Here is a 57,671-nt window from a genome sequence, read left to right as displayed (position 1 = left end):
AGCGGCTTTCTCAGTTTTTTCCTGTAATTGGTATTACCGGCCCTAGACAATCAGGAAAAACTACTTTAGCTAAAATGCTATTTCCTAATTTACCTTATGTATCGTTAGAAGATTTAGACATTCGATTGCAAGCAAAAGAAGACACGCGTACCTTTTTATCTAAATATCATAATGGGGCTATTTTTGATGAAGTGCAGCATGTACCGGAGCTATTATCTTATTTACAAGGTGTAGTAGATGCCTCGCCTCAAAAGGGAAGATATGTAATTACCGGTTCTCAAAATTTTGCTCTTAATCATAATATAACCCAATCGCTTGCAGGGCGTGTTGGTATGGTTACTTTATTACCTTTGAGTTTATCTGAAATTCAAAAAACAGAAAACCCTTTAACTTCTATATTTAAAGGGGGATACCCTTCTTTGCATAATTTAAATATATCCTCGCTTGATTTTTATCCATACTATACTCAAACTTATATTGAACGAGATGTACGGCAATTACAAAATATCGGTGACCTAAATCAGTTTCGTAGTTTTTTGGGGTTATGTGCGGGTAGAATAGGGCAGATTGTGAATTTTTCTTCTTTGGCACAAGATTGCGGTATTTCACATACTACGGCTAGGCAGTGGCTTAACATATTAGAAGCAAGTTATATTATTTTCTTTCTCCATCCGTTTTATAAAAATTTTAACAAGCGACTCATAAAGATGCCAAAATTATATTTTTATGATACCGGTCTTGCTTGTAATTTGTTAGGACTTGAACAAGATAAACAATTAGAAACTCATTACCTCAAAGGGGCATTATATGAAAATTTAGTAATTTTGGAGCTTTTAAAAGGTAGATTAAATTTAGGGTTACCGGCAAATTTTTATTTTTGGCGTGATAAAACAGGTCATGAAATAGATTGTGTCGGTGAGTGGGGCGGTAAGATAAAAGCGATAGAGATTAAATTTAACTCCACTTTGCAGAAAGATTTTATTAAGAATCTAACTTATTTTTCTAAATTTGATCCTAATATTGAAAATTATTTAGTTTATAATGGAAAGCAAGATGGTAGTTTTTTAAATACTAATTTAACCCCGTTAGGACAAATCGCTCAGATATTAAAATGACTAAAATAAGGCTTGATGAATATTTGCTGCAAAAAGGTTTTGTAACAGATATTGCTGTAGCACGAAGCTTGATTATCCAAGGTAAAGTACATAATAAGCATGAGCAGTTAATTAAGCCTGGGATACAGGTTAATATAAATGATACCGACATTAAGGTAAAGCTACCGCAGCATAATTATGTTTCAAGAGGAGCATTAAAATTAATTGCTGCTTTGGATTATTTTAAAATTGATCCCGAAAATTTAGTTTGTATTGATATCGGTAGTAGCACCGGCGGTTTTACCGAAGTATTACTTGAACGTAAAGCAAAATTAATTTTTGCCGTAGATGTCGGTTATGGTGAACTTCATCCTAAATTACGTGACAATCCACAAATTAAAGTGCTTGAGAAGACTAATGCACGATATTTAACCGATAAGCAAATAACAACGAAGCCTGATTTAATTGTTTGTGATGCCAGTTTTATTAGCTTAACCACTATATTACCGACTCCACTAAATTTAGCTAAAGAAGATTGCATGCTAATTGCTTTAATAAAACCGCAGTTTGAGGTCGAAAAGCATGAAGTAGAGCAGGGCGGAATTATTAAAAATCCTCTCTTACATCAAAAAGTATGCGATAAAATCAAAGATTGGCTTGCAAAAGAGCATAATTTTAAAATATTTAGTATTATAGAAAGTCCAATACTAGGAGCTAAGGGGAATAAGGAGTTTTTAATATGCGGAAAAAGAAAAAATGGTTATTTTTTATCCTCAATTTGAATTGTTTTAGTAATCATTGCATCTTCTAATGTATAATTATTCAATGTTTTTATAAATGCTTCATTTGCCTCTTTAATAAAATGTTTAAATTGGCATGAATTTGTAATTCTACAGCTATTAGTATTTTTATTGAAACATTCTACTATATCCATATTAGGTTCTAATTTTTCTATTATATCTCCCAACTTCATGGAAGAAGGGCTAAATGCTAGCTTAATTCCTCCTACTTTTCCTTTACTACTATTAATATATCCTAATTGTGCTAATCTGTGGATCACTTTTACCAAATGATTAAGGGAAATATTATAGTACACTGATATCTCTTTTACACTACAAACTCTTTCCGGTTTTGAAGAAGTATACCTCTAGTAAATGAAAAATTGTCAAAGAAGTCAGCAAGTGTTATTAAGTAAGAATGGATTTATAGAAAATTAACATCAGTAGAAAAAGAAGAATTAAAGCTTTACCATAGAAGCGAAAGGGATAAGAGGATTTGTGATAGAATCAAAGCTGTTTTCATGTATGATGATAGCTATAGTATTGATGAGATATCGAAAGTGTTATTACTGAGTGATGGGGAGGGATAAGAAAACATTTAATAGATTATCATAATGCTCAGAAGCTTAAGCCTGGAAATGGCGGTAGTGATAGTAAACTTACTAGACAGGAGGAAGCAGAGTTAATAGTTCATCTAGAAAATAATAATTATGTGTATGCTAGAGATATAGGTTTGTTCATAGAACGTCAATATGGAGTAATCTATACATTAGCTGGGGTAATCAAGCTGTTACACAGACTTGGTTTTAGTTATCAGAAGCCTAAGTTAATTCCTGGAAAAATAGATTTAGCTAAGCAAGAGGAATTTAAGCTGCAATATAGTTTGCTAAAAAATAATTTAGCTAAAGATGAGTCTATTTATTTTATGGATAGTGTTCATCCTCAATACCAAACTCGAGCAAGATTTGGTTGGATTAGAAAGAATGTAGTTAAAACATTACCAAGTTTCAGTGGTTGGAAGCGTAAACATATTATTGGTGCTATTAATCTTAAGGATTTAGAGGTAGTAACAACTGACAATCCTAAGGTTAATGGTGATTATATACTTCTTTAACTTGAAAAGTTGGAAAATGAATATTTAGATGAGCGAATAATCAATGTTCTTATGGATAATTAATATCTAATACTACCAATTCTTCAGGTAAAAGAAGTATACCACTAAATACTTTATTGCTATTTGTACGTTTTGTATAACATATCGATAATTTAGTTGAATCTATGCAATAAATTCCTGTTTCCTCTCCTCTAAATAGTTGCAACATTATAACCAAGCGGTAGAATTAATCTTGACCATAATTGTATTATTCGACTATAACTTGGTAATTTAAAATAACCTCTATATTTATATGATAAGTGATATAAATAATAATTCTTAAAATCTTTGCACGGCGATATATAAAAATATAATACGATAGTTAAAAGCTCTGAAAGGCTTAAATTCCCTTCTCTCCGGCGTTTTCTATCTGTTGGTATTAATTTTTGCTTCTCCCATTCTTCATATATTTCACAAAAATTGTCTAGTATATAAAATAAAGTTGTGATACATTTTTTCATTGTTGGGTTCTTGTTTTTTTGTTGAAAAACTTCAGTAACCCAACACTCTTAACTTGTAAATACTTTATTCTTATTCCATGCTTCTCTTCTTCCTTATCCTAAATTCGCGTTTCTAATAATGTCAATAAAGTTATATTAAAAGAAATAGCCGTATCGGCTTTTAACGGTTTTGTACTTGCAATTATCGGAGCAGGACTTAGCTTTGTGATGTTGCTTGACTTAAATCTTAGCGTTATTTTTGCTATTGCAGTTATTTTTAATTTTTTAGTAGCCGGATTATTCGGCTCTGCTATTCCTATAATACTGCATTATTTTGATATAGACCCCGCTGCAGGCTCCGGCGTATTTCTAACAACCATAACCGATGCTCTAGGTTTCCTAACTTTCTTAAGCCTTGCTCATATTTTTTTAGTGTAATATCTATTCAAATAAAAATACATATACTTCTTTTACCTGAAGAATTGGTAGTATTAGATATTAATTATCCATAAGAACATTGATTATTCGCTCATCTAAATATTCATTTTCCAACTTTTCAAGTTAAAGAAGTATATATAAGTCTAGTTACTATAATATGTATTTTAAATACATATTATATAAATTTCAAATTTATATTATTAAAAAAGGAGTTATTATGTCTAGAACAACTATAGTGAAAGAAATAAGAAAAGCTGCTGAGCTATCTAAGAATTTTGATATTACTAAATCTTTAAATTTTTATGGAAATTTAGCAACTAAATATGAAGCAGTGGTAAATGAATTTTTTAATAGTAATAGTTTTAATACTGAAAAACCTGAGAAAGGAATACAGTAGTGAAACAGATGAAGTAGATCTTTTAGAAGTAATCCAATCAGCATTAGAGAATGATCATAAATTTAAAAATGCGGTATCAAAAATTGTCGGTATACATGTAGGGCGTAATATTCCTTCAGAGCTATATCAACCTGTTGCTGAAGAGCTTATATCAAATGTAGGTAAGGACAACAAGCTGGTAACGGAAATATTAAATATAGTAGGAAAGCATTTTGTAGATGCTGAAAAGAAGCAATATGATGAATTAAAAGAAAAGTATAATATAGAGAGTTTTGAAAGTCATAAAATAAAAATTGAAATAGAAAGTGCTGATAAAAATACAGCAAAAATAAAATTTTATGGACAAAATGAACAAAAAGTAATACCGCATAAACATGGGCAAGTTATTACTGTTAAAGTAGGAGAAAAATACAGTGAATTTACAGTTATAAAAACCGGTCATGATGAAGAAGGTTATTATTATGAATGTCTAATAAAGAAAAATCCTAATGGAACTGTAACAAATTATCTATTTGATTCTGAAAATCAGCTAGTAAAAGTACACCCTTCATATATACTTCTTTAACTTGAAAAGTTGGAAAATGAATATTTAGATGAGCGAATAATCAATGTTCTTATGGATAATTCATATCTAATACTACCAATTCTTCAGGTAAAAGAAGTATACATTATCATACCGGTAGAATAGCTGAAGAATTTTTATTAGGTATGTTAAAAGGCAAAACCTATGAAATTTGCGGTCCTCGTTCTTTTAACAATCATGTGCAACATATATTAGAAGAGAAAATGGGGGTTATGTATACTCAGATTCATATAGAAGAATTTTTGTTCATCAGGAGGATACTATGATCCATCTCTAAGCGGGCAAGATGGGTTATCAAGTATTTGCCCATCTATAAATATGTTGTTTTACAAAAATATAAAGTTAAATATTGCTTATATATTCTAATTAGTGTATTTTCGTTACGGATAAGCATTATAAAAATTATAGATAGGTGGGTTTATCCCACCTTTTTTGTTATAAACATCAAATATGCAAACTATTGAACAACAAATAACAAACGTAATAGAAGAATCCTTGACGGATATGGGGTTTGAGTTAGTTCTTGTTAAGTTTAAAGGTGTTAACCCTAAAGTAGTCGAGATATTAATTGATAGCTTAAACGGTGAAAAAATATCTGTGGAAGATTGTACTAAAGCAAGTAGAACTATCTCCGCTATTCTAGATGTTGAAGATTTAATAGAAGATGCATATTCTTTAGAGGTAGCATCAAGCGGTCTTGAACGTCCGTTAGTAAAGTTTGAAAATTATAATAGATTTTTAGGAAGAGAAGTTAAAATCAAACTTAAAGAATTATTGAACGGCAAAACTCGTTATCAGGGTAAAATAATTAAAGCCGAAAATAATAAAATATATTTAAAATTTGAAGAACAAGAAGTACTAATTGATTATGATTTAATTAAAAATGCCAATCTAGTTTTAACTGAAGAAGTATTTAAAAAATTACTAGGTTCTGTGAAAGTTTCTAATTGATTGGCTATTTTGAGGTATTTTTAAAAAATAACCAAAATTAAATCTTTTTAGAAATTGTACGCAAGAACCTAAAGCAATAAGAGATAATGTATGTCTAATATAGGTAATGTAGAAATTTTACAAATTATAGATTCTGTAGCCCGTGAGAAAGGAATATCAAAAGAAATTTTGATTTCAACGGTTGAACAAGCGGTACAAGTAGCAGGACGAAAAAAATACGGTAATGAATATAATATTAAAGCTCAGATAAATAGGAAAACCGGTGAGATAAATCTTTTAAGAATCTTAAAAATAGTAGAAGATGTAGAAGATTACTTAACGCAAATCTCACTTGAAGAAGCTTTAATAAAGAATCCGGAAGCTAAAATCGGTGATGAGATATATGAATATTTACCACCGATTGATCATGCTAGAGTATCGGCTCAAGCTGCAAAACAAGTTATAACTCAACGTGTTATAGAAGCTGAACGTGAAAAGCAATATCATGACTTTAAAGATAGAAAAGGCGAAATTATAAACGGGATAGTTAAGAGAATAGAATACGGTGATGTAATAGTTGACTTGAGTTGTGCTGAAGCAATAATAAAAAAAGATCAATTAATTAAGGGTGAGAATTTTAAACCTAATGATCGTATAAAAGTATATGTACAGGATGTAAGGCAAGAAACAAAAGGACCACAGATTTTCTTGTCTAGAGTAGATAACCAAATGCTGGTTAAGCTATTTAAGCTAGAAGTACCTGAAATTCTTGAAGATATTATTCAAATAAAATCAGTAGCACGTGATCCCGGTTCGAAAGCAAAAATAGCGGTATTTGCTTCGGATAGTAGTATAGATCCCGTAGGCTCATGCGTAGGTATTAGAGGTAATAGAGTAAAAGCCATAACAAATGAGTTAAACGGAGAGAAAATTGATATAGTATTATGGAGTGATGATCTGGCACAGTTTATAGTTAATGCTCTTGCACCGCTTGCACCCGGGGAAATTACAAAAATTTTGATTGATGAGGATAGGCATAAGGTAGAAGTAGTAGTTTCGCAAGAAAATCAAAGTATTGCAATAGGTAGAAGAGGGCAGAATGTTCGTTTAGCTTCTAAGCTTACAGGTTGGAATATCGATATAATGACCGAAGAGCGAGAATCAAAAAGAAGAAACGAAGAGTTCTTAACTTCTACGGAATTATTTATGGAAGCTTTAGATGTTGAAGAAGTTATAGGTCAGCTTTTATCGGTAACGGGATTTAATTCGGTAGAACAAATCGCAACTAGTGAAGTTAGTACTTTAACAAGAATCGAAGGCTTTGAGGAAGAACTCGCCGTAGAGATCAAAAATCGAGCTATTAATTACGTCGATCTTAAGAATGAAAAGATTATCAAAAAGCTAGAGGATCTGGGAGTTGAGCAAGAATTAATAGATATATTAGAATTACCGCTTGAATTAACATTAAAATTTGCCGAATATGGTATAAAGACCATAGAAGATTTAGGAGAGATGAGCGTAAATGAATTTAAAAATTTAGCTCCAAATTCTAATATAACGGACGAAAATATTAAATTGCTGATTAAAACTGCTAGACAGCACGGTGAATTAAAGGATAGTTAGAGGATGAGAATGTACGTCGTTCCTGTGAAAGGGTGGTTGCATGAATCAAAAAACATGCTCGATGTCATTCCCGCATAGGCGGGAATCCAGATTTTTTATTGTCACCCCGTGGCTTGACCACGGGGTCCATAAAAACAATTTAAACTACTAATAATTTTAGTATTTTTAACTGGATCCCGCGATCAAGTCGCGGGATGACAATAGAAAACCGGTCCATGCAACAAAGCCTCCTCGCAATGACGAGAAAAACTGATCCATGCGGGCAACATTTCTGCGGGAATGACATAATAAGTAGTAGACGGAAAAAACAGAAACACAAAGGTTTTAAATATGACGGATAACCAGGAAATCAAACCCAAAAAGTTGACACTTGGCAATTCAAAATTATCGCTTAATAAGTCTTTTGACTCTCTTACAGGAGCTCAAAGCTTTGTTAATGCTAAATCTAAAACGCTAGTAGAAGTTAGAAAAAGCGCTACCGGTAGTACTACTACCCTTTCATTAAATAAAGAAAGAAATAGCTTAGATCAAACTGCTATTGATGCGAATAAGGAAGAATTTAACAGACGTTTATCTATTCTTAAAAAAGCTGCTGAGCAATCTAAATTAAATGACCCTTCACAAATAAGCACTTTAAGTAAACTTGCAAGTATTAACCAGTCTGCTAACTCAAAAATAGAAACGCTAGAAACTGAAGTTGAACAAAAACAGCAAAATGCAGAAGAAGAAAAAGTAGAAGCTAGTGCTAAAACTGTCCAAAATAACAAAGATATACAGCCACAAACATCTAAAAAGAAAGAAGAAACTTTTGTAAAGTCTCCTTTGGTAGGAATGCGAACACGTTACGGGATAGAATCAGAGAAAGAATTAGATAAAACAGCAGATAATAAAGTAGTCGCACCAAAAATTAAGCTAGAAGAACCGAAAAAATTCAAAAAAGCCGATCTTTTCAATATGCTTGGCGACGATGAAAGCGGTAGAACTAGAAGTATTGCTTCTATAAAAAGAGCTAGAGAAAAAGAAAAGCGTAAATTAGTATCACAAGCACCTGAAAAAGTATATAGAGAAGTGACGATACCGGAAGTTATCGGAGTCGGCGATCTTGCAAATGCTATGTCTGAAAGAGTAGCAGATGTAATTAAAGAATTAATGAAGCTCGGTATTCTTGCAAATGCCAGCCAAACAATAGATGCCGATACGGCGGAACTAGTTGCAACAAATTTAGGGCATACGGTAAAAAGAGTTCAAGAATCGGATGTTGAAAATGTTTTAATTAGTGATGATAAGGTTGAAGATTTGAGAACGCGTGCTCCGGTTGTTACAGTAATGGGGCATGTAGACCACGGTAAAACATCATTACTTGACGCTCTTAAATCTACGGATATTGCTGCAAGTGAAACTGGAGGAATTACCCAGCATATCGGGGCTTATAGAGTAACTCTTGCAGACGGTAGAGCGATTACTTTTATTGATACTCCGGGTCACGAGGCTTTTTCGGAAATGCGGTCAAGAGGTGCTAAAGTAACGGATATAGTTATTATAGTGGTAGCAGCAGATGATGGAATCAAAACGCAAACGGTTGAGGCAATTAATCATGCGAAAGCAGCGGGCGTTCCTATAATTGTAGCTATTAATAAGATTGATAAGCCTGATATTGATATTGAGCGTGTAAAGAACGAATTATATGTCCACGAAATTATAGGCGAAGAGGCAGGTGGTGACGTTATGGTTATTCCTATCTCGGCACTAAAGAAAATTAACTTAGATAAACTTGAAGAAGCAATTTTATTAATTGCAGAAATGCAGGATTTAAAAGCGAGTCCTTTCGGTTCGGCTGCCGGTGTTGTAATCGAGTCAAAAATCGAAAAAGGAAGAGGAACGCTAACCACTATATTAGTTCAACGAGGTACTTTAAGAAACGGTGATATTATAATAGCAGGTAGCTCTTACGGTAAAGTTAAAAAGATGGCTAATGATAAGGGACTAGAAATAGTGGAAGCAACACCGTCTGTTCCCGTAGAAATTCAAGGCTTAAACGAAGTACCTTTTGCCGGTGATAAATTTAACGTAGTACAAAATGAGAAACAAGCAAAAGATATAGCTGAATATAGAATGCGTCTTGCTAAAGAAAAGAAAATATCTATTGCACCGCGTTCAAGTTTAGAAGATTTGTTTTTAAAAGCTTCCGGTAATAGTAAAATTAAGGAATTACCTTTAATTATTAAAGGTGATGTCCAAGGGTCGGTTGAAGCTATTTCAGGTAGCTTATTAAAATTACCGAGTGATGAAATAAAGCTTCGTATACTTCATAGCGGCGTAGGTCCGATAACGGAATCCGATGTATCTCTTGCACATGCTTCTTCAGCTATTATTGTCGGCTTTAACGTTAGAGCAGGGGCAAATGCTTTAACTGCTGCAGAAAAAGAAAAAGTCGATATTATATATTATAGTATAATATATAATTTAATTGATGACGTAAAAGCTATTATGAGCGGTATGCTTGATCCGATCGTTAGAGAGCAATATATCGGAAGCGTAGAAATTAGACAAATATTCAATATTACCAAAGTCGGTAAAATCGCCGGTAGCTATGTAACTAAAGGGATTATTAAGAAAGGAGCGGGCGTACGCTTATTACGTGATAATGTAGTCATTCATGAAGGAAAGCTCAAAACTTTAAAACGCTTTAAAGATGAAGTTAAAGAAGTTAGAGAAGGATATGAGTGTGGTATAGCATTTGAAAATTACGAAGATATTAGAGAAGGAGACACAGTTGAAGTTTTTGAGCTAGTTCAAGAACAGAGACAATTATAGTAGAATTTTTATTATATGTCATTCCCGCAAGGCATTGTTGCGTGGATGAATTTCACCTCTGTCATCCCGTGGCTTGACCACGGGATCCAGTTAAAAATACTAAAATTATTAGTATTTTTTATTGTTTTTATGGACCCCGTGGTCAAGCCAATAGTACCGGACATTTTTTAAAAAGATTCCGATGTCATCCCCGCGAAAGCGGGGATCCAGACTAAAAAATCTTTAATTTTAAGGATTTTTTATTACATAGTTTTTGTAAAGTAAAGCTTTTAAAAAAAGCTTTATTTTACTGGATTCCCGCCTACGCGGGAATGACATAGAACAAAAATTGTCCGCTACTATGGGGCAAGCGAACTAGGTGACACATTGGGTTTTACCGGTCCACGTAACAATATTCTGCTTTCGTGCGAATAACATTTAGTAGAATATCCCTCTTTGATAAATTAATTAATTTTAAGCAAAATATAATAAAAAGTTAATAATTATTATATTTTATCTTGACCTCTTCATAATTTCTATTTAATAATAAGAAATGAGGAAAAATTATGGCAATAACATCAATTTTTAATAAGTTACAAAATTTAATCCCACATAATATTTCTCCAAAGCCGGCTTCTTATCTTGCTAACGATGAAATTGTTAGATAATTCGATTAAGCAGTATGACGAAAAAAGTGCAAGATGTAATAAAAAAATAGTAGAAGCTCAAGCTAAATATCCTTTTTTAAATTCTAAAACAACCTTACAAGAAGCAGTAAAAGGTCAGCCAGATACTCTAGGCATCTCTCAAATCAAATATACTGATATTATGAATGAGCTTGATGGTAGAGAAAAAGTAACTAACACAGCTGAAAGTAAAGGCTTGTTCAGTACATTTAGTTCATCATTAAAAACAGTTTATGATTTTGGAGTAAAGAGTTTTAATATTATAAAAAATACATCTAGTATTCTTTCTTCTAAAGTTGCTGAAACTTTTAATCTTGTGAGTAATAAAGTTTTTTCTTATTTAAATAATAATGCTGAAGAAACATTTAATCTCTTAGATCAGCTTGAAACCCTTTCTGATAATGAGTTAGTAGAAGAAATTGTAAACACGCCTGAAAATGAATTAGGTGAAGTTTTTGAAAAGATGACATATAAAGGAAGTGTTGAGAGATAAGAAATTAAGTAGAGAATTATAGGAAGGATATTTTTTTGGAAGAAATAGTGTTTAAAATTAAGATAATTTTTGTTCAGTATATTCTTTAACTTGAAAAGTTGGAAAATGAATATTTAGATGAGCGAATAATCAATGTTCTTATGGATAATTAATATCTAATACTACCAATTCTTCAGGTAAAAGAAGTATACATGACAAGAAGTGTGCAAAGCAAGAATCAGGTGAAGGATCTGATAGTGATTCCGGGTTCTCTGATTGTGAAGATGAAATAGAAGTATCAGACAATCAAGTCGGGTTCTCTAATAGTGATTTTACTACGAAGTTATCAGGTAATGATTTTGGATTCTATTATGAAAGTGATGATGTAGTATACGTATAATAAAGCTCTTATGTCAACCTATCTTATTTCACACATACGGTAGACAAAAAAATGGATGCCTGCTTTTAGTAATTTTGTTGCATGAATCAAAAAACCTACTTGATGTTATTCCCGCGTAGGTGCGAAGGTATTGTTGCGTGGATCAATTTCGCCTCTGTCATCCCGCGAGCTTGTAGCGGGATCCAAATAAAAATACTAAAATTATTAGTATTTTTATTGTTTTTTGGATACCGTGGTCAAGCCACGGTATGACACCGAACGGATTTTTCGGTCCACGCAACAATACCTTCGCACCTACGCGGGAATGACATAAAACAAACCATGCAACAAGGTTGCTTTTAACTAGGAACGACGTAATTTATTGCTATTTTAGCGCATCAGGCGGGCGTATATAAAGCGGTTCGATAGAGCTATTTAACTTCATACCGCTCGATAATCTACTAGCAATATATCTACAAATAACCCATGCTTTAACTCGTGCAAAACGTGGCAAGGTTATTATATTCGGTAAATGTATAATTTGGTGATATATAAATTCAAGCCCGCTACCACAGCACACTATACTACCTTTCTCTTTTGCAAGCAGTTTTATAGCATACTCGAAATCTATCAATAACGGCTCTTCTATTTTTTCTGATTTATGAAAAACTTGCATATAAAGCTGTGAGCGATAAGCGTTTAAAAAGACATATATTTTATCATAATCTTTAACTTGAGTTATGGCTCTAAAGTAGGCATATTCAAAGTTGCTAACCACTACTGCTTTAATATTTTCCTTGGCAAATAATATACCTTTAGCACTAGCAAGTCCTATTCTAATGCCCGTAAAGCTACCCGGCCCGTTAGTTACCGCTAAATAATCTAGATCATCATATGAACATTTAGCTGATTTCATCACGTCTTCTATCATCGGCATGAGATTCTCTGCTTGCATAGAAGGGCGTAATTCTTCTATATATGCCAGAATATTCTCATTTTCGGATATTGCTACCGATGCAGTATTATTGGCTGTGTCAAATGCTAGTATTTTCATAGATTATTATTTAAATAAGTCACTATGGGTGCCGGTACATGTGTAGTGTACCAGAAAATTTTTGAAAAATCTCTCATGTCATTCCTGCGAAAGCAGGAATCTAGGCTAAAAAAGTCTTTTTATTATATTGTTTTCTTTTTGAGTAAAGCTTTTAAGCAGCTTTACTCAACTGGATTCCCGCTTTCGCGGGAATGACATAGAATAAAATACCAGAAGTTTGCAGAATCATATTAAATTAAGCTTTTTATACATTTCTTTATATGAAGAATATTGATTAATATTTAAACTTTTTGCCGATTCTTCTAATATTTTTATTGATTCTGCATTTAATTCTTTTGCCTGTTCTATTTTATGATATATCGCTTCTCTTACAAAATTCATAATAGTATCATTTTTATGTGCAGTGTGAACTTTAAGAAAGTGATGTAATTCGTTTGGTATATCTCTGCTTAATCTAGTCATGTCACATACTTATTTAAGTAATTACTTAAATGAGTATATCATCAAATAAGAAAAATAAAAGTAAAAATATAGAATCTTTAAGAATTATTTATAGTAAATTCAATAAAAATTTGGCGTGCTTCAACTTGTCTATTATTATGAAATAAATATCTATTTAAAAAATAGTTTGTTAAGGTTAAAGCTTGCCTTTTTTCTTCTAATGTAATCTCACTATCATCTGAAAGTAAAAATTTTGGTAAAATCAATAATTTATCTTTGTAAGGCTTCCCTACTTCATATGATAATGCTCTAGCTGATTTAGGTGATACATAGGTTAAATCAGTTGTAACATGAGTCACGCCGCACTTGGTAAGATCAAGCTTATAACCCGTCTCGGCAAGTAAAGCCAGCTCAAAATTAATATAATCACGAAAACAAAAATTCTTTGATAAATTATCTAAATAGTTAATTAGAAATGAAAAAAAATTAGAATGTTCTTCTCTTTCATGAAATAACTCTTTGATTAAAGATATAACGGAATTAAAGGCATATAATTTAGCTTTATTTATGATAAAATAACCGGTGTAAGATTTGATGAGTTCGCATTTAGCCATGCCGATATGTTCGTGTAGTCTTGCCTGCCAAAGAAAATCTACAATATTCCCTTCTTGATATATAAATTTGCTTTTTTTAGAAGATTCTTTTACAACTCCCGAATATAAACCATGATTTTTAGTAAAAACCGTAATAATAAATGTATTTTCTTTCAAAGGTTTTTTAGCAATTATTACTCCTACATCTTTGATATTCATAGTTTTTCCTTGGTGTCATACCGCGGCTTGTACCTGAGGTATCCAGTCTTTTTTAATTTTTTTTGGATACCGTGGCGGGGTCACGGCATGACATAGAGTGTTTTTTCACTCCACCCAATAACCCTCTAGCTTCCTTAGAATCCCCTGTATATACTATATTATTGTATCCTAGTTTGATTGCAGTAAATAAAGCGGCGTGATCCTCTCCTACATTTACGGTAAGCCCTAAAACTTTTTTCGGAAATTCTTTATTTAAAATTTTAAACATGTAATCAATTGCTAGCATACCGTAATATTTTACGCTAGAGGCATGATTTGTTAATATCAACTGCTCTTCTACACTAGATAAAAAATTACGTGCTTCTTCCAAATTTCTTATTTCATAAACTATATAGTCAAATGATTTGAATTCACTGAACGAGTCACTCGTCGCACTCCTATTAGTTATAGGCTTCGCTCCTTGCTCCTTGTAATTAAATCCAACTGATTTGACTATACTCATTTGATTATCTCTTTTAAATCCTTTAAATGTGAGACGGAAGATATAAAGTCATACGTTAAATTCTCAAGCTTAGAGCAGATAATCTTATTAAATCCAAGCTTTACGGCTTCTTTTATTCTTGTTTCTGCTTTTGCAGTTTTTCTTATCTCACCCGATAAGCTTATTTCGCCGAAAAAAACGCTTTGTTCAGGAACCGGTTTTCCTGTTGCGGCAGATATTAAACTCGCTGCTACTGCGAGGTCCGAAGCAGGATCGGCAATTTTAAGCCCTCCAGCGATGCTTAAATATACTTCATAATTAGCAAGATTAAGTCCTATCCTACTACTAAGCACGGCAAGTATCATTGATAATCTATTAGCATCCCAGCCCACCGCAGAGCGTCTAGGAGTTACCATATTTGAAGGTACTATGAGGGCTTGTACTTCCATAAGTAACGGTCTTGAGCCTTCAATTCCTGCAAAAATAGACGTACCTATAACGTTCTGCTCTCGCTTCATCAAAAATAGTTCAGACGGATTTGTTACTTCAATAAGCCCGCTGCCGCTCATCTCAAATACGCCTATTTCACCCACACCGCCAAAACGATTTTTATATGAACGTAAAATACGGAAATGATTATTATGATCTCCCTCAAAATATAATACGGTATCAACTAAATGCTCAAGTATCTTAGGACCTGCTAGCTGACCGTCTTTAGTTACGTGACAGCTTAGTAAAATAATTATATTGTTTTGCTTAGCATAATTAACAAGTTCATTTGCACATGTACGAATTTGTGAAACAGTGCCTGGAGGCGAAGATAATTCTTTTGTGGTAATTGTTTGAATAGAATCAATCACTACTAAATCAATATTATTTTTATTAGCTTCTATACTCGCAATAATATCTTCCAAATTAGTGGCTGCTAAAATATCGGTATTATAGTTAGTTAGATTTAACCTTATGGTCCTTAATTTTATTTGGTCTAATGATTCTTCGCCCGTTATATATAAGCAATTCATCTTTGATGCAAAGTTACTTGCTGCTAGTTGTAGTAACAAAGTAGATTTGCCTATGCCAGGGTCTCCTCCTATTAATATAGCAGAACCAAGCACCAAACCGCCACCTAGTACTCTATTTAATTCGCCTATAGGGGTAGGGATGCGTAACTGTTCGGCTACGTGACCTGAAAGCTTATCGAAATCTTGTTTGCTACCTGTTTTAACAATTGCTTTATTCGTGCTTACTATCTCTTCGACAATACTACCCCATACACCGCAGTCAAAGCACTGCCCCGACCATTTAGGACTAGTATTTCCACAGTTAGAACAGATATAATGCTTCTTGTCTTTGGTCATGTTTTTAAGCTATGATTCATTGTGAAGCGTTCCTATGTCATTCCTGCGAAAGCAGGAATCCACAAAAATAGTCTTAATTATTACATACTTGACGAAGTAAATATATAAAAATAAGTTTTTATATATTTCTTACTGGATTCCTGCTTTCGTAGGAATGACAGTAAATCTCAAAACCAGTAGCTTACTCTTGCCATATAGTTTTTCACGTAAAAGTTCAATATTTTCATCTAAAGCATAATCATCTAGTTTAGCCATCTCAATAACTATGATAGTACCGTCTTTAAGCCAGTTATTTTTTATCAGCAATTTCATTACTTTAGGCACTATATCCTTATGATAAGGGGGGTCTATAAATACAAGATCAAATGATTCATTTGCTTTCGGTAGATTTAAAGCATTAATATTAACCAAATTAACATTATTTTCAATGTTTAGAGATTTAGCAAATCCTTCTGCTATTTTTAATGAGGATGTATCAATATCAATTAAGGTAGCAAAACTTGCTCCTCTTGATAGGCTTTCAAAAGCAAGGCTACCGCTACCGGCAAATAAATCGAGAATGTGGGTAGTTTCGTTAAATAATTTATTACCGGTAAACTCACCGGAGGTTAATATACTAAATATTGCCTCTTTGAGCTTACCGGTGGAAGGTCGATATTTGATATTTTTAGCGGTAGGTATAATTTGGTTTCTATATTTACCGGATATTATTTTTAACACTTATTTAGTTATATGCTTCTTTTGTTGAATTTGTGTTTTTTTTTTCGTCCTTTATTTTTGCGACAAATCCTTTGCCTTTAGTGTTAGGCTTAAATTTTGCTGCAAATTTACCAGGTTCTGTTTGTTGTTTTTCTACAGTTGTATCTTTCTTTTCTTGTATTTCTACTTTTGGCGTTTCCTGGTTTAAATTATTTTGTGCTTGTTTTAAAATATCTTGTTCTTTAGCTTTATCAATATTATTATTTACATTATTTAAATTTTCTTCCCTTTCTTTAGATTTTTCTGTCTCAGCTTTTTGTCTTGCTTGTTGTTTTTCTGTTACTAATTCATCAATATTTTCAGGAGGCGGTGAGATATATTTATCTATACTGCTAGTCAAATTTTCAAATGATTTCTGAAGATTGCATAAAGGTTTTTGAGTAAGTTTATAAGTTCTGGTAGCGACTAGACCTCCGGCTAAAATACCTGCTCCTAGAATAACAGCTTTAGTAGCAAGGGCCGTGCCGGTGACCAATAATACAGGCATCGCTACAAAAGGTGCAGCTGCTACTGCAAGACCCGCTACTACGGCAAGCCCTACTAAAAATTTCTTACTTGCTAAAAAATTTGTTACGCTGCTAATTCCTGATGTAGTAGTTTTAGCAATTTTTGTACAAAGCTGTCCTACTCCGGTTTTCAGAAACCAACCGCTTTTTTCTCTTGCATGAATTTTATCTTGTAATTTAGCATGTTCGTTAACATTGACAGATGTTGTTTTACCGTCTTTATCTTGATGATCTAAATTCCCTTTAGCCTCGCCTTTAGTATCATGCACCTTTGTAGCATCGTTGATTTTTGCTTTATCAAAATCTGCTCCTTCTTTATTAATTCCAGCTAGATTTGCTGCTTTTAGATTTGCTTGTGTTAGATTTGCTTCTTTAAATATCGCATCAAATGCTTCTACTGCTTGCATATCGGCATTTTCAAGCACCGCTTTAGTGAAATCGGCTTTAGTAAGATCGGCACGCCGCATAATTGCATTTTTAAAGTTAGCTTCCTTAGCATTAATATTTTTAGCAATAGCATCAGAAATATTTAATCCTTCAGCTTCTGCTTTTTCTAAAGTAGCATTACTTAACTTAGCAAATTGTGCAGTTGCATTAGTAAGCGTAGCGTTTGTAAGATCGGCATATTCAAGATTTGCTTTATCAAGCTTTGCTTTTGTTAAGTCAGCGTTCTTAAGTTTGACACGCTGCATTATAGCTTCTCGTAAGTCAGCTTCTTTTAAAGATAGTATATTTTCAAATTCAGCATCGCTAAAATAAGCATTCCTTGCAGTTATGCCTTGCATGTTACATTGCTCTTTGAATTTTGCTTCTAACGCACGTGCATTATTCATAAAAGCATTTTCAAGATCAGTAGAAACTATATTTGCTTGATCTAGAAGTGCATTATTTAAAACTACTCCCTGCATTTGAACTCTTTGCATATCTGCATAAGCAAGTGATATACCGGTAAGATTAGAATTTTTCCATTCTGAATCTTTAATAATTAACTTTTCGGCATCGGCATTAACCATCATAACAGCATTAAATTTGCTATTTGTTACTTCTGCTTCAGATAAATCTACTTTAGGCATGTAAGCTCTCGACATATTACTATTTTCAATTTTGCTATTTTTAAGATCAGCAAAAAGAAATCCTGCGTTACGAGCTGTAACATTTTGAAAAACGGCATTTTGTAAATTAGCTCCTTCAAAATTAGTAAAATCTAAATTACAATCCGAAATTTTAATATTTTCTAAATTAGCTGAAGCAAATAATGTATTCTTCAGGTTAAGATTAGTAAGGGTTTTACCTGATAAATTAATTTCTGAAAGATCAGGGATTATATGTGTATCTTTTGAAAGATTTTTTTGTTTTCTAACAAAATCGGTAAGAGATAATTTTATGTCAGATTGTTTTGCTGCTTCAGCTAAATATAGATCAAATTCGGCAGAAGTTAATTTTATATATTCTTTCGGTATATCACGCTCTTTGGCAGTCGAACCTATAATATATGATGGGTCTAGTTTTATTTGTATTTCTTCATTTTTTAGCTGTGCAAAAATATCTGCAAGACCGTTACCGCAGAACATTCTAAGGTTATCTAAAGCATATATTTCAGTTTCTAGTTTATTTACTTCATGTTGTAACTTGTTGATTTTTCCTAGTTCGTTTTGTCGGTTTTGAGCAATAGTTTCTGCACTATTCCAAAAAGCATTTAAAAGATTGGTAGCAATCCCAGGATTATCTAGGTTTTGCTTTAGAGTTTCTAACTCTTCTTGCTTAGTCTTTAGCTCTTTTGATTTAACTGTATGTAAAGTTTCTTCGTCTTCCGTAGCTAGAATATATTTCTTTTTATTTGTAGTTTCATCTATAACTACTTCTTTAATGCGTTCTTTTTCTAAATCCTTATCTATATATTTATTTAGTCTTTCAAGATCTGAAAAAGATAGTTGTATATCTCGTATTTTATCTTTTAGATTGGGGATTTTATAGTTATCATAATCTTTATAATTAAAGTCTGTGTAATGAAGATTTGCTCCTCTAAAGTCGGTACCGATAAATGTACAATCATTAAATTTTACATTTGTTAAATCTGAATCACATAATATGGTATTTGTTAAGTCACAATTATTAAATACGGCATCTGTTAATATTGTACCTTGGAAATTAGCATTGACTAAATCTTCGTTAATTTCCATATTTTCTAAGCTAGTAATAATAATTTTATCATTATCTTCAGCGAAATATTTATTTTTGATAAAATTATTTAATGAGACACTAGGGTTATCTTTTATATAACCAAGATAATCGTTTAAGTCTTTTTCTTCACATTTATATATATTAAGATTTGTCATATGTTTTCTATATGATTAGTTAAAATGCACTGATAATAACACATTACTAATTATTTTTCCAGTATTTTATTATTTATTTCTTTATAAGCTCCGGGTTTTAGATTATCTATCGTAAAATTACCATATTGAATCCTAATTAATTTGTTAACTTTTAGTCCAAAATACTCGAATATTCTTCTAATTTCACGATTTTTTCCTTCAAATAAAACTACTTCAAACCAAGAATTACTCTTATTTTGCTTAAGTAACTTTATCGAATGAGGATTATAAAATATCCCGTCAATTTCTAAATTTTTATAATCACTTTTTAGTAGAATATCAGACTTCCCATATGCCCTAACATGATATACTCGCTTTAACCTATTTGAGGGTAGCTCAAACTGACGAGCTAAGTCACCGCTATTAGTTAGTAATAACAAACCTTCGCTATTTAAATCCAGCCTACCTATTGAAATAACACGAGGTAAGCCGGTTAGCTGCTCAAATGCCGTTTTACGAGATAAGGGATCTTTGTGAGTGGTAATTAAACCGACAGGTTTGTAATAAATCCAAAGCCTTGGTTTTTGCGATTGATTGATTAATATGCCTGATACTTCAATTTGATTACTAATATCAACATTTGTAGCCGGTGATAAAATTGTAATGCCGTCTACTTTTACTTGCCCTTCGAGTATCAGCTTTTCAGCATCACGCCTAGAACATATTCCTGCATTACTAATTATTTTGGCTAATCTCTGCATTTTTGAATATAGTAAATTTCAATAGACATCTTTCCAAACCAGCTTATAGAGAGGAATTTAAAGGAGACACGGAACGCAGCACCGCAGCGTATATAGACATACGAGAGGATGTGAGTACCGGATCGACGTATAAATTACCTCTAGAAGCGAAGTGTGGGAAGGTGTCTAATAAGAATATATAACAATACCCCTAAAAAGCAATATTAATAATTTGACATAAATAATTAATATAATTATACTATATCGTTACATATGCTTTAACAAAATTACACGAATGTTAATTTTACTTATCAAAACTTTTTCCTTTAAAATCTTATCTTCTTTTTTTAGCTGATTTTCTTTTTAGCAAAAATTACATACTTTTTTCTTCAATATAACTTTCATTAAATTATGCAAGAACTTATTGGTTCAATCCTGTTAATTTCAGGTACTTGTATAGGTAGCGGTATGATAGCACTGCCTATGGTATTAGCAAAATTAGGTATAATACCTAGTATAATATTGATGTTTATAATGTATTATACTTCTTTAATTAACCTGGAGCTTAATCTTCAAGCGGGTAAAGGCTTAACACTGGGGATGCTTGGAAAGTATTTTTCAGGACATACTGCTCAAATCATCGGTACGGTAAGCCTTAAGCTCCTTTCATATGTATAATGGACTGAAAAATCAAGCCAAGATTTTGAGCAATTTACTTGGTAATTTTGTTCAAAATTAAGCTGCCATTTGTGTATGATATTGTATACTATCGAGATAGACATTCATGGGTTTTTTATACCCAATACTTGAATGAAATCTCTGATAATTATATTTACTGATATAATCATTGATACCCTCTTTAAGCTCTCCTATATTTTGATAATCATTAATAAATATACAATTATATTTCAGCGTCCTAAAGAAACGCTCAATAACAATATTGTCAATACTTCTGCCTTTACCATTCATTGATATCTGAATATTATAATCTTTAAGAATCTGTATATGATCATTACTGGTATATTGACTACCTTGATCACTATTAAATATCTGTGGAGCTTGATACTTATTTAATGCTTCCTTCAATATATATACTTCTTTAACTTGAAAAGTTGGAAAATGAATATTTAGATGAGCGAATAATCAATGTTCTTATGGATAATTAATATCTAATACTACCAATTCTTCAGGTAAAAGAAGTATACCTCTAGTAAATGAAAAATTGTCAAAGAAGTCAGCAAGTGTTATTAAGTAAGAATGGATTTATAGAAAATTAACATCAGTAGAAAAAGAAGAATCAAAGCTTTACCATAGAAGCGAAAGGGATAAGAGGATTTGTGATAGAATCAAAGCTGTTCTCATGTATGATGATAGCTATAGTATTGATGAGATATCGAAAGTGTTATTACTGAGTGATGGGGAGGGATAAGAAAACATTTAATAGATTATCATAATGCTCAGAAGCTTAAGCCTGGAAATGGCGGTAGTGATAGTAAACTTACTAGACAGGAGGAAGCAGAGTTAATAGTTCATCTAGAAAATAATAATTATATGTATGCTAGAGATATAGGTTTGTTCATAGAACGTCAATATGGAGTAATCTATACATTAGCTGGGGTAATCAAGCTATTACACAGACTTGGTTTTAGTTATAAGAAACCTAAGTTAATTCCTGGAAAAATAGATTTAGCTAAGCAAGAGGAATTTAAGCTGCAATATAGTTTGCTAAAAAATAATTTAGCTAAAGATGAGTCTATTTATTTTATGGATAGTGTTCATCCTCAATACCAAACTCGAGCAAGATTTGGTTGGATTAGAAAGAATGTAGTTAAAACATTACCAAGTTTCAGTGGTTGGAAGCGTAAACATATTATTGGTGCTATTAATCTTAAGGATTTAGAGGTAGTAACAACTGACAATCCTAAGGTTAATGGTGATTATATTATTGAATTTTTAAAGAAACTAGAAGCAAATAATCAAGATAAAAGTAAGATTTATTTGATATGCGATAATGCTGGATATCATAGGTCAAAAAAGGTAAAAGAATATCTACAATACAGTAAAATAGAGTTACTATTTTTGCCAGCATATAGTCCTAATTTGAATCCAATTGAACGACTGTGGAAATTTATGCATTCTGTTGTAAGTAACAATAAATTTTATGCGAATTTTGAGACATTTACTGATTCTATACGAATATTTTTTGAAAATATTGAAAAATATAAAAATAAAATTTCTTCATTGGTAAATGACAATTTTCAAACCATTGTGCCTAATCATTTTAACAACTCTTCATGTTGAAGAAGTATATATATACTTCTTTTACCTGAAGAATTGGTAGTATTAGATATTAATTATCCATAAGAACATTGATTATTCGCTCATCTAAATATTCATTTTCCAACTTTTCAAGTTAAAGAAGTATATTAGATTCTACTGAAAAAGAGATAAACATGCTAAAAGATGAAATTGCATTTTTATTAAAAAATCCTGTCACAAAAGAAGATATAGAGAGAAGCGAGCAACGTTTAGGAGAGTTGGAAAGCCGAATAATGACTTAGCAATGCCCTTAATAAAGCAGCTGTTAATCAAAAGTTTGCTTGGCTATTTCATACCAACAATTTTCAGGAGCGGCTGCTTTATTACTAAAACCGCATATAATCAGCCTGTCTTTAGCTCTTGTCATTGCAACATAGAGTAGTCTTATATACTCCTGTAAATCTTTTAACTTTTCAGCTTCTTTTAGTTCTTGTAGGAACTCCGGTGTATCTACAATATTGGCAGAAAAAAACATTTCCCCTTTATCGTCCCAAATAAATTTATTGCTACTTACCGGCAAAGTAGTAGAATCGCATAATATAACAATAGGAGCTTCAAGTCCTTTAGAGCCGTGGACGGTCATTACTCTTATTTTATCTGAATGCTCCATATCACGTTTGATGTAGATATCGTTATTCTCAAACCAAGCAATGAATCCTTGCAGTGAATTATCTATATCATTTGCATAGTTTTTGCTTAATGTTAATAGCTCATTTATCATAGTATCATCGTAAATTTCTCGTAAATTTAGATTATTCACTACTAAATCAAAGAAATGCTCAACAGTCGATATTTTATAAATTTCAATTAGGGAATTTAACTTAGCGTATATTTCTTCACAAGCAGATAGATTATCCCATAAACTATTATCGGTTTTATTTACAAGAAGTTTGTATAATTGCTCTTCGTTCATGCCGATAATCGGCGATTTTAGTAAGCCGGCAAGGTTTAAATCATCGTCAGATAATAACACAAATTTAGCTATCGAGATTAAATCCATTATCGTTAGATTTTCTTTAATGTTAATTCTATCGCTTATCTCAACTCTAAGCTTAGCTTTGCTAAGTTCTTTTATCAGATTATTACTAAATTCATCTCGTTTTCGTACTAATATCATGAAATCTTTTTCAGATATTCTGCTTGCGGTAGAGGGTAAAATTTCTTTGCTTTCTATTTGTTCTTGTATAAAATTTATGATTTTTTCTATGAGTAAATCAGCGGCGGATTTAGAATTTTCATAATCTTCAGGCAATGCCCAAAAAAGCTCTTCTTGTTTTTCGCTTGTTATTAACGGCCAAACCGTTATAGAGCCTTGATGTGTACGAAATGAGTATATTAAAGGATTATTTGAAAGGAATAAATTCGGGTAATTGGATTTTATATTTTTCAAAACATTATGAGTAAATTGTAAAATCTCTGCACATGATCTATAAGAATATTCAAGAGTGATATTTTTGAATTTCTTATTGGCACTTGTAAGCTTTGCTTTTAGGCACTCATTTACTAAGCTGAAATTATGAAGATCAGCCCCTTGAAAACTGAAGATAGATTGTTTATCGTCACCAACTATGAAAATTGTCATCCCGCGAGCTTGTAGCGGGATCCAGTCTTTTTTTATTTTTTTCTGGATACCGTGGAGGGGCCACGGTATGACATTTTGTTGTCTATCTACCGCATTAAACTCTGTTATTAAAGTGGTGATAATATTCCATTGCTGGGGGCTTGTGTCTTGTGCTTCATCGACAAGAATATGATTTATTTCACTCTCCAGCTTATGTAGCAACCATTCATGTGTAGTTTTATTATTCAGTAATTTCTCGGTGTAATAAATTAAATCATCGTAATCGAGTAAATTATTTGCTTCTTTATATGAATCGTATTTTTTTAAAATAATATGAGCAAGTTTAGTAAGTAAGTTCGTATGATATTCTAGCTCCTCTATGCGACGCAACTCATCCAAACGGTAAATTTCAGAGATAATTTTTTCTAGCTCTAACAATAATTTAGGATATGTTCTTGTTAATTCTTTCGATAAAAGGCTTTTACGTTTTTTTCCGTCTTTGGTAAAAAAGATTTCTTTCGGTTCTATTTCCAAATCATATTCTGCAAATAAGTTTTTCACCTTATCGTAAATATTATTTAATTCCCCTAACGCTAATCTTTTATTAGATATTTCTTTAGGAATTTGCTTATTTATAAATAACTTTTTGAATTTAATTTTCTGCTCGATTATCTCGGTAAAAATATCTTGCAGAGTTATTTCATGAAAGCGGTTAAGTAAAATTTTAATTAAGTCATTATGCTCATCACTTAAGTAGATTTCATTTCTGATATTTAGGAAGATATCCTGTAATTTAGTTTCTTCAAGAATCTTAAATTCCGGTGTGATACCTGCTTCTAAAGGAAAAGTGTTAAGGGTTTTTTGACAAAACGCATGAATTGTATAGATATTTAAAGGCTCGTTGCTATTTAGGATTTTATCGTATAAAGTTTTTGCGTTTTCTATTTCTTGTGGTAGCGGCTTATTGCCGCTCATTAAGAAGAGTTCATTTTCTAATTTTTCTGCATCACAAAGAGAAAGATGTTTAAGTTTACTATTAATTCTTGCTTGCATCTCTATAGAAGCAGCATTAGTAAAAGTAAGGCATAAAATATTTGTAGGTTCTACGCCCATTATTAACAGACGTAAAAATCGATCGGTTAGGATTTTGGTTTTACCGGTACCGGCAGATGCCGATACCCAAACGGAATAATTAGGATCAGATGCTTGTTGTTGTAGATTGCTCATTTATAAATCTTTATTGTACAGTTATTATGTCATTCCCGCTTCCGCGGGAATGACATAGATGACCTACGAAGAAATAACATTACGCTTATAAACAATATAAAGCACTATTAAAGAAATAGCGAGACCAAACCAAGTTAGGGCATATTCTAAATGGTCATTTCTGATTGCTGCTAAATGATTTATTGAAAGAGGTAATAAAATATCTAGATTGCTAATATCTTTTCCTTCCGCAATAATATAAAAATCCTCTAGATTTAATTCTAAGGTTTGGGATGCTTCTTTTAAATCTAAAGTTAGCCACACATTATTTTTTATATCATTAGCAGGTAAGTAGCTACGAGTTTTTTCAGACGGCATAGTAACACCGATAATCTCGTGCTGCTGGTCGTTTGTAGCTTGCGTGATAATATTTTTATTGCGATTACTAAACCAACCTCGTGCTACTAAAATAACATTATCTTCTATAGTTTTAAAAGGAGTAACTAAATAATATCCGTCTTTTTCACTCGACATTGACCTTCTACCATATAAATATATGTCTTTATTAGGCAAAAATTGACCGGTAATTTTTACTTTGTGATAAGGTAAATTGTCTTGAATTTCTGCTAAATTAATTGCTGGTGAGGTGAGGTTAGCTTGCATAGAAGCTAGAAATAATTTCTTTTCTTTTAAACGACTAAGCTGCCAAAAGCCTAAAGAGATGAGTATTATAAAAGTTATAAGTACAAGGAAATTTGTTTTCATAGGTAAGTTTTAAGGGAATTGTTGTTAAAAAAGCCTGTGGTGTCATGCCGTGGCTTGACCACGGCATCCATAAAAATAAAAAAACTGGATACCGCGTGGTCAAGTCACGGTATGACACCGGACGTATTTTGAGATCCACGCAACAAAGCCCCGCGGGAATGACATTAATTAAGCCGGTATTAAAATCTTATTTATGAACTCTTTATGTTTTTGCAGCTCTTCTTTTGTAGGTTTAATAACAATAGTAGTTTGCTCTGTTTTGTTATTTACTTGATTAGTTGCTAAATTATTTATTCCGGCAGATTTATCAGCCATTTTAAAAGCGGATTGTCTACCACCCGTTAGTTCCACATATACTTCTGCAAGTAATGCCGCATCTTTCAAAGCCCCGTGAAGCTGCCTACCTGAATTATCAACTTTAAATCTTTTACATAATGCGTCAAGATTATATTTTGAGCCTGGAAACATACTTCTGGCCATAACTAGAGTATCTATAGCATTGGACAGTTCTAAAAGTTTGATTTCCGCTCTTTTTAATAATGATAATTCATGATTTAGAAATTTAATATCGAACGGAGCATTATGAATAATAAGTTTGCTATCTGAAATAAACTCTAAAAAATCATCGGCTATTGTATGAAATAGAGGCTTGTCTTTTAAAAATTCGCCGGATATGCCATGAATTCTATAAGCCTCAAACGGCATATCTCGCTCAGGATTAATATAAAAATGAAAATTCCTGCCTGTTAATACCTTATTCACCATCTCAATTGCACCGATTTCGACGATTCGGTGACCTTGTCGTGGGTCAAGTCCCGTAGTTTCGGTATCTAAAATTATCTCTCTTAAACTCGACATTTCCAATCCTTTATTAGTCTTTTAAAATCGTCATTGCGAGCGGGTATTGTTGCGTGGATACCAAAACCGTCATTGCGAGGAGCGAAGCTTTGCTGCAATCCAGCAAAATAATTAAAAAAATTCTATAAATCAGAATTTTTAACTGGATTGCTTCGTCGAATTACTACGTAATTCTTTTCGCAATGACGACTGGGGGGTTACGCAACAATGCCTACGCGGGAATGACATAAAAGTGCCATGCAACAAGACAACATTTTCTCGCTAATAGCGAGAATTACCTTGCTTTCAAATCCTTTATTAGCTTCTCTATTTGTTTTTCCAAGTCTAACATATCAACTCCGCTATTTATAGCAAAATCTGCTTTTGCTATTTTGCTCTCTTGTGATAGTTGAATTTCTTTGATTTTATTATAAATTTCTATATCAAATGAAGATCTCGTTATCGCTCTTTGCATTCTTATTTCTTCAGAGCAGTATATTGTTACGACAAAATCAAAATATTTATCAAATTTTGCTTCATAAAGCAACGGTATTTCGGCAAAGCCAAATTTGGAATTAGCATTTTCTTTTTTAAATAAAATCAGTTTATCTATTAGTAATGGGTAAATAAAATTTTGTAGTTTTTCTCTAGCTAGGTCGTTATTGTAGATTAAATTACTGATTTTTCCGATATTGAAAGATTCAAGTTCAGGAAGTAATTTTAAGATTTGAGTTTGCACGCTTAAATCTTGATATAATTCTTTTATACATCTATCGGCACAAAAAGTTTTATATCCTTTTTCTGCTAAATAATCCAAAATAAAAGTTTTCCCCGATGCATAGCTACCGGTAATACCTATTGCTAACATTTTGTTATAAAAATTTTATGTTCATTAGCGAGTTTTATAGTTAATTCTTCTTCGACTATAATTACGTTATTTTTCTGAATCGCTACTCCTTTGTAATTATATTTAGCAAGATTCTTTATAGTATCAGGACCAATTGTTGGCATATCTAGTCTATTATCTTGACCTAATTTCGGTATTTTTACTAGCACTCCTCCATAAGGATTTTTACGTAAATCTGCACATCTCGCTATTAAATTATCCGTCCCTTCAGCAGCCTCTATACCAAGTATGTAACCATTTTCAACTATAACCGATTGTGCAATATCGAATGAACTTAAATGATTCAACAATTTTACTCCAAGCTCAATATCATTTTTATCTGAATTCGTAAGGGTGGTATCAGTTATAATATTGGAGTTACCTTGTTGATTTTTATATATTTCATTACTTGAAATTACTTTAAAACCATAGCTTTCAAAAAAATCTGCTACTATTTTTAGCAAATTATCATCTCCTCGAATTTTTTGCCCAACTACTTTGAAAAGCAATGAACCGCCTATTTTATCTACGGATAAATTTTTAAAATTCGGTCTATTCACTCCGCCGATAAAAATAATATTTTTTACCTCATTATCCTTAAAATATTTTATAGCTTCACCAATCATACCGATTTTTAAAATCTTATATTCAAAATCTTTAATTTGATCTATATCAGCCTCGTCTTTAATCGCCGCTATATAACACTTGCCGCCTTGCTTTGTATAGTTACTTGCTATTAAGTAAGGTAATGAACCTCTGCCTGCAATAATTCCAAGATTTGGTAGCATGATTAAGTTTTTAATTTTGAATTCTAAAAATTTATTATAAGTCCATTTTTAATATAAATCTAGAATTCTTATTTGACCTTTACATTTTAATCAAATTAAGGCATAATATTTGGTGCTAATATAGCTATAGTAATAAACGTAATTTAGAATAGAGGTTGCGGACTCGGGGGCAGTACCCGACGCCTCCACCAAAACTTTCTAAATAACTTGCTTCTAAAGGTAATTTGTACGTCGATCCGGTACTCGAATCCTCACGTACCAAGTGTACGCTGCGGTTCTGCGTTCCGTGTCTTCTTCAAATTCCTCTTTATTAGCGGCGTCATTTAGAAAAGTTTAAATATATAATCAAAGAGTAGACAATACGAAGATCAACTTCAAAAAGAGCAAGGAGTTCACAAGGCGAGGAGTGAAGCGTATACTTAATACATGAGCACCGCAGCTCTTGTAGAACGACGTAGCCAATTTTTGAAGTTCATCGAGTATTTTATGGGGGCGAAATAGGATCGACGTACCTAATAAAAAGATTGCTTTTACTCGGGATGATTCCGCCGATGGCTTTTGCCATATGGGTCAAAACAAAGAAACGCAAACGATAATAATCGTAACGTAGGTGCAGCTTTAGCAGCTTAATCCTACGCGGCTGGGGGTTTGCCGGGCAACAGAAAAACCCCACATAACTCATATACCTATTTTTATTTTTTTTCGTATGAATATTGAATATAAAAAATTTGTGAATGAATATATGCTAGAATTTGTGAAAAAAATTCTAACTAAGATTCAGCATGAAAATTTATATTGGGATCAGTTAATATACATATCGTACAGAACCGATAACCCTGCGGTAATTTTACCTTCAAAAGTTAAACAGGCATATCCAAAACAGATAACAATAGTACTTCAATATCAGTTTGAAAATTTAATAGTAAATGATACCGGTTTTTCCTTAACGGTAAGTTTTGACGGTGTTAAAGAAATAATTTACGTACCTTTTGATGCACTTATTAGCTTTGTTGATTCCAATAATAATTACAGCCTAACTTTTAATCAGTCGTTAAATATACAAGAAAAGCACCAACATGAAGAGGAAATCAGTAGTAATAAAAGTTATAAAACTTCATTATCTCCAAATCCAAATGTTATAATGTTAGATAAGTTTCGTAACTCTTCTAAACCTAAACCTAGTTAATGCCCATATATGGATTCAAAAGTAGTTATATATACTGATGGTGCATGTGCAGGTAATCCCGGTCCCGGAGGATGGGGAGCTTTGCTTCAATTTAATGATACTAGCAAAGAAATATTTGGGTATGAGTTGGATACGACTAATAATCGTATGGAAATTACGGCAGCACTTGAAGCATTAAGGATTTTAAAAAAATCTTGTAATGTTAAGATTTATACCGATAGTAAATATTTGCAACAGGGAATTACCGCTTGGATTCATAATTGGATAAAAAATAATTGGTGTAAAAGCAACAATGAACCCGTTAAAAATGCCGATTTATGGCAAAAATTATACGCAGAATTGAGTAAACATACTATTATTTGGAAATGGGTAAAAGGTCATGCAAATAATAGCGGTAATATTGCTGCCGATAAACTTGCAGTGCAAGGAAGAGAAACTGCTATAGAAATTTTAAAATGTCGTGGATAGATAAGTTTTTTATTACTTTTTTTCACAAAAAAGTAGGAGAAGATGAATTTTTGAATCAATATTATGAAAGCCGTAATATTGATTATTTAAGGCGTCCAAGGAGGTTTGTTATTTATAAGAATGTAAATGAACCTACAAAAATTCCGCCGAGTTGGCACGCTTGGTTACATCATTTAGTAAATGAGATACCGAAAAATATTCAGCTTTTCCCGTGGCAAAAGAATAATAAAATAGTTAAAAAGCCGCCTAAAACATCAAATCTTAAATATAGTAGATGGCAACCGTAATTAATTAATAAAATATAAAAAAACAATGAAACAGAACATTATTGAAACAATTATCGGCTTTGTAGTATTAATTATTGCTTTGCTATTTTTGATTTTTGCCTACAAAACAGGTAGTTCTATAACTAGCTCAAAAGGTTATCAGTTAACTGCTAATTTTCAGAGTGCAGAGGGTATAGCAGTTGGAAGCGACGTAATGATCTCAGGTATAAAAATAGGTAGTGTAAAGAAAATTACTTTAGATCCGAATAGCTTTTATGCAAGTGTATATCTAAATATTAATGATGATGTTAAAATGCCTAAAGATTCTAAAGCCCAAGTAGTCACCAGCGGGTTACTTGGAGGTAAATATATTTCAATTGTACCTGGTAATGATGATGAAAATTTAGCGGCTAATGAAGAGATAAGATATACCCAATCAGCAATTAATATTGAATCATTAATTAATAAAATTGTTTCTTCATTCGGTAGTAAGTAGTATAGTACCGGACATTCTTTAAAAAGATCTTGATGTCATCCTAGCTAAAAGTAGGGTTTTGTTGCATGGATCGAAAAACCTACTCGCTGTCATTCTTAGCTAAAAGCGGGAATCCATCATAAGGCGAGATAAATCGAGCTTTTAATTTCAAAAATTTGCTGTATTTATACTTTTTTTTGGATTCCCGCTTTCGCAGGAATGACACCTAGCAGTTTTCTTGAGCCATGCAACAACACTGGTCAAACGAACTAGGTGACAATGAACAGTCACGATTCGTTTATAGCTTCATTAAGCTGACTCTTAAATTAGTTATTCTTCTTTCTTAAATTTTTGGGAAATCTACATTATCTTAGTCAAATGTATGAAAGTGTTTAAGCTTTCTTCGTCGTCTTTAGTCATTATATAAGGTACTTTAACATATATAAGCATTTGATGTGTTTTGTCCGATATTTTATTTTTCTCTAAAAACACATATAATTTATGAGTATTGTTATATTCATCTTGTATACTAAACGCTTTGTTTGCTACAACTGATTTATCAGATTTTGATATAAAATTATCAATAAAATAGTTTAAAGAATCTTCAAATAATTCGCTTAATTACTGATCATTTTGAAGTTCTTCATATGATAACGATCTTGCAGTTTTCAACTTAAAATATGATTTAATCATTTCAAGAGCAGAATATCTATCGCAGTTATTATTAAGAATTTTATATAACATTTTTTTATCAAAATATGCAGGTATCATTTTTAAATCCTTATTAATAATTTGCTGTTTGTAATAAGATAATTGACGCATAAAAATGATAATTGTAGCTGTAAGACCTGCAACTATAAGATAGAGTATAAATTTAGTGATTGAAAAAGCATATTTTTAATATATTTAATTATACTACCAACAATAGCATAGTATTTTTGGATTTTCAATCTAAAAATGAACCATTACTATATATACTTCTTCAACATGAAGAGTTGTTAAAATGATTAGGCACAATGGTTTGAAAATTGTCATTTACCAATGAAGAAATTTTATTTTTATATTTTTCAATATTTTCAAAAAATATTCGTATAGAATCAGTAAATGTCTCAAAATTCGCATAAAATTTATTGTTACTTACAACAGAATGCATAAATTTCCACAGTCGTTCAATTGGATTCAAATTAGGACTATATGCTGGCAAAAATAGTAACTCTATTTTACTGTATTGTAGATATTCTTTTACCTTTTTTGACCTATGATATCCAGCATTATCGCATATCAAATAAATCTTACTTTTATCTTGATTATTTGCTTCTAATTTCTTTAAAAATTCAATAATATAATCACCATTAACCTTAGGATTGTCAGTTGTTACTACCTCTAAATCCTTAAGATTAATAGCACCAATAATATGTTTACGCTTCCAACCACTGAAACTTGGTAATGTTTTAACTACATTCTTTCTAATCCAACCAAATCTTGCTCGAGTTTGGTATTGAGGATGAACACTATCCATAAAATAAATAGACTCATCTTTAGCTAAATTATTTTTTAGCAAACTATATTGCAGCTTAAATTCCTCTTGCTTAGCTAAATCTATTTTTCCAGGAATTAACTTAGGTTTCTTATAACTAAAACCAAGTCTGTGTAACAGCTTGATTACCCCAGCTAATGTATAGATTACTCCATATTGACGTTCTATGAACAAACCTATATCTCTAGCATACACATAATTATTATTTTCTAGATGAACTATTAACTCTGCTTCCTCCTGTCTAGTAAGTTTACTATCACTACCGCCATTTCCAGGCTTAAGCTTCTGAGCATTATGATAATCTATTAAATGTTTTCTTATCCCTCCCCATCACTCAGTAATAACACTTTCGATATCTCATCAATACTATAGCTATCATCATACATGAAAACAGCTTTGATTCTATCACAAATCCTCTTATCCCTTTCGCTTCTATGGTAAAGCTTTAATTCTTCTTTTTCTACTGATGTTAATTTTCTATAAATCCATTCTTACTTAATAACACTTGCTGACTTCTTTGACAATTTTTCATTTACTAGAGGTATATCGGATACATAATCGTCGGTGGTTGTTGTCTTCCGGTGGTATGGATTCAAATCTAACTACGAAATATAGCACTTGAAGCATTAAAACAGCGAACTCCCCTACCGGAAAAATATTATAAATTATTTAAATTATGGTTCTACCTAGGCTGGCCAGCATTTATCAGTTTGATTATTATTTTTTTCTTAATGGTATTTAAACCGTTATAATACTAATTTAGAATAAATATTCGGTGTCATCCCGCGACTTGACCTATAGTACCGAACAATTTTCAAAAAGCTCTCGATGTCATCCCTGCGAAAGCAGGGATCTATGCTAAAAAAATCTTGATTTCAAAGATTTTTTTATTAGATAATTTTTTTCAAATAAAGCTTTTTAAAGCTTTATTTGACTGGATTCCCGCTTTCGCGGGAATGACATAAAGTAAAAATTGTCCGGTACTATAGGCTTGACCACGGGATCCAGTTAAAAATACTAAAATTATTGGTACTTTAAGCTGTTTTTTGGATACCGTGGTCAAGCCACGGTATGACACCGAATGCGTTTTTCGATACACGCAGGCAAGCCCGTAAGAATTACATAGAGAGAAAACAATATCTACGCCGGTATATCTTCAATAATCGGTTGTTTTTTGTTTGATTTTGTAGAAATGAGAGAGGTCATTATCGGTTCTACTAAGCCGTTAACTACCTCTTTTGTAATAGTAACACGCTGTTTTTTTAGCTCAGCAACTTTATACATACTATCAAGCAAAAGATGCTCAAGTATTGAACGCAGCCCTCTTGCTCCAGTCTTTTTAGCTAAAGCTTTTTCAGCAATAGCTTCTAGTGCAGAATTCTCAATTACAAGCTCAGCATCATCAAGCTCAAATTGTTTCTGATATTGCTTTACTATAGCATTCTTAGGCTTAGTTAGAATTGTAATTAAAGCATCTTTGTCTAACTCGTCTAAAGTTGTAACGATAGGTAACCTACCGATAAACTCCGGAATTAAGCCGAATTTAGTTAAATCTTCAATTTCTAGAGATTTAAGAATCTCACTATTATTTTTCTCTTTATCTATATTTACGTTAGCCGCAAAACCTATAGAACTATGATTAGTTCTTGCGGTTATAATGCTATCAATCCCCATAAAAGCACCACCGCAAATAAATAAGATATTTGAAGTATCTAACTGTACGAAATCTTGTTGAGGGTGTTTCCGACCGCCTTGAGGAGGCACGGAAGCAACAGTTCCTTCCATAATTTTAAGTAGTGCCTGTTGTACGCCTTCTCCCGATACATCTCTAGTAATGGAAGGGTTTTCCGATTTACGGGCAATTTTATCAACCTCGTCAATATAAATTATACCTTTTTGTGCTTTTGCTATATTAAACTCAGCTGCTATCAATAAACGTAGTAATATATTCTCAACATCTTCACCGACATAACCGGCTTCCGTTAAAGAAGTAGCATCTGCCATAGTAAAAGGTACATCTAGAATTTTAGCAAGCGTTTGAGCAAGTAAAGTTTTTCCTGAACCGGTAGGACCGATCAATAAAATATTCGACTTATTAAGCTCAACGTCATTATTGCCGGATTGTACATATTCAAGTCTCTTATAATGGTTATAAACCGCTACTGCTAAAATCTTTTTAGCTTGGTCTTGCCCAACTACATAATCGTTTAGAATTGCACATATTTTTTGCGGCGTTGGAATTGAAGAAGTAATTTGCTTTAACGCAACTTTACTTTCTTCTTTCATAATATCCGTACATAAATCTATACATTCATCACAAATAAATACCGCAGGACCTGCTATTAGTTTTTTTACTTCATGTTGTTTTTTACTACAAAACGAACAAATCAATTCTTTTTTATCAGCTTCTACTACCATTAACTTTCTTTTTTATGTTTATACTCATTGTCATCCCACGGCTTGACCTATAGTACCGGACAGTTTTTTCTATGTCATTCCCGCCTACGCGGGAATGACATAGAAAAAACTGTCTGGTACTATGAGCTTGACCACGGGATCTTGTGATACAGATTACGTCCTGAGATCCCGTGGCGGGTCCACGGGATGACAGTACAATTCATATAACCCTACCATACATATAATAATCTTTATGCTCATTTGCAACTATTTCGTATTTTTTAAGGATTCCCTCCCTAGCGAAACCACATCTCTCAAGAAGATTAATTGAACGAAAATTATCAGTAATTACTGTTGCCTGTACTCTTATAATACCAATATAATCAGCAAATTTTAATATATTTTTTATAGATTTTAACATTATACCTTGACCCCAAAAACTAGGATCTAGATCATAGCTTATTTCTGCTCTATGATGCTCTAGATTTATTATATTAAACCCTGCTGTACCTATCAATTTATTATCGTCTTTAAGGGCAATTCCCCAATAAAAGCTTCTATGATCTTTATATAAACTAGACCAATAACGTATTTCTTCTCTAGCTTCTTCTAAGTCTTTAGGTCTATTACTATCAGTTATATAAATAGCCATTTCCGACTTACTCATATAATTAACATAATCTTGTACATCCCTTTTCGCTAATTCCCTTAGTACTATATTTTCTAAATCAAGTACAGGAAAAGGAGCATATAAATATCCTCTATCTATCATAATACTTCAAGTCATTATACTGCTTGTATTTCAAGAATTGAATTTTATTGAATTTTATTTTGATAGGCGAGTGAGCGGAGCGTACACATAGTACGTGAGCATCACGAGTCCTTGATAAAATGAAAGAGCAATTCTTGAAATACAAGCAGTATTTATCATACATATTTAATTGGGTCTTGTATATTATTCTTTTTAAAAGCATCAAGCCTTATCGTACAAGCAAGGCAATTACCGCAAGATGAATCATCTTCAGTAGGTTCATAACATGATATAGTATTTTTGTAATCTACACCAAGTTCGAGACCGGTTCTAATTATTTGCTCTTTAGTCATATCAATTAAAGGCGTATGAATAGTAATTTTTTTACCTTGTATTCCCATATTGGTTGCTAAATTTGCCATTTTTTCAAAAGATTTAATATATTCAGGACGACAATCAGGATAATTTGCCGAATCGCTTGTATGCACACCTATAAAAATGTCTTTTGCTCCTATTACTTCTGCATACCCTAGTGCATAACTTAAAAATATCGTATTACGAGCAGGCACGTAAGTAACCGGCACATCTTCAGGTAGTTCGTTTACATCGTGATAATGCGGAACATCTATATTATCATCAGTTAAAGCAGAACCACCAAAAGCTCGTAAATCTATACCAACAATCTTATGCTGCTTGACGTTATATTCTTTTATAAGCTCCTTAACTTTCCGAAGCTCTGCATTATTACGTTGTCCGTAATTAAAACTCATAGCATGAATTTCATACCCCATTTCTCTTGCTATTGCAAGAACCGTAGCAGAGTCTGCCCCACCGCTAACTAGAATAACTGCTTTTTTCATTGTTTACCGATAAAGTTAATTTTTGAGATACTAGAGCATTTAAACTAATTTTTGCTCTAAGTGCTTCAAGTACTAAAGCTCGATGCACACGTTTATCTACTCTAACATTAAACTGCCCGCTATACTCTTTCCTAAAGGGTGCTAAAGGAATAGATTGATTATGACTTATGTAACTTTCTTTCATTAAAGTCCAAGCTTGTTGTAATTCTTGTAGTGCTTTTTCAGGCGAATTGCCAAAAGCCGATACGTTCGGTAGCTCTTCAAATCTTGCTAGCCAATCTCCATCCGTATCTTTAAAAAGCTCTATAGTAAACCCGTCAAATGCGTCATTTGTTTTCATCTTGTATATTCAGTTTGTCTATATATAAATTATATTGTAATTAAATAAAATTATGAACTAAAAAATTATTCAAGAATTAAAAAACGTAGGGTAAGAATCTTACTTGTAAATTTCTTACTTTTAGTATACTATAATTCTAATGATAAAATTATTTTATAATTATGAAAATATCTACTAAGGGACAAATTACCATACCTATTCATATCAGAAGTAAATTAGGAATGCTGCCTAATACTGAAATTTCTTTCGTTTTACATAAAGATGGAGTTTTTATTAAAAAAGAAAAAAATTCCAATCAAAGAGGTATAAAATTAATACAACAATTATCAGGTAAGAGTACATCAAATATGTCTACCGATGAAATAATGAAATTAACTAGATCATGATTTTAGTCGATAGCAATATAATACTAGATATTATAACTTTTGATAATAATTGGTATGAGTGGTCTTCAGATCAAATAAAATTACTTTCGCAATTTCATGAACTTATAATTAATGATATTATTTATACTGAAATATCAATTGGGTTCAAAAGAATAGAAGAGTTAGAAGCTACAATAACTGAAAATTTTTTTAAACTTACCCCCATGTCTACAGAAGCATTGTTTTTAGCAGGCAAAGCCTTTCAAAAATATAAATTGAACGGTGGTATTAAAAATTCAATATTACCGGATTTTTTTATTGGTGCTCATGCAAGTATATTAAAGATAGACTTATTAACACGAGATATAAGTCGATATAAAACGTATTTTCCAAAAATAAATCTTATTACTCCTAAATATTCTTGACTGAATCCTTCAGATAATCTAAATTCAACGTTGTTAATTTATGGCGGGTGTAGCTCAGTTGGTTAGAGCATCAGGTTGTGGTTCTGAGGGTCACGGGTTCGAAACCCGTCACTCGCCCCATATTTTGGGATTGTTGCCGTCATTGCGAGGAGCGAAGCGACGCGACAATCTAGTATAAACACCCTGAGATTGCCACGCTCCTTGCAGTCGTGGCGTTGGTGCATGGTTCGGTTTTTGTCATTCCTGCGAAAGCAGGAATCCAAAAAAAACATACATACAGCAAATTTTTGAAATTAAAAGCTCGCTTTATGATGGATTCCTGCTTTTGCAGGAATGACATCGAACACTTTTCTCGAGCCATACAACAGCACCTAATAGTCGCATAGCTCATGACATTTTTTCTTATGGATATCAAACTTTCATATAGACTGATTAAGTATCTAAAGTTCTATAAAAAAGACTTGATCATCGTTATGACTTCTTTACTTAGCGTATCAGCTTCATTATTACTAATCGGTAGTATTTTTAGAAATTTAGTTGATAACGGCTTAAGCCAAGACCATATTTTATCGGTTGATAAATCTATATTATATATTTGTTTATTAATTATCATCTTAAGTATTGCTAGTTTTTTCCGTTCATATTTTATCAATAATGTTGCTGAAAAGGCAGTTAATCAAATAAGAAAAGAAGCTTATAGTAATTTAATTAATTATGAAATTGAAGAGTTTGAAGAACTAAAAATCGGCGATATAATTTCACGCCTAACAAATGATATAGATCAAATATCTACTCTCATAGTTAATTTCTTATCTTTTTTTATTCGCAATTCAGTGATGCTAATCGGCGGCATTACCTTAATGTTTTTTGAGAGTTTTAAGCTCGCTTCTATAGTAATTATTACCATTCCTATCTTATTAATTCCTTTAATTAAATTTGGCAAACATGTTAAGGCTTTATCTAAAAAAGCTCTAGAATCTAAATCACTTTTAGCGTCGGATATTGATGAAACTTTTAATAATATTAGAGCTATCTATGCTTTTAACAATCAAACAAATAAAATTACCGATTTTGATACTAAACTACAAAGCTATTTAATATACTGCAAAACCCGTTTAAAAATTCGTGCTTTATTCTTTGCGATTTCAATAGCAATTATATTTCTTGCAATTACTTTAGTCGTTTGGATTGGAGCTTCAGATATAGTTAAAGGAAATTTATCTGCCGGGCAAATTATCTCGTTTATTTATTATGCTATTATTGCCGGCTTTAGTAGCGGCGGTATTTTTGAACTATTAAGTGAAATACATCTACCACTCGCCGCACTAGAGCGAATAATGACAATTATAGATAAGACTCCTATAACACATAATAGTTATTTAGAATTAAATAATTCCGATCCAATCTCGATAGAATTTAAAAATGTCGATTTTACCTATCATTCAAGACCTAATTTAAGGATTATTAATAATATGTCTTTGAAGATAAATGCCGACAAATTTATCGGTATTGTAGGCAGATCAGGCGGAGGCAAAAGTACCTTGATGCAGTTACTGCTGCGTTTTTACCGGCAAGAAAGCGGCACTATCCTTATTAACAATCAAGATATAACTCTTTCACATCCTGCTGAAATTCGTAAATTAATTGCCTATGTTCCCCAAGAAGCTAACATTTTTTCCGGCACTATAAGGTCCAATATTATATTCGGTAATACGCAAGCAAGCGACGACGAAATAAATGAGATAATAAAAATTACGGGAATAGAAGAATTTGCTGCTAAACTTCATGACGGTATCAATGCTAAAACCGGTGAGAGAGGAGTTAGGTTATCAGGAGGACAAAAACAAAGGATAGCTATTGCTAGAGCATTACTACGTAAACCACAAATCTTACTTCTTGACGAAGCAATGAGTGCTTTAGATACGATGAGCGAGCAGAAATTACTAGAATCTATAAAAGAAATAATGAAAGGGAAAATTATTATATCAATTGCCCACCGGATTAGTAGTATAGAATCAGCTGATTATATTCTAGTGATAGATAAAGGAGGAGTAGTCGCTGAAGGATCACATAATGATTTATCTAAAAACTCAGAAATCTATCGTAATATTTGCAGAGAACAACTAACAATATAAAATATATAGGTATACGAAGATCAATTTCAAAAAGAGTAATCGGTCCCCAAGACGAGGAACGAAAGCCGTTACTTAATACGTGAGTACCTTCGTCCTTGTAGGACGATGTAGCCAATTTTTGAAATTCATCGAGTAGATAATTGATATATTTGTTACAATAAAAGTTCTATAGTATAAAAAAATTTAAATGTTTAATATAATTTAGCTTGAAAGCTGCTGTGGCTTTGTTATAATCGTAATTACAAAACAAAAAAGGTTTACAAAATGAAAAATTTATTAAAGATTTTATTAATTCTAGCTTTCGCAAGCCCAGTATTTGCTTCATCAATGCAAACGCCTGACCCAGCTTCAGTTACAACAACCCAAATACAAGCTATGAGTACTGACGATCAACAAGCTTGGGTTGCTAGTTTAACAGCAGATCAGTATAATATGTTAAGTCCTGATGTCCAAAAGTGGGTAATGGAGAATACTACCGATGCTCAAAAACAAGCTTTAGGAATTAATCAGTAATATTTTAATTGATTTTTAAAATTGATAGGGGACCGTTAACAAAATAATTCTAATTGATAATTAAAAAGAATTTTGTTAATAGTCCCATATGTTAGGAATAATTATTCTTAACATATATCACTAAAAGTTTCTACTTTCACTTCCTTTCAGTCTTCCTGTTATCGTGTCATGTATACTTCTTTAACTTGAAAAGTTGGAAAATGAATATTTAGATGAGCGAATAATCAATGTTCTTATGGATAATTAATATCTAATACTACCAATTCTTCAGGTAAAAGAAGTATACTCATTGATAAATAAAAATTGCTAGACGAGTATAAATATTCATTTATTCTTTCTTTAGTAAAATAATACACTAATTATTGTAAGCTATAAGAATATAGAAAGCTAATTTGTTGTGTGGCTTTGCTGTAATTCCTGCATCCTTATTTATGTAATGCCTGCAAAAATATTGTTGCGTGGATCGGTAAATACTCTTTATGTCATTCCCGTGAAAGCGGGAATCCAGTAAAACCGACAAAAAACTTGTTTTTTTAGGTTTATTTTGTCAATAATAAGACTATTTTTTTTGATTCCTGCTTTCGCAGGAATGACATCGATATCCACGCAACAATGCTACTCGGGAATGACATAAAACAAGCCATGCAATAACACAAGCCTATTACTGGGATGACATCGAGCAGGCTTTTGTATTCAACAATACTTTGCTAAAACAACCTAAAACTAACAATTACTTATGAAATTACTTATTACCGTAATAATCATGGAAATACTCGCTGGAGCGGAAATAGATTTATTCGTTCCAAGCTTCCCTGAAATACAAGATACATTCAACCTTTCAACTTTTATGACGGAACTACTACTCGGTGTAAATCTAACCGCTTATTGTATTACTTCGCTTATAGTCGGTAATTTAGGAGATAGGTACGGACACAGACCGATTATTATACTCGGTTTACTGATTTTTAATCTTGGTAGTTTATTTTGTGTATTTGCAAATAATTATGAAGCTATATTATTTGGAAGATTTTTGCAAGGATGCGGGATATCATCGGTTGCAGTGCTAGTATATGTTGTTCTTGCCGATATTTATTCAGTACAAGAGCAGCAAAGATTAATGGGCATTTTAAACGGCACTATTGCCCTTTCTATGGCAATAGCACCGGTTATAGGTAGCTACGTCAATTTATTTTGGGGCTGGCGTGGTAATTTTGTTTTATTGCTTATAGTAGGTTTGATTAGTCTAATTCTTGGTATATTATTTATTCCGAAAAGAAAAGTTAATAAAAAAATACGTATTTCCTTAAAAGAATATATACCTATCTTCAAATCGCCAAAAGCTATATATTATATACTTACAATGATATTTCTTGTACAAGGATATTGGATATTTATTGGGATTGCTCCTATTTTATATATGCAAGATTTAGGTGTAACTTTAGAATATTTCGGACTTTATCAAGGAGCAATGGCGGCTCTATTCTCAATTATGAGCTTTTCAAGCGGTTATTGTTTTAAAAAATTTGGTATTAGAAATTGCTTCTATTTTGGAGTTATATTTATAATACTATTCCTACTAGGAAATAGTATATTAGTTATATATAATATTAATAATCCTTTAACTATAACAATAGTTACTTTATTATTATCTCTTGGCGTGATATATCCGATTAACATATTATGGCCGCTGCTTTTAGAAGCTATTCCGGACGGCAAAGCTCGAATGACGGCTATGTTTACTGCGGCTAGATTGATTTTAACAGCATTTGGGCTGCAATTAGTAGGATTTTTATATAACGGTACTTTTACCCCTCTTGGCATTACTATATCCATTGTTACGCTATTTGGGTTAATAACATTACCTAAATTATTTAAGTACGATAAAGTCTTTGAACGCGAATTTAGGATAAGGAAGAAGAGAAGCATGGAATAAGAATAAAGTATTTACAAGTTAAGAGTGTTGGGTTACTGAAGTTTTTCAACAAAAAAACAAGAACCCAACAATGAAAAAATGTATCACAACTTTATTTTATATACTAGACAATTTTTGTGAAATATATGAAGAATGGGAGAAGCAAAAATTAATACCGACAGATAGACAACGCCGGAGAGAAGGGAATTTAAGCCTTTCAGAGCTTTTAACTATCGTATTATATTTTTATATATCGCCGTGCAAAGATTTTAAGAATTATTATTTATATCACTTATCATATAAATATAGAGGTTATTTTAAATTACCAAGTTATAGTCGAATAATACAATTATGGTCAAGATTAATTCTACCGCTTGGTTATAATGTTGCAACTATTTAGAGGAGAGGAAACAGGAATTTATTGCATAGATTCAACTAAATTATCGATATGTCATACAAAACGTACAAATAGCAATAAAGTATTTAGTGGTATACTTCTTTTACCTGAAGAATTGGTAGTATTAGATATTAATTATCCATAAGAACATTGATTATTCGCTCATCTGAATATTCATTTTCCAACTTTTCAAGTTAAAGAAGTATATAGCTAAAATAGGGATGAGTAGTTATGGATGGTTTATGGGGTTTAAGTTGCATATAGTAATTAACAATAAGGGAGCGATTATGGCGATCAAAATTACCAAAGCAAATAATAGTGATTTATCGGTAGCAGACGATATAACTGATGGATTACAAGGTAAACTCTTTGGTGATAAGGGATATATTTCTAAGGAATTATTTACTAAATTATTAGGTCGTGGATTACGCTTATTTACAGGAATTAGAAAAGATATGAAGAATCATTTATTGGAAATGGAAGATAAAATACAGCTTAGAAAAAGGTCGTTGGTTGAGTCAGTATTTAATGTCCTAAAAAATAATATGAATCTTGAACACTCAAGGCATCGATCACCTACTAATTTTTTAGTTCATATTCTAGCTTGTGTTAATGCTTTTAATATTACTAAAACTAATATTTTAAACTCTTTTTTCGATAATCTTAAACTCTTCTTATCCTAAACTGGCGTTTTGAGATTTCTGATAGAGTGTAGAGGCAGCAGTGCCATCCCACATGGGTGTCAACTTAAGAATCGATGTCATTCCCGCGAAAGCGGGAATCCAGTAATAAAAAGATACATACAAGGTAAGTTTTTAAAATTAAAAGCTCGATTTATCTCGCTTTTTTCTGGATTCCCGCTTTCGCGGGAATGACATAAACGAACCATGCGGGCAGCCCCCCTTTAACTAGGAATAACCTAGAAACGGATGTAAGAAAAAATAAAAAAATGATCAATAACAATTTTATTTTCAAGATAGCTTTCAGATATTTTAGAGCTAAGAAAAACGAAAAATTTGTTTCTATTATTTCTGCCTTTTCTTTAGTAGGCGTAATGATCGGGGTTGCAGCATTAATAGTAGTCATGTCCGTTATGAACGGTTTTCATATAGAGCTTACTAAAAATATTATCGGCTTAAATGGGGATATAGTAATAAATCGGCAAGGCGGTAGTATTGATAACTATGAAGAAATTAAAGCTAAACTCCTAAAACAAGATTATGTAAAGCATGTAACATTCATCGCTCACGGTCAAGCTTTGGCTCTCGGTAAAAGTAATAATAGCGGCGTGCTTGTTAAAGGTATGAAATTAAAGGATCTAAGTTTAAGAAATGAAATTTTTAAAAATGTAAATTTCGGTAGTTTTGATGATTTTCACGGCAAAAACGTAATAGCACTTGGAGAACAATTAGCAAGTAATTTAGGCGTAACAATTGGGGATAAGATTAGATTAATTTCACCAAATTCAGTTTCTACCGCCTTTGGCAGTATGCCAAGATCAAAAGAATTTAAAATTATCGCAATTTTCAATAGCGGTATGTATGATTATGATTTGACAACGATATTAATGCCGCTTACCGCAGCACAAAATTTCTTATCTCTCGGAGACGATATTAATTTAATCGAAATTAATAGTCTAGATCCCGATAAAGCTCTTGCATATTCATATAAAATACAATCATTATTAGGTCCAAACCTATACGTATTTAATTGGCAAACCTTAAATTCACAGTTTTTAAGTGCCCTTGCTGTCGAGCGTACGGCTATGTTTACCATTCTATCTTTAATTATTACGGTTGCCGCATTTAATATTATTTCAAGCTTATTTATGCTTGTTAAAGATAAAACTTCAGATATTGCAATTCTTAGAACTATGGGAGCAAGCACTAAGCAAATAATGCTTATTTTTATCTATAACGGAATGTTTATAGGATTACTTGGCACAACACTAGGGGTAATCCTTGGTGTTACTTTCTCTTATAATATTCAAACTATCAAGAATTATTTGGAGCGTATAACCGGTACTAAAATTTTCGAGGCAGCTATTTATTTTCTTTATAGTTTACCTTCAAAAGTAAGAGCTGAGGATATTATTTTAATTACCTCTTTATCTATAATATTGTGTTTTCTTGCGACAATTTATCCTTCTTATAGAGCCTCAAAATTAAATCCCGTGGATGCCCTAAGATATGAATAATACAGTCCTCATTCTAAAAAATATCTCGAAACATTACAGCCAAGGCAAAACTATTGTTAGAGTACTCGATGATCTTAATTTAACGGTTAATGAGGGTGAATTAATCGCTATAATAGGTTCTTCAGGTAGCGGCAAATCAACTTTACTGCATATTGCCGGCTTGCTTGATAAACCTACAAACGGTCAAGTCATCATACCAAATAGCAAGTATCAAAAATATCATCTCATTCGTCTTCATTATTTAGGTTTTATCTATCAACAACATCACTTACTTAAAGATTTTACCGCTCTTGAAAATGTTATTATGCCAAGGCTTATTAGCGGTCTTGATCAAAAAGAAGCAATAGAAGATGCAACAAAGATATTAGATGATTTAGGACTTGGGAAAAAACTCTATAATATGCCCGGAGAATTATCGGGAGGAGAACAACAACGGGTCGCTATAGCTCGGAGCTTAATTAATAAGCCAAAGATTATTTTAGCAGATGAACCGACAGGTAATTTAGATCCCAAAACTACAAATGAAGTATTTAATTTATTTTTAAAAGTAGCAAAAGAACAAAACACCGCAGTTATTATGGTAACACATAACCATGAGTTAGCACATAAAATGGATAAATTATATAAGCTAAAGCACGGATTATTAAATATAGCTTGATTTAAAGCTCAAAAATTCTAATAATTATATATAGATTCTGTGAAAATTTCTAAAAAGATTTAATTTTGGCTCTTTTTTGCTACAAATTATAAGATTTTTTTGAAATATGAATAACATCCTATCAAAAATCTTATTAATTTTCGCTAGAAAATATTCCAAAATATTAAATCAATTAGAAATTTTCACAGAACCTAATATTCTTTTAATAAAGGTTAGTAATGGCTGAGCCTATTATATTTACTCTTTTACTTGGCAATAAAGATCAGATATTAGAAAGAATAAACAATCAGGAAGCTCAAAATAAACTACCCATTATCCCGCTTCAAGTTAATAAAGAATCACATATATCCGATAAAGAACGTATTTTTTCGGAAATCTTAGAAAAATCCCGCAAAGAGGGCAAAACACCGATTTTTAACATTCAACTTAACAATAATAATGTAAAACCAATTTTTCGGGTACAAGATTTAATTAATTCGCAAAATTTAAATATAAAAACTACTATTACTTTTGATCAATATAATTCATTAACCCAAAATCCTGAGCTGGAAGCTTATTGGAAGCAAATTATGGAAAAAGTTGATCATGTTTTTTTCACAAATGAAGCAGATCAAAATTTAGCTATAGCTGATGGTATAGTACCAAAAGATAAAACCACTACAATTACGGATATAAGTTTAGTAACATCTGTTTTTAACAATCTTGTATATGTTCGTGAAATTGACCAGTTGCTCTCCGGTACGATACCTGACAAAGCAAAATTAGATAAACTAATAAAAACAGCTAAAAATCAAGGTGGTAGAGTAATTATAGAAACTTGGCCTATCTCTACGGATGAAGCAACAAATCTTATAACTGCTAAATTTGGTATTACCTCTGAAGATCAAATTTACGGATTGAAACTTGAAATTAATGAAATCTTAAAAGATCCAAATAATGCTGCTGAAAACTTTAAAAAATATGTATCACAAATATCTAGGCAATTTCAAAAAGATTTAGGTAAAGCTGAGGTAAATCCTATTGACTTTAATTTTAATACAAAGAAAGTTATGAAGGATAGAGCTGAGGATATACAAAAAGAACAAACAACATCATATGAACCTCTACAAGAAAATCAACCACAACCACAAGGTTTTTTTAGAAGAGTTTTTAACTATTTTAAAGATATAGTAACTAGTTTTAAAGAAACAATATTCGGCAACAAAGAAGAACCTAAAACTCAAGAATCAACAACTCCAACTACGGAAGCAATGACGCAAGAACAGCAAGTAGTTGCTGTCCCTTCTATAACTCAACCGGAGCAACAAGCTTCTGTGAGTAATACAAAACCATGGGAAGAACTAGGAATTACACAAAAAATGTATGAAGCATCTCTGCAAGTAGAAAAACAATTAATTAAATCGCTAATAGAGCCAAAAATACCTGAAAAAAAATCATCACCGGTTATAAATACTGAAGATCCTGAGGCTCAAGCCGGTATTTACAATACAGACAATATAAAACAACCTGAGTATTTATACACTGAAGATGATATAAAAAATATACTGGAAGCAAATATAGATAAGAATAAATTCTCTATATTTCATCACGCCTCTTTAGAAGAGCCGGAAATACTAAAAGATACTCTTCATGCTACAGGAGAGGGGTTACTATTAGATAACAAATCTGCAATTATACCACTAAATACAGGACATAAACATTGGTTACTCTTGGCAGCTAGTAAAGATGATAAAGGTAATATAAACTTTATTTATAATGACCCCTATGGTAAGCCATTAGAAACTCGTCCAAAAGTAACAGAATATATTAACGAAGTTTATCCCGGTGCAAAAATAATAGATCTAAACACCAAACAACAAGAAAACGCTTATGATTGCGGGGTTTTCGTATGCGATAGTGCAATAAAATTTTCTAAAGGTCAAAAAATTCTAACTACTGAAGAATCTAAAGGACAAGGTATAAATTTAAGAAAGGCTCAAGCTAATACTCTATTAATGCAACAGCAAGCACAAGAAATCGTGAGACCAAAAACAAATTCTGTACAGCAATCAAGTAATAAATTTCAAGAATTAGTGAAGAATCAAAAAACAAATGATCACTCTAGACGACTCTAATATACTCTTATAAGAATAAGTAGTATACTTGATACAACTTTAAAAAGAGCAAGGAGTTCAAAGTCCTCGGAGCGGAGCGTATACTTAATACGTAAGTACCACAGCTCTTGTAGAACGACGTAGCCAATTTTTCATTTACTAGAGGTATATACTTCTTTTACCTGAAGAATTGGTAGTATTAGATATTAATTATCCATAAGAACATTGATTATTCGCTCATCTAAATATTCATTTTCCAACTTTTCAAGTTAAAGAAGTATATATACTTCTTCAACATGAAGAGTTGTTAAAATGATTAGGCACAATGGTTTGAAAATTGTCATTTACCAATGAAGAAATTTTATTTTTATATTTTTCAATATTTTCAAAAAATATTCGTATAGAATCAGTAAATGTCTCAAAATTCGCATAAAATTTATTGTTACTTACAACAGAATGCATAAATTTCCACAGTCGTTCAATTGGATTCAAATTAGGACTATATGCTGGCAAAAATAGTAACTCTATTTTACTGTATTGTAGATATTCTTTTACCTTTTTTGACCTATGATATCCAGCATTATCGCATATCAAATAAATCTTACTTTTATCTTGATTATTTGCTTCTAATTTCTTTAAAAATTCAATAATATAATCACCATTAACCTTAGGATTGTCAGTTGTTACTACCTCTAAATCCTTAAGATTAATAGCACCAATAATATGTTTACGCTTCCAACCACTGAAACTTGGTAATGTTTTAACTACATTCTTTCTAATCCAACCAAATTTTGCTCGAGTTTGGTATTGAGGATGAACACTATCCATAAAATAAATAGACTCATCTTTAGCTAAATTATTTTTTAGCAAACTATATTGCAGCTTAAATTCCTCTTGCTTAGCTAAATCTATTTTTCCAGGAATTAACTTAGGTTTCTTATAACTAAAACCAAGTCTGTGTAACAGCTTGATTACCCCAGCTAATGTATAGATTACTCCATATTGACGTTCTATGAACAAACCTATATCTCTAGCATACACATAATTATTATTTTCTAGATGAACTATTAACTCTGCTTCCTCCTGTCTAGTAAGTTTACTATCACTACCGCCATTTCCAGGCTTAAGCTTCTGAGCATTATGATAATCTATTAAATGTTTTCTTATCCCTTCATCACTCAGTAATAACACTTTCGATATCTCATCAATACTATAGCTATCATCATACGTGAGAACAGCTTTGATTCTATCACAAATCCTCTTATCCCTTTCGCTTCTATGGTAAAGCTTTAATTCTTCTTTTTCTACTGATGTTAATTTTCTATAAATCCATTCTTACTTAATAACACTTGCTGACTTCTTTGACAATTTTTCATTTACTAGAGGTATACGTTCTTATATACTTCTTTAACTTGAAAAGTTGGAAAATGAATATTTAGATGAGCGAATAATCAATGTTCTTATGGATAATTAATATCTAATACTACCAATTCTTCAGGTAAAAGAAGTATATAGGTAGCATTATATTCATCGCTGCCGCATAAATGGCTACCTATAGCTCTTGAGTTATCTATAAAATCTAAACGATGAAATAAGCTATTTTCTGCTTTGGCAAAATATTTTACAATATTATTATTTTCTAGAATATATATATATTCTTTATTAGCAAGGATTTGATGATCGTAATCGTTATAGTGAATTTGCAATTCCTCTTTATAGAGTAATTCATTTAAATTTTCGGGCAGACAATACGCCATCCCCTCACCATAACCATAATTATCTATAATTCTGTTAACTCGGTACTTTCCGGATAATCTTGAAAAAATTTCTTTTGCAAAAATACTATTTAATATCCCCAATTACTCATAATGTCCCCACATGCTAAGTATTTTTATTATTTTTTCTTTTTCAAAGATTTCATATACCAATCTATGCTGTAAATTAATTCTTATAGAATGCTTACCTACTAAATCACGGTAAAGTTTTTTACTATTTGGAAGAGTGGGATTAACAGCTAAATCATTACATAATTGTTCTGCTTTATCTATTAATTTAGCTGCAATTAATGTATCTTTGTCAGCTATAGTTTTTTTGTGATATATCAAAGTATATTTCATTTTTTCCAAAATTCCTCATGGCTAACAAATTCTTCTAATGGTTCTTTACTAGCTTCAAGGATTCTTTTTACTAAGCCCGGTTTAGAGTACAAATATAAAGTTTCTTGCAATCCTTCATAGTCTTGTTCTGATATGATTACTGCATTATTACGTTTTCCCTTTATATAAATAGGTTCATGAGTTTTATTTGTCTCATCAATAAGATTAAATAATTTAGCTCGTGCCTGCGTGCTTGTATAAATAGTCATAATATTATCTCTGGGGAGTTATATATTTAAGTGTACACTATTACGTACATAATAGCAAGAATTAACCTACGCTTAGGGGTAAATTATACCGAGATAATCTTGAAAAAATTTCTTGGATTGGATTGTTTTTTTGAGGGCATTTGGTATATATCTATGTCATTTCTGCGTAGATCGAAAAACCAGTTCAATGTCATTCCCGCGAAAGCGGGAATGACATAGTACTTTGCTAATTCTGCAATATTTTCATCAGCAAATTAATCTCTTCGCGTAATTCTATATCGTTTTCCAGCAATTCTTCTACTTTCTTAATAGCATGCATAACCGTCGTGTGGTCTTTTTTACCGAATTTTTTACCGATATCTGCAAGGCTTTTCGGTGTTAATGCTTTACTAAGATACATAGCTATTTGACGCGGTCTTGCAACTTCTCGTAATCTTCGAGAAGAAGACATATCGGATAATTTAATATTATAACGACTAGCTACCTTTTTCTGAATATCTTCAACGGTAATTATTCTTTCATTAGAACGTAATAAATCTCTTAAAATATTTTGTGTATTTTCGAGTGTAATTTCTTTTAAAGTAAAATTAGAATGAGCTATCACTTTATTTAAAGCTCCTTCAAGCTCTCTAACGTTTGAGACGATTTTAGATGCTAAAAAATCAATTACGTCTTTCGGTATTTTAACATTCATCTGCTCAATCTTAGATTCTAGAATACCGAGTCGTAGCTCATAAGTAGTACTATGAACGTCGGCAACTAAGCCCCACCCAAGTCGAGACTTTATCCGATCTTCAATATTATCTAAATCTGAAGGGGACCTATCACAAGAAATAACCATTTGACGGTTATTATCAATCAATGTATTAAAGGTATGGAAAAATTCTTCCTGCGTACTATCTTTACCGCAAATAAATTGAATATCATCAATCATTAACACGTCAACTGAGCGGAATTTCTCTTTAAACGAGATTACTTCTTTATTACGCAGAGCTTTAACAAACTGATACATAAACTTCTCTGCAGACATATATATCACTTTGCGGCTTGGGTTATTCTGCTTGATATACCAACCGATTGCATGCATTAAATGAGTTTTACCAAGCCCTACACCGCCATATAGAAAAAGCGGATTAGACTCAGAAACCGCACCTGATGATTCCGCAACCGCTCTTGCTGCTGCATAAGCTAGTTCATTTGGGGCTCCAACTACAAAATTATCGAAAGTAAAACGTACGTCAAGGGTTGAAAAGATATTTTCCGAATTAAGCTCACTGCTGCTGATATCGGCAAAAGTCTTAGTAGGTAATTCTATAACTGTTTGGGTTGTCCCAGGTAACTCTTTAGTAATTATTTCAATCGACTTAATGGTATTATTATAATGTTGAAATAGTTGCAATATGACCATAGAGTATTTGGATTTTATCCAATCTCTAACAAAGTTAGTAGGGGCACAAAGAATAACGGTATTTAATGAAGACTCTATAAAATTGACTTTACTAAACCAGCTATTATATAGAGTTTCACCGTAATGATTGTAAAGATCTTGAGCCACGTGACTCCAGACATTTACATAATTATCACCTTGATCCGTTAAAATTATTTGATTAGTACTCACTTAAAACTGCCACGGTAAGTTATTTTGTTTCCAGCCTTTGCCTTGATTATTTCCTTCAAAGCCGTCACTAATATTATAACAATTTTTATAACCTATATTAGTTATAAAATTTGCTGCGATAACGTTTGTAAGAAGTTTGTTGCATCTATTTTATCTTTAATTATAGATAAAAAATTATCTTCAAAATCTTTATTCAATTGCCAACTTAGAAAGACCACCTTATTTTTATTATCTAAATGAGGTATCCCAACTTGTTGCCACTCTTCTTTAGTTCTAACATCCACAAGAAAAGCATTATCATTTGAAATTAATATATCATAAGCTTTTGTAGAACAGATATTTTGAACCGACATATTTACGCTTTTTTGCTGTTATTGATAATAAAAGTTAATAGAATTTTACCCATGTAGAATGGATTTATTAGAGTGCTTAATTATTAAAGCATTTTAAAATGATCTTGGTATTTAGGTTCTGTGAACAAAATTTTAAATAATATATTTTAGTTCTTTTTTGCTACAAATTATAAGATTTTTTTGAAATATGAATAACTACTCCTACAAAAATCTTATTAATTTTCGCTAAAAAATACCTTAAAATATAAATAGTTAAAGTTTTGTTCACAGAACCTAGTAAATTTAATAATATTATTATAAAAAAATTTTGCAAGATGTTATAGATGAATAAATTAAATAAAAACTCTTTACAAAAGAAACTTTTTTACCGTAGTAAAAACCGCGGTTGTAAAGAAATGGATTATATACTCGGTAGCTTTGCTGAAAAGTACCTATCCTTAATGGATGAAAAAAAACTTGGAAGCTATTCTTTAATACTTGATCAAAACGATAATGACCTTTATAATTGGATTAATAATAAATCTTCTGCTCCTTCTTATCTAGATGCCGAAATAATTGATAAATTACGCAAAATAGCAAAAATATAAATTCCTGTAGAATGTTACAACAAAAATTTCCGGCGGCTGCCAAATCTTTCTTTGCAATCGATAGTTTTACTAAGAATCTTAAGCAAGATTTTATCTTAAGTAGCAGTAATGAAGAGGAGGCGTTGCAATCATACAAGCAAGCTTTATTTTTTTCTTCTAATGAAAATATTTATTACTTTCCAAGCTATGATACTATCCCTTACGACCATACGTCACCAAATGCAAATATCTTATCTAGACGTGCAGAAACATTAACCAAGCTAACAACAGATAATAGTAACGGCAAATTACTCATAACTCATGCAGCGAACTTATTAAACAAATTACCGCCGAAAGATTTTTTTTCTAAATATTTTTTAAAATTATCTCCTAAAATGAAATTTACTACGGATGAGCTTGCTATGTTTCTAGTAGAAAATAGTTTTACAAGAAATGCGAGTAGCATCGATGTCGGGGAATTTGCGGTTAGAGGCGAAATCATTGATATAATATTGCCTGGTCCTAAAGCTTATAGAATTAATTTTAGCTGGGATTATATTGAATCAATAAAAGAATTTGATATTGATACACAAATTTCAACTAAATCTTGCAGCGAACTCGTTATTAGTCCTGCAAATGAGATAGTTTTAAACTCTGAAACAATCGGTAATTTTAAGAATAATTACTTACGAAATTTTGGAGTTAATCATACCGATAATCCTTTATATGAAGTGGTGATATCGGGAAGAAAATTCGCAGGATATGAACAATTACTTCCGTTATTTTATAATTCCTGCTCTAACTTAGTAGATTACCTAAACAATCCTATTTTCATATTTGATAATTTATCAAAACAAGCCATTTTAGAGTTTGAGCATAGTTATAACGATTTTTATTCAGCAAGGTCAGAGGCAAATAAACTTAAATTTAATAGTTTCTATCCCACCCTTTCACCGACTAGCTTATATTTTACCGCTTCTGAAATAACAGAATTACTAGAACAAAAAAATAATATATTGATTAGTTATGAAAATTCTGAGCAAGCAACTCTAATTGAAAATATTAGTTCCGCAAGTTTTATAGAAAAGAAAACGATTTTCGATAAATTATTTGAGATTATTAAAGCTCATTCTTCTAAAAAAATCGTAATAGGTACAGCTTCTTTAAGCGGTCTTGAGAGAATTAAAAGCATCACTCAAAATTATGAATATAAATATAATGAGATCAATAAATTAGATGAGGCTAAGGCTTCAGTAATAAATGTCGGGATAATTCCTTTAAATCAAAGCTTTTATACTAAAGAATATTTATTTATTACCGCTAGCGAATTATTAGAAGCAAAACCTAGCTCTACAAACACCAACAAAAAGCTTAAAAATATCTTGCTGGAGCTTGATAATTTAGCTGAAGGTGAGTTTGTAGTACACAAAGATCATGGAATAGGGCAGTTTTTAAAGCTAGAAGCTTTAGAAATCAAAGACAAACTACATGATTTTTTAAAGATTTTATATGCCGGTAATGATAAATTATATATACCGGTTGAAAATATAGAGGTAATAAAAAAATACGGTAATGATAATGCAGAGCTTGATAAGCTTGGCAGTGTCTCATGGCAAAGAAGTAAGGCGAAACTTAAAAACCGTATAAAAGAGATAGCACTGCATTTAATACAAATAGCAGCTAAAAGGAAACTTAATAGCAGTGCTTCCGTTGAATTTGACCTTGAAGAATATGATAAATTTTGTGCTAATTTTCCATTCAGCGAAACGGAAGACCAGTTAACCGCTATAAACGATATTAAAGAAGATCTAAGAAACGGTATGTTAATGGATAGGTTAATATGCGGTGATGTCGGGTTTGGTAAAACAGAGGTAGCAATGCGTGCCGTCTTTATGGTAGCAAAATCTCTAAATGAACATTTACCTCAAGTAGCCGTAGTTGTACCGACAACTATTTTATGTAGTCAACATTTTTCAAGGTTCATAGAAAGGTTTAAGAGTTTTGGTTTAAATATTAAGCAATTATCTAGCGTTGTTAGTTCTAAAGAAGCAAAAATTATAAGATCGGAGCTTGAAAGCGGTAAAATAAATATAATAATAGGCACTCATTCTTTATTACACAAAAATACAAAATTCTTTAATTTGAAATTGTTAATAATCGATGAAGAACAACATTTCGGTGTCGGTCAAAAAGAATTTCTTAAATCGCTAAAATCCTCTTCCCATGTACTTGCAATGTCGGCAACACCGATTCCTAGAACGCTGCAAATGTCAATGACCGGTTCAAAAGAACTTAGTATTATTGCAACGCCGCCTTTAAACAGGTTGGAAGTTCGGACGATGGTTATGCCGTTTGATCCCGTTATTATCAGAGATGCATTATTACGCGAACATTTTAGAGGTGGAAGAAGCTTTTATGTAGTTCCAAGAATTAAAGATATAGAGGATATCGAAAAACAATTAAAACAAATCGTGCCGGAATTAAGTTATAAAATAGCTCACGGAAAAATGACCCCGAGTAAAATTGATGAGGTTATGAGCGAGTTTTATGCCGGTAAATTCGATATACTAGTCTCAACTACTATTATAGAATCAGGAATTGATATAGCCGAAGCAAATACCATGGTCATACATAAGGCCGATATGCTGGGGCTTAGTCAGCTATATCAATTACGTGGTCGAATAGGTCGAGGTAAAGTGCGGGGCTATGCCTATCTAACGGTAGCAAGTCATAAAAAGATGACATCGCACTCCTTAAGACGTTTAGAGATAATACAAAATAGTTGTGCTTTAGGCTCAGGTTTTACTATTGCAAGTCATGATATGGATTTACGGGGCTTCGGTAATTTGATAGGTGAAGAACAATCAGGACAAATTAAAGAAGTAGGTACTGAACTCTATCAAGAAATGTTGGAAGAACAAATAGCTATTTTTAAAGATGAACCAATTGTCTCGGAACAGCTATTTATTCCGACTATTAATTTAGGATTATCCGTCTTTATTCCCGATAATTATATATCCGATTCAGCCCTTAAACTTGGGCTATATAGAAGAATAGGTAATTTAAGCAATGAGATAGAAGTAGAGAAATTTAAAGATGAGATGATTGATAGATTCGGCTCACTACCGATTGAATTTAATAATTTACTTGATATTGTAAAAATAAAACTATTATGCTTTAAGTTAAATATTGAGAATTTAGATTCAGGAGATAACGGATTTGTGATTAAATTTTATAAAAATGCCGATATGACCGATAAAATTTTGAAATTCGTTAGTACTTACTCTAATCAGGCAAAAATCAAACCGGATAATAAATTAGTATATATCAAGAAATTAGTAGATAAAAATATAATTGTTGAGGCGAATCAGTTACTTTGGAATTTGTCGGAGGTGTAGGTATAATTATGTTATTTCCTGCACTCTTCTATGTCATTCCCGCGAAAGTGGGAATCCAGTGTAAAGCGAGATAAATCGAGCTTTTAATTTCAAAAATTTGTTGTATTTATACTTTTTTTCTGGATTCCCGCCTACGCGGGAATGACATCGAGTGGGTTTTACAAGTCATACAACAATGCCGTAATTTCCGTAGCTCAGACGGTAACATTTTTTTAACATAATAACCATGCCCCATAATCTAAAACAATTATTTGAGCAACATAACGTAAAAGGTTTGTCGATTAATTCTAAAACCGTTAAGGAGAATGATGTCTTTTTTGCGATTAAGGGACAAAATGCCGATGGAAATGATTTTATTAAGGATGCTTTAAACAAAGGTACAGTATTAGTAATTACAGACAATAAAAAAAATACTATTATAGATGATAAAGTAATTTACGTAGAGGATGTACAGGCAGCTTTATATGAAGCCATAGAAATATTCTATCCTAAAAAACCAAAGAATCTAATAGTCGTAACCGGTACTAACGGTAAAAGCTCGGTAGTGTCCTATATAGCTCAAACATATTCATTACTTGGAAAAAAAGCCGCATCTATAGGTACTATAGGGGTAGAAATATTTGGCTGCGATAATCTTATAAATGATGTGCCGGAATTAACCACGCTTGATTATTTAAGCTTTAGAAAAATTGCTCATAATTTAGCTGAAAACAATATAGAATATTTAGCTTTTGAAGCTTCTAGTCATGGTCTTAATCAAGCAAGACTTGGGGAAATAAAAGTAAATATCGCATGTTTTACTAGCTTTAGTCAGGATCATCTAGATTATCACCATACAAAAGAAAATTATTTATTAGCCAAACTGAAATTATTTACCGAGCATTTATTACAAGGCGGTCTTGCAATATTAAATTCCGATATAGAAGAAATAGAGTTTATTAAAGATTATCTGCGTAACCATAATATTAAATTTATCACTGTTGGAAAAAAAGGTGATGTACAAATAACTAAAATTAATGGTTCTTTAAAAGGACAAAATATTAATTTTGCATTTAATAATAGACCTCTTCGGAAACTCGCTTATGGTAGGGAATTTGAAGGAGACACGGAACACAGCACCGCAGCGTATATAGACATACGTGAGGATGCGAGTACCGGATCGACGTATAAATTATCAGCAGAAGTAGAGTTTCCGAAGAGGTCTAATAGAGAATATAATTTTAATACCCCGATAATCGGTAGTTTTCAGGCTAGCAATTTGTTAATTGCTGCTCTTAGCGTGCATTATACCGGTTTTGCTTTCGATGAGATTATAGATTCTTTAGTAGAAGTTAAACCGGTAAAAGGCAGAATGGAGCGAATAGGCAACACTAATATTTTTGTTGATTATTCCCATACTCCGGATGCTCTTGAAAAAGCTTTAACGGAACTGAAAAATGCTAAATTACGTGATAGTAAGCTAAACGTAGTTTTTGGTTGTGGCGGTAATCGTGATAAGACAAAAAGAAGTCTTATGGGGCAGATAGCCGCAAGACTTGCCGATACCGTCATAATTACCGATGACAACCCACGCAATGAAGACTCAAAATTGATCAGAGCTGAAATCATAAGCGGTATAGAGAAAGCGGATTATACGGAAATAGCAAATAGAGAAGCAGCTATTAAATACGGGATAAATAATTTAAAACAAGATGATATTTTATTAATTGCCGGTAAAGGTCATGAAAATTACCAAATTATAGGCGATAAGAAATTACCTTTTGATGATGCTGAAATTGTGAAGTATGTCATTCCCGCGAAA

Annotated in this window: 51 protein-coding genes, 1 tRNA gene, 1 other RNA gene and 10 pseudogenes (2 of these 63 running past the window's edge); 32 read left to right on the top strand and 31 right to left on the bottom strand. The window is 31.9% G+C overall.

Features of this window, described 5'->3' with window-relative positions; translation table 11 throughout:
- A protein-coding gene (locus AC5584_RS05975) for an ATP-binding protein (RefSeq protein WP_499216171.1) crosses the window boundary here: on the top strand, positions 1-1,115 show its 3' portion. 31 nt of this gene lie to the left of the window's left edge; only the last 1,115 of its 1,146 coding nucleotides appear in the window; its start codon lies beyond the left edge, outside the window; the stop codon is at positions 1,113-1,115.
- Positions 1,112-1,876, top strand: a complete 765-nt coding sequence (locus AC5584_RS05970; protein WP_499216170.1) for a TlyA family RNA methyltransferase — start codon at positions 1,112-1,114, stop codon at positions 1,874-1,876. Before AC5584_RS05975 ends, AC5584_RS05970 begins: the two co-directional genes overlap by 4 nt.
- On the opposite strand, the pseudogene AC5584_RS05965 reads toward AC5584_RS05970, so the two are convergent.
- Positions 1,855-2,238, bottom strand: a pseudogene (locus tag AC5584_RS05965) (RrF2 family transcriptional regulator); the annotation flags it as partial. The gene AC5584_RS05970 and the pseudogene AC5584_RS05965 overlap by 22 nt on opposite strands.
- A gap of 347 nt (positions 2,239-2,585) precedes the next feature.
- Here AC5584_RS05965 and AC5584_RS05960 point away from each other — a divergent pair.
- Positions 2,586-2,987 carry a winged helix-turn-helix domain-containing protein gene (locus AC5584_RS05960; protein WP_499216169.1) on the top strand — a complete coding sequence of 134 codons (402 nt, stop codon included), beginning with the start codon at positions 2,586-2,588 and terminating at the stop codon, positions 2,985-2,987.
- Positions 2,988-3,090: 103 nt separating this feature from the next.
- On the opposite strand, the pseudogene AC5584_RS05955 reads toward AC5584_RS05960, so the two are convergent.
- Positions 3,091-3,487, bottom strand: a pseudogene (locus tag AC5584_RS05955) (transposase family protein); the annotation flags it as partial.
- Positions 3,488-3,601: 114 nt separating this feature from the next.
- Here AC5584_RS05955 and AC5584_RS05950 point away from each other — a divergent pair.
- From AC5584_RS05950 to infB, 6 genes and pseudogenes are all read left to right on the top strand, one after another.
- A pseudogene (locus AC5584_RS05950) lies at positions 3,602-3,904 on the top strand (magnesium transporter); the annotation flags it as partial.
- 217 nt (positions 3,905-4,121) lie between these two features.
- Complete coding sequence (locus tag AC5584_RS05945; protein ID WP_499216168.1) at positions 4,122-4,301, top strand: hypothetical protein; 180 nt, start codon at positions 4,122-4,124, stop codon at positions 4,299-4,301.
- The gene (locus AC5584_RS05940; protein ID WP_499216167.1) at positions 4,243-4,866 is read left to right on the top strand and encodes a hypothetical protein; all 624 of its coding nucleotides are present in this window, start codon (positions 4,243-4,245) and stop codon (positions 4,864-4,866) included. The genes AC5584_RS05945 and AC5584_RS05940 overlap by 59 nt, the downstream gene beginning before the upstream one ends.
- 468 nt (positions 4,867-5,334) lie before the next feature.
- Positions 5,335-5,835 (top strand): ribosome maturation factor RimP, encoded by a 501-nt coding sequence (rimP, locus tag AC5584_RS05935; protein WP_499162911.1) that lies wholly within the window; start codon positions 5,335-5,337, stop codon positions 5,833-5,835.
- 90 nt (positions 5,836-5,925) lie between these two features.
- Complete coding sequence (gene nusA, locus AC5584_RS05930; RefSeq protein ID WP_499216166.1) at positions 5,926-7,437, top strand: transcription termination factor NusA; 1,512 nt, start codon at positions 5,926-5,928, stop codon at positions 7,435-7,437.
- A 330-nt stretch (positions 7,438-7,767) separates the two neighbouring features.
- The gene (gene infB, locus AC5584_RS05925) at positions 7,768-10,251 is read left to right on the top strand and encodes a translation initiation factor IF-2 (RefSeq protein ID WP_499216165.1); all 2,484 of its coding nucleotides are present in this window, start codon (positions 7,768-7,770) and stop codon (positions 10,249-10,251) included.
- A gap of 11 nt (positions 10,252-10,262) precedes the next feature.
- Here the strand turns inward: infB and AC5584_RS05920 are convergent, their stop codons facing one another.
- Positions 10,263-10,415: a hypothetical protein gene (locus tag AC5584_RS05920; RefSeq protein WP_499217092.1), complete on the bottom strand. Its 153-nt coding sequence runs from the start codon at positions 10,413-10,415 to the stop codon at positions 10,263-10,265.
- A 381-nt stretch (positions 10,416-10,796) separates the two neighbouring features.
- Between AC5584_RS05920 and AC5584_RS05915 the strand changes: the two are divergent.
- Positions 10,797-11,403 (top strand): annotated as a pseudogene (locus AC5584_RS05915) (SrfC family effector protein); the annotation flags it as partial.
- A 510-nt stretch (positions 11,404-11,913) separates the two neighbouring features.
- Here AC5584_RS05915 and AC5584_RS05910 read toward each other — a convergent pair.
- From AC5584_RS05910 to AC5584_RS05870, 9 genes and pseudogenes are all read right to left on the bottom strand, one after another.
- Positions 11,914-12,068: pseudogene (locus AC5584_RS05910) on the bottom strand (MFS transporter); the annotation flags it as partial.
- Positions 12,069-12,152: 84 nt separating this feature from the next.
- Positions 12,153-12,821, bottom strand: a complete 669-nt coding sequence (gene tsaB / locus AC5584_RS05905; protein WP_499216164.1) for a tRNA (adenosine(37)-N6)-threonylcarbamoyltransferase complex dimerization subunit type 1 TsaB — start codon at positions 12,819-12,821, stop codon at positions 12,153-12,155.
- Between the two features lie 225 nt (positions 12,822-13,046).
- Complete coding sequence (locus AC5584_RS05900) at positions 13,047-13,283, bottom strand: hypothetical protein (protein ID WP_499216163.1); 237 nt, start codon at positions 13,281-13,283, stop codon at positions 13,047-13,049.
- Between the two features lie 77 nt (positions 13,284-13,360).
- A complete protein-coding gene (gene recO, locus AC5584_RS05895) occupies positions 13,361-14,074 on the bottom strand; it encodes a DNA repair protein RecO (protein ID WP_499216162.1) in 714 nt (237 codons plus the stop codon).
- 52 nt (positions 14,075-14,126) lie between these two features.
- Entirely contained in the window at positions 14,127-14,465 is a 339-nt protein-coding gene (locus AC5584_RS05890) for a hypothetical protein (RefSeq protein WP_499217010.1), read from the bottom strand.
- 107 nt (positions 14,466-14,572) lie between these two features.
- Positions 14,573-15,913 (bottom strand): DNA repair protein RadA, encoded by a 1,341-nt coding sequence (gene radA / locus AC5584_RS05885; protein ID WP_499216161.1) that lies wholly within the window; start codon positions 15,911-15,913, stop codon positions 14,573-14,575.
- 129 nt (positions 15,914-16,042) lie between these two features.
- Positions 16,043-16,633: a 16S rRNA (guanine(966)-N(2))-methyltransferase RsmD gene (gene rsmD / locus AC5584_RS05880; protein WP_499216160.1), complete on the bottom strand. Its 591-nt coding sequence runs from the start codon at positions 16,631-16,633 to the stop codon at positions 16,043-16,045.
- A gap of 4 nt (positions 16,634-16,637) precedes the next feature.
- The gene (locus AC5584_RS05875) at positions 16,638-19,514 is read right to left on the bottom strand and encodes a pentapeptide repeat-containing protein (RefSeq protein WP_499216159.1); all 2,877 of its coding nucleotides are present in this window, start codon (positions 19,512-19,514) and stop codon (positions 16,638-16,640) included.
- Between the two features lie 50 nt (positions 19,515-19,564).
- On the bottom strand, positions 19,565-20,254 hold the full coding sequence (locus AC5584_RS05870) for a pseudouridine synthase (RefSeq protein WP_499216158.1): 690 nt from the start codon (positions 20,252-20,254) through the stop codon (positions 19,565-19,567).
- A gap of 2 nt (positions 20,255-20,256) precedes the next feature.
- Between AC5584_RS05870 and AC5584_RS05865 the strand changes: the two are divergent.
- Positions 20,257-20,421 (top strand): annotated as a pseudogene (locus AC5584_RS05865) (palindromic element RPE1 domain-containing protein); the annotation flags it as partial.
- 223 nt (positions 20,422-20,644) lie between these two features.
- Positions 20,645-20,911, top strand: a complete 267-nt coding sequence (locus tag AC5584_RS05860) for an aromatic amino acid transport family protein (protein WP_499216157.1) — start codon at positions 20,645-20,647, stop codon at positions 20,909-20,911.
- 57 nt (positions 20,912-20,968) lie between these two features.
- On the opposite strand, the pseudogene AC5584_RS05855 reads toward AC5584_RS05860, so the two are convergent.
- Positions 20,969-21,322 (bottom strand): annotated as a pseudogene (locus AC5584_RS05855) (transposase); the annotation flags it as partial.
- A 336-nt stretch (positions 21,323-21,658) separates the two neighbouring features.
- Between AC5584_RS05855 and AC5584_RS05850 the strand changes: the two are divergent.
- On the top strand, positions 21,659-22,534 hold the full coding sequence (locus AC5584_RS05850) for an IS630 family transposase (RefSeq protein ID WP_499217009.1): 876 nt from the start codon (positions 21,659-21,661) through the stop codon (positions 22,532-22,534).
- Between the two features lie 283 nt (positions 22,535-22,817).
- On the opposite strand, the gene AC5584_RS05845 is transcribed toward AC5584_RS05850, so the two are convergent.
- The 5 genes from AC5584_RS05845 to AC5584_RS05825 all read right to left on the bottom strand — a co-directional run bounded on the left by AC5584_RS05845 (position 22,818) and on the right by AC5584_RS05825 (position 28,595).
- The gene (locus AC5584_RS05845) at positions 22,818-25,340 is read right to left on the bottom strand and encodes a UvrD-helicase domain-containing protein (RefSeq protein WP_499216156.1); all 2,523 of its coding nucleotides are present in this window, start codon (positions 25,338-25,340) and stop codon (positions 22,818-22,820) included.
- A 63-nt stretch (positions 25,341-25,403) separates the two neighbouring features.
- Positions 25,404-26,084 (bottom strand): SURF1 family protein, encoded by a 681-nt coding sequence (locus tag AC5584_RS05840; RefSeq protein WP_499216155.1) that lies wholly within the window; start codon positions 26,082-26,084, stop codon positions 25,404-25,406.
- 168 nt (positions 26,085-26,252) lie between these two features.
- Entirely contained in the window at positions 26,253-26,942 is a 690-nt protein-coding gene (gene dnaQ, locus AC5584_RS05835) for a DNA polymerase III subunit epsilon (protein ID WP_499216154.1), read from the bottom strand.
- A gap of 274 nt (positions 26,943-27,216) precedes the next feature.
- A complete protein-coding gene (gene coaE / locus AC5584_RS05830) occupies positions 27,217-27,789 on the bottom strand; it encodes a dephospho-CoA kinase (RefSeq protein WP_410527445.1) in 573 nt (190 codons plus the stop codon).
- Positions 27,783-28,595 carry an LpxI family protein gene (locus tag AC5584_RS05825; protein WP_499216153.1) on the bottom strand — a complete coding sequence of 271 codons (813 nt, stop codon included), beginning with the start codon at positions 28,593-28,595 and terminating at the stop codon, positions 27,783-27,785. Before AC5584_RS05825 ends, coaE begins: the two co-directional genes overlap by 7 nt.
- Before the next feature lie 74 nt (positions 28,596-28,669).
- Between AC5584_RS05825 and ssrA the strand changes: the two genes are divergently transcribed.
- From ssrA to mlaD, 5 genes are all read left to right on the top strand, one after another.
- Positions 28,670-29,269: a transfer-messenger RNA gene (ssrA, locus tag AC5584_RS05820) on the top strand.
- Between the two features lie 32 nt (positions 29,270-29,301).
- A complete protein-coding gene (locus AC5584_RS05815) occupies positions 29,302-29,781 on the top strand; it encodes a ClpXP protease specificity-enhancing factor SspB (RefSeq protein ID WP_499216152.1) in 480 nt (159 codons plus the stop codon).
- Positions 29,782-29,790: 9 nt separating this feature from the next.
- Positions 29,791-30,249, top strand: coding sequence for a ribonuclease HI (rnhA, locus tag AC5584_RS05810; RefSeq protein ID WP_499216151.1), 459 nt, complete (start codon positions 29,791-29,793; stop codon positions 30,247-30,249).
- Positions 30,237-30,536: an NADH-ubiquinone oxidoreductase subunit NDUFA12 family protein gene (locus tag AC5584_RS05805; RefSeq protein WP_499216150.1), complete on the top strand. Its 300-nt coding sequence runs from the start codon at positions 30,237-30,239 to the stop codon at positions 30,534-30,536. Before rnhA ends, AC5584_RS05805 begins: the two co-directional genes overlap by 13 nt.
- Positions 30,537-30,561: 25 nt before the next feature.
- Positions 30,562-31,011, top strand: coding sequence for an outer membrane lipid asymmetry maintenance protein MlaD (gene mlaD, locus AC5584_RS05800; RefSeq protein ID WP_499216149.1), 450 nt, complete (start codon positions 30,562-30,564; stop codon positions 31,009-31,011).
- 339 nt (positions 31,012-31,350) lie between these two features.
- Here mlaD and AC5584_RS05795 read toward each other — a convergent pair.
- Both AC5584_RS05795 and AC5584_RS05790 read right to left on the bottom strand, forming a co-directional pair.
- Positions 31,351-31,883 (bottom strand): annotated as a pseudogene (locus AC5584_RS05795) (hypothetical protein).
- Between the two features lie 89 nt (positions 31,884-31,972).
- On the bottom strand, positions 31,973-32,833 hold the full coding sequence (locus AC5584_RS05790) for an IS630 family transposase (protein WP_499216908.1): 861 nt from the start codon (positions 32,831-32,833) through the stop codon (positions 31,973-31,975).
- A 305-nt stretch (positions 32,834-33,138) separates the two neighbouring features.
- Here AC5584_RS05790 and AC5584_RS05785 point away from each other — a divergent pair, with 305 nt between their 5' ends.
- Positions 33,139-33,279 carry a DUF2269 family protein gene (locus AC5584_RS05785; protein ID WP_499217008.1) on the top strand — a complete coding sequence of 47 codons (141 nt, stop codon included), beginning with the start codon at positions 33,139-33,141 and terminating at the stop codon, positions 33,277-33,279.
- A 152-nt stretch (positions 33,280-33,431) separates the two neighbouring features.
- Here the strand turns inward: AC5584_RS05785 and AC5584_RS05780 are convergent, their stop codons facing one another.
- From AC5584_RS05780 to AC5584_RS05760, 5 genes are all read right to left on the bottom strand, one after another.
- Positions 33,432-33,605 carry a hypothetical protein gene (locus tag AC5584_RS05780; protein WP_499216148.1) on the bottom strand — a complete coding sequence of 58 codons (174 nt, stop codon included), beginning with the start codon at positions 33,603-33,605 and terminating at the stop codon, positions 33,432-33,434.
- 62 nt (positions 33,606-33,667) lie between these two features.
- Positions 33,668-34,945, bottom strand: coding sequence for an ATP-dependent Clp protease ATP-binding subunit ClpX (clpX, locus tag AC5584_RS05775; RefSeq protein ID WP_499216147.1), 1,278 nt, complete (start codon positions 34,943-34,945; stop codon positions 33,668-33,670).
- 199 nt (positions 34,946-35,144) lie between these two features.
- On the bottom strand, positions 35,145-35,696 hold the full coding sequence (locus AC5584_RS05770; RefSeq protein ID WP_499216146.1) for a GNAT family N-acetyltransferase: 552 nt from the start codon (positions 35,694-35,696) through the stop codon (positions 35,145-35,147).
- Positions 35,697-35,851: 155 nt separating this feature from the next.
- On the bottom strand, positions 35,852-36,535 hold the full coding sequence (gene queC / locus AC5584_RS05765) for a 7-cyano-7-deazaguanine synthase QueC (RefSeq protein WP_499216145.1): 684 nt from the start codon (positions 36,533-36,535) through the stop codon (positions 35,852-35,854).
- Positions 36,510-36,875, bottom strand: a complete 366-nt coding sequence (locus AC5584_RS05760) for a toxin-antitoxin system HicB family antitoxin (RefSeq protein ID WP_499162254.1) — start codon at positions 36,873-36,875, stop codon at positions 36,510-36,512. Before AC5584_RS05760 ends, queC begins: the two co-directional genes overlap by 26 nt.
- A 161-nt stretch (positions 36,876-37,036) precedes the next feature.
- Here AC5584_RS05760 and AC5584_RS05755 point away from each other — a divergent pair, with 161 nt between their 5' ends.
- From AC5584_RS05755 to AC5584_RS05710, 10 genes and pseudogenes are all read left to right on the top strand, one after another.
- Positions 37,037-37,261 carry an AbrB/MazE/SpoVT family DNA-binding domain-containing protein gene (locus AC5584_RS05755; RefSeq protein WP_499216144.1) on the top strand — a complete coding sequence of 75 codons (225 nt, stop codon included), beginning with the start codon at positions 37,037-37,039 and terminating at the stop codon, positions 37,259-37,261.
- The gene (locus AC5584_RS05750; RefSeq protein WP_410526962.1) at positions 37,258-37,665 is read left to right on the top strand and encodes a type II toxin-antitoxin system VapC family toxin; all 408 of its coding nucleotides are present in this window, start codon (positions 37,258-37,260) and stop codon (positions 37,663-37,665) included. Before AC5584_RS05755 ends, AC5584_RS05750 begins: the two co-directional genes overlap by 4 nt.
- Positions 37,666-37,708: 43 nt before the next feature.
- A tRNA-His gene (locus AC5584_RS05745) sits at positions 37,709-37,785 on the top strand.
- A gap of 284 nt (positions 37,786-38,069) precedes the next feature.
- The gene (locus AC5584_RS05740) at positions 38,070-39,800 is read left to right on the top strand and encodes an ABC transporter ATP-binding protein (RefSeq protein WP_499217007.1); all 1,731 of its coding nucleotides are present in this window, start codon (positions 38,070-38,072) and stop codon (positions 39,798-39,800) included.
- Between the two features lie 264 nt (positions 39,801-40,064).
- Entirely contained in the window at positions 40,065-40,313 is a 249-nt protein-coding gene (locus tag AC5584_RS05735; RefSeq protein WP_499216143.1) for a DUF2673 domain-containing protein, read from the top strand.
- A 736-nt stretch (positions 40,314-41,049) separates the two neighbouring features.
- A complete protein-coding gene (locus AC5584_RS05730) occupies positions 41,050-42,246 on the top strand; it encodes a multidrug effflux MFS transporter (protein WP_499216142.1) in 1,197 nt (398 codons plus the stop codon).
- A 70-nt stretch (positions 42,247-42,316) separates the two neighbouring features.
- Positions 42,317-43,305 (top strand): annotated as a pseudogene (locus tag AC5584_RS05725) (IS982 family transposase).
- Between the two features lie 266 nt (positions 43,306-43,571).
- Positions 43,572-44,819, top strand: coding sequence for a lipoprotein-releasing ABC transporter permease subunit (locus AC5584_RS05720; RefSeq protein ID WP_499216141.1), 1,248 nt, complete (start codon positions 43,572-43,574; stop codon positions 44,817-44,819).
- The gene (locus tag AC5584_RS05715; protein WP_499216140.1) at positions 44,812-45,477 is read left to right on the top strand and encodes an ABC transporter ATP-binding protein; all 666 of its coding nucleotides are present in this window, start codon (positions 44,812-44,814) and stop codon (positions 45,475-45,477) included. The genes AC5584_RS05720 and AC5584_RS05715 overlap by 8 nt, the downstream gene beginning before the upstream one ends.
- A 218-nt stretch (positions 45,478-45,695) precedes the next feature.
- The gene (locus AC5584_RS05710; protein WP_499216139.1) at positions 45,696-47,591 is read left to right on the top strand and encodes a YopJ family acetyltransferase; all 1,896 of its coding nucleotides are present in this window, start codon (positions 45,696-45,698) and stop codon (positions 47,589-47,591) included.
- 270 nt (positions 47,592-47,861) lie between these two features.
- Here the strand turns inward: AC5584_RS05710 and AC5584_RS05705 are convergent, their stop codons facing one another.
- The 6 genes and pseudogenes from AC5584_RS05705 to AC5584_RS05680 all read right to left on the bottom strand — a co-directional run bounded on the left by AC5584_RS05705 (position 47,862) and on the right by AC5584_RS05680 (position 51,906).
- Positions 47,862-48,815 carry an IS630 family transposase gene (locus AC5584_RS05705; RefSeq protein WP_499217006.1) on the bottom strand — a complete coding sequence of 318 codons (954 nt, stop codon included), beginning with the start codon at positions 48,813-48,815 and terminating at the stop codon, positions 47,862-47,864.
- A gap of 215 nt (positions 48,816-49,030) precedes the next feature.
- Positions 49,031-49,429 (bottom strand): DUF6314 family protein, encoded by a 399-nt coding sequence (locus tag AC5584_RS05700; RefSeq protein WP_499216138.1) that lies wholly within the window; start codon positions 49,427-49,429, stop codon positions 49,031-49,033.
- Positions 49,430-49,687 (bottom strand): type II toxin-antitoxin system RelE/ParE family toxin, encoded by a 258-nt coding sequence (locus AC5584_RS05695; RefSeq protein WP_499217005.1) that lies wholly within the window; start codon positions 49,685-49,687, stop codon positions 49,430-49,432.
- A complete protein-coding gene (locus tag AC5584_RS05690; RefSeq protein WP_410527080.1) occupies positions 49,684-49,935 on the bottom strand; it encodes a type II toxin-antitoxin system Phd/YefM family antitoxin in 252 nt (83 codons plus the stop codon). The genes AC5584_RS05695 and AC5584_RS05690 overlap by 4 nt, the downstream gene beginning before the upstream one ends.
- A 226-nt stretch (positions 49,936-50,161) precedes the next feature.
- Entirely contained in the window at positions 50,162-51,553 is a 1,392-nt protein-coding gene (dnaA, locus tag AC5584_RS05685; protein ID WP_410527081.1) for a chromosomal replication initiator protein DnaA, read from the bottom strand.
- Positions 51,554-51,906, bottom strand: a pseudogene (locus AC5584_RS05680) (rhodanese-like domain-containing protein). It lies immediately after the preceding gene.
- A 323-nt stretch (positions 51,907-52,229) separates the two neighbouring features.
- On the opposite strand from AC5584_RS05680, the gene AC5584_RS05675 reads away from it, so the two are divergent.
- The 3 genes from AC5584_RS05675 to murE form a co-directional block, all read left to right on the top strand.
- Positions 52,230-52,493 (top strand): FAD assembly factor SdhE, encoded by a 264-nt coding sequence (locus AC5584_RS05675; RefSeq protein WP_011270705.1) that lies wholly within the window; start codon positions 52,230-52,232, stop codon positions 52,491-52,493.
- Between the two features lie 11 nt (positions 52,494-52,504).
- A complete protein-coding gene (mfd, locus tag AC5584_RS05670) occupies positions 52,505-55,870 on the top strand; it encodes a transcription-repair coupling factor (RefSeq protein WP_499216137.1) in 3,366 nt (1,121 codons plus the stop codon).
- A 226-nt stretch (positions 55,871-56,096) separates the two neighbouring features.
- A protein-coding gene (gene murE, locus AC5584_RS05665) for a UDP-N-acetylmuramyl-tripeptide synthetase (RefSeq protein ID WP_499216136.1) crosses the window boundary here: on the top strand, positions 56,097-57,671 show its 5' portion. The gene runs 27 nt beyond the window's last position; 1,575 of the gene's 1,602 nt are visible here — the first part of the coding sequence; its start codon is at positions 56,097-56,099; the stop codon falls past the right edge of the window.

This window comes from Rickettsia endosymbiont of Villa modesta (genome assembly GCF_964026485.1).
Classification (GTDB): Bacteria; Pseudomonadota; Alphaproteobacteria; order Rickettsiales; family Rickettsiaceae; genus Rickettsia; species Rickettsia asembonensis.
This window is presented reverse-complemented; position numbering and strand designations above follow the sequence as displayed.

Coding starts and splice junctions, on each gene's coding strand:
- AC5584_RS05970 (WP_499216170.1), top strand. CDS start 1,112: ATGACTAAAATAAGGCTTGATGAATATTTGCTGCAAAAAGGTTTTGTA.
- AC5584_RS05945 (WP_499216168.1), top strand. CDS start 4,122: ATGTCTAGAACAACTATAGTGAAAGAAATAAGAAAAGCTGCTGAGCTA.
- AC5584_RS05940 (WP_499216167.1), top strand. CDS start 4,243: ATGAATTTTTTAATAGTAATAGTTTTAATACTGAAAAACCTGAGAAAG.
- rimP (WP_499162911.1), top strand. CDS start 5,335: ATGCAAACTATTGAACAACAAATAACAAACGTAATAGAAGAATCCTTG.
- nusA (WP_499216166.1), top strand. CDS start 5,926: ATGTCTAATATAGGTAATGTAGAAATTTTACAAATTATAGATTCTGTA.
- infB (WP_499216165.1), top strand. CDS start 7,768: ATGACGGATAACCAGGAAATCAAACCCAAAAAGTTGACACTTGGCAAT.
- AC5584_RS05920 (WP_499217092.1), bottom strand. CDS start 10,415: ATGTCCGGTACTATTGGCTTGACCACGGGGTCCATAAAAACAATAAAA.
- tsaB (WP_499216164.1), bottom strand. CDS start 12,821: ATGAAAATACTAGCATTTGACACAGCCAATAATACTGCATCGGTAGCA.
- AC5584_RS05900 (WP_499216163.1), bottom strand. CDS start 13,283: ATGACTAGATTAAGCAGAGATATACCAAACGAATTACATCACTTTCTT.
- recO (WP_499216162.1), bottom strand. CDS start 14,074: ATGAATATCAAAGATGTAGGAGTAATAATTGCTAAAAAACCTTTGAAA.
- radA (WP_499216161.1), bottom strand. CDS start 15,913: ATGACCAAAGACAAGAAGCATTATATCTGTTCTAACTGTGGAAATACT.
- AC5584_RS05875 (WP_499216159.1), bottom strand. CDS start 19,514: ATGACAAATCTTAATATATATAAATGTGAAGAAAAAGACTTAAACGAT.
- AC5584_RS05870 (WP_499216158.1), bottom strand. CDS start 20,254: ATGCAGAGATTAGCCAAAATAATTAGTAATGCAGGAATATGTTCTAGG.
- AC5584_RS05860 (WP_499216157.1), top strand. CDS start 20,645: ATGCAAGAACTTATTGGTTCAATCCTGTTAATTTCAGGTACTTGTATA.
- AC5584_RS05845 (WP_499216156.1), bottom strand. CDS start 25,340: ATGAGCAATCTACAACAACAAGCATCTGATCCTAATTATTCCGTTTGG.
- AC5584_RS05840 (WP_499216155.1), bottom strand. CDS start 26,084: ATGAAAACAAATTTCCTTGTACTTATAACTTTTATAATACTCATCTCT.
- dnaQ (WP_499216154.1), bottom strand. CDS start 26,942: ATGTCGAGTTTAAGAGAGATAATTTTAGATACCGAAACTACGGGACTT.
- coaE (WP_410527445.1), bottom strand. CDS start 27,789: ATGTTAGCAATAGGTATTACCGGTAGCTATGCATCGGGGAAAACTTTT.
- AC5584_RS05825 (WP_499216153.1), bottom strand. CDS start 28,595: ATGCTACCAAATCTTGGAATTATTGCAGGCAGAGGTTCATTACCTTAC.
- AC5584_RS05815 (WP_499216152.1), top strand. CDS start 29,302: ATGAATATTGAATATAAAAAATTTGTGAATGAATATATGCTAGAATTT.
- rnhA (WP_499216151.1), top strand. CDS start 29,791: ATGGATTCAAAAGTAGTTATATATACTGATGGTGCATGTGCAGGTAAT.
- AC5584_RS05805 (WP_499216150.1), top strand. CDS start 30,237: ATGTCGTGGATAGATAAGTTTTTTATTACTTTTTTTCACAAAAAAGTA.
- mlaD (WP_499216149.1), top strand. CDS start 30,562: ATGAAACAGAACATTATTGAAACAATTATCGGCTTTGTAGTATTAATT.
- clpX (WP_499216147.1), bottom strand. CDS start 34,945: ATGGTAGTAGAAGCTGATAAAAAAGAATTGATTTGTTCGTTTTGTAGT.
- AC5584_RS05770 (WP_499216146.1), bottom strand. CDS start 35,696: ATGATAGATAGAGGATATTTATATGCTCCTTTTCCTGTACTTGATTTA.
- queC (WP_499216145.1), bottom strand. CDS start 36,535: ATGAAAAAAGCAGTTATTCTAGTTAGCGGTGGGGCAGACTCTGCTACG.
- AC5584_RS05760 (WP_499162254.1), bottom strand. CDS start 36,875: ATGAAAACAAATGACGCATTTGACGGGTTTACTATAGAGCTTTTTAAA.
- AC5584_RS05755 (WP_499216144.1), top strand. CDS start 37,037: ATGAAAATATCTACTAAGGGACAAATTACCATACCTATTCATATCAGA.
- AC5584_RS05750 (WP_410526962.1), top strand. CDS start 37,258: ATGATTTTAGTCGATAGCAATATAATACTAGATATTATAACTTTTGAT.
- AC5584_RS05740 (WP_499217007.1), top strand. CDS start 38,070: ATGGATATCAAACTTTCATATAGACTGATTAAGTATCTAAAGTTCTAT.
- AC5584_RS05735 (WP_499216143.1), top strand. CDS start 40,065: ATGAAAAATTTATTAAAGATTTTATTAATTCTAGCTTTCGCAAGCCCA.
- AC5584_RS05730 (WP_499216142.1), top strand. CDS start 41,050: ATGAAATTACTTATTACCGTAATAATCATGGAAATACTCGCTGGAGCG.
- AC5584_RS05720 (WP_499216141.1), top strand. CDS start 43,572: ATGATCAATAACAATTTTATTTTCAAGATAGCTTTCAGATATTTTAGA.
- AC5584_RS05715 (WP_499216140.1), top strand. CDS start 44,812: ATGAATAATACAGTCCTCATTCTAAAAAATATCTCGAAACATTACAGC.
- AC5584_RS05710 (WP_499216139.1), top strand. CDS start 45,696: ATGGCTGAGCCTATTATATTTACTCTTTTACTTGGCAATAAAGATCAG.
- AC5584_RS05695 (WP_499217005.1), bottom strand. CDS start 49,687: ATGAAATATACTTTGATATATCACAAAAAAACTATAGCTGACAAAGAT.
- AC5584_RS05690 (WP_410527080.1), bottom strand. CDS start 49,935: ATGACTATTTATACAAGCACGCAGGCACGAGCTAAATTATTTAATCTT.
- AC5584_RS05675 (WP_011270705.1), top strand. CDS start 52,230: ATGAATAAATTAAATAAAAACTCTTTACAAAAGAAACTTTTTTACCGT.
- mfd (WP_499216137.1), top strand. CDS start 52,505: ATGTTACAACAAAAATTTCCGGCGGCTGCCAAATCTTTCTTTGCAATC.